Here is a 57,671-nt window from a genome sequence, read left to right as displayed (position 1 = left end):
CCTGAAGTATCTCTGCGACGTGGGCCTCGGCTATCTCACGCTCGACCGCCAAAGCCGCACGCTTTCGGGCGGCGAAGTGCAGCGCATCAACCTCACGACCGCGCTGGGCACGTCGCTCACGAAAACGCTGTTCGTGCTCGACGAGCCGAGCATCGGACTGCACCCGCGCGACCTGAACCGCATCGTCGAAGCGATGCAGCGCTTGCGCGACGCGGGCAACACGCTCGTGGTGGTCGAGCACGATCCCTCCGTGATGCTCGCGGCGGACCGTCTCATCGACATGGGACCGGGGCCGGGCGAGCGCGGCGGCACGATCGTTTATGACGGCACGCCCAACGACATTCGCTCCGCGGGCACGCTGACGGGCGAGTATCTCGGCGGCCATCGCGCCGTGGCCGATGCGTCGCACTGGGAGCGTCGTCCCGTCGATGCCGCCACGCCGCATCTCGTTCTGGAAGGCGCGAGCGAACACAATCTGCGCGACGTGACCGTGCAGTTTCCGCTGCAACGGCTCGTGTGCGTGACGGGCGTTTCGGGCTCGGGGAAATCGACGCTCGTGCAGGACGTGCTGTATCCGGCGCTCGCGCGTCATCTCGGCAAGGCCACGGAAACGCCGGGCACGTTCCGCAAGCTCACGGGCGCGGAGCAGATCAGCGACGCCGTGTTCGTCGATCAGTCGCCGATCGGCAAGACGGCGCGCTCGAATCCCGCGAGCTACGTGGGCGCGTTCGACGAAATCCGCAAGCTGTTCGCCAAGGCCACGCTCGCGAAGCAGCGCGGCTACACGGCGGGCATGTTCAGCTTCAACTCGGGCGAAGGGCGTTGCCCGACCTGCGGCGGCTCGGGTTTCGAGCACATCGAAATGCAGTTCCTGAGCGACGTGTACCTGCGTTGCCCCGACTGCGACGGCAGCCGCTACCGCGCCGAAGTGCTCGAAGTGAAGATCGAGCGCGCGGGCCGCACGCTTTCCGTCGCCGACGTGCTCGACCTCACCGTGAGCGAAGCGGTGCAATGCTTTGCTGAGGATGCCGAAGTATTGCGCGTGCTTCAGCCTATCGTCGACGTGGGCCTCGAATACGTCAAGCTCGGCCAGCCGGTGCCCACGCTTTCGGGCGGCGAGGCGCAGCGCCTGAAACTCGCGGGCTATCTCGCCGAAACGGCGCAGTCGCGCGGCAAGAATACGGCCGTGGGCGGCCGTCTTTTCATGTTCGACGAACCGACCACGGGCTTGCATTTCGACGACATCGCCAAGCTCATGCGCGCGTTCGCCAAGCTGCTCGCGGGCGGCAATTCGCTGCTCGTGATCGAGCACAATCTCGATGTGATCCGCGCGGCCGACTGGCTCGTCGACCTCGGTCCCGAAGGCGGCGACGCGGGCGGCGAAGTGGTGTGCGTGGGCACGCCCGAGGACGTGATCGCGTGCGAACGCTCGCATACGGGCGCCGCGCTCGAACGCTACGAAGCGGCGCTGGGCAGCGGCGCGGAATTGATCGCCGAAGAAGAGGGCGTCGCGCTGCAAAGCGCATTGCGCGCCGCACAGGCACGCCGCGAAGTGCAGGGCGAGGACGTGGTGCGCATCGTCAATGCGCGCGAGCACAATCTCAAGGCGCTCGACGTCGACATTCCGCACGGCCGGTTCAACGTAATCACGGGCGTTTCGGGTTCGGGCAAGTCGACGCTCGCGTTCGACATTCTTTTCCACGAAGGCCAGCGCCGCTACCTCGAATCGCTCAACGCTTATGCGCGCTCGATCGTGCAGCCGGCGGGCCGCCCCGAAGTGGATGCCGTGTACGGCATTCCGCCGACCGTGGCCATCGAGCAGCGCCTGTCGCGCGGCGGCCGCAAGAGCACGGTCGCCACCACGTCGGAAGTGTGGCACTTCCTGCGGCTGCTTTACGTGAAGCTCGGCGTGCAGCATTGCGTGCATGACGGCACGCCGGTCACGTCGCAAAGCGTGGATGCGATCGTTGCGCAGTTGTTGCGCGAGCATCGCGGGCAGCACGTGGGCTTGCTCGCGCCGCTCGTCGTCAATCGCAAGGGCGTGTACACGGATCTCGCGAAATGGGCGAAGGCGCGCGGCAACACGCATTTGCGCGTGGACGGCGAATTCGTGCCGGTGGCGCCGTGGCCGAAGCTCGACCGTTTCCGCGAGCACACCATCGAACTGCCGGTCGGCGATCTCGTGATCGAGCCGGAAAACGAGGCGCAATTGCGGTCGATGCTCGCCGCCACGCTCGAGGCGGGCAAGGGCATCGTGCATTTGCTCGCGCCGCTCGACGGGCTCGATCGCGCCATCGACAAGGGCAATTCCACCTCGCGTATCGGCGAGGTGAAGGTGCTTTCGACGCGGCGCGCGTGTCCGGTTTGCGGCACGAGCTACCCGGAACTCGATCCGCGCATGTTCTCGTACAACAGCAAGCATGGCTGGTGTACGAGCTGCGTGGGCACGGGCCTCGCGCTCACACGCGAGCAGCGCGCGGCCTACGACGACACGATCGTCGCCGACGACAATCGCGGCCGCGAGCAAACGCTGCCTTCCGAGGAGCAGGAGCCCGACGGCATGATCGACGAGCCGTGCCACGATTGCGGCGGCACGCGTCTGAACCCGGTTGCGCGCGCCGTCACGTTCGACGCGCAGGCGATCACGGACGTGGCGCAATGGACCGTCGCCGAAACGCGCGGCTGGGTCGACTCGCTCAAGTTCAACGGCCGCGACGCGCAAATCGCTCGCGACGTGGTGAGCGAAATCCGCAGCCGCTTGCAGTTCCTCGAAGAAGTCGGCCTCGGTTATCTGAGCCTCGACCGCGCCGCGCCCAGTTTGTCGGGCGGCGAGGCGCAGCGCATTCGTCTTGCGGCGCAGCTCGGCAGCAATCTGCAAGGCGTGTGCTACGTGCTCGACGAACCGACCATCGGTTTGCATCCGCGCGACAACCAAATCCTGCTCAACGCGCTGCGCAGCCTCAACGACAAGGGCAACACGCTCGTGGTCGTGGAGCACGACGAAGACACGATCCGCCGCGCGGATCACATCATCGACATCGGGCCGAGCGCGGGCAAGCGCGGCGGACGCGTCGTGGCGCAAGGCAAGGTTGCCGATCTCGCGGCGCAGGCCGATTCGCTCACGGGCCGCTATCTCGCGCACCCGATCGTGCATCCGCTGCAACCGCGCCGCGAAGTGAAGCCCGCGCGCGCGAACCGCGAAGCCGTGCCCGAGCAATGGATCACGGTGCATGGCGGCAAGCTGCATAATCTGCGCAACGTGACGGCGCGGATTCCGCTGGGCCGTCTTGTCGCCGTCACGGGCGTGAGCGGTTCGGGCAAGTCCACGCTCGCGCGCGACGTGCTGCTTTCGAACCTGCTCGACGCGGTGGGGCGCTCGGTGCTCTCGTCGCCGGCGGTGCGGCGCGCGCGCAAGGCCGCGAAGGACAGCGCGCCCAGCGCGGCGGAGCGCCGTTCCAGCGTGCTCGCGCGCACGGCGGCCAAGCCGAAGCTCGAGGTTGCGCATGCGTGGCAAGGCTGCGACTCGATTACCGGATGGGAAACCATCGACCGCGTGCTGGAAGTCGATCAGACGCCGATCGGAAAAACGCCGCGCTCGTGCCCGGCCACGTACATCGGCGTGTGGGACGCGATTCGCCGCCTGTTCGCGGACACGCTCGAAGCGCGCGCACGCGGCTACAGCGCCTCGCGTTTCTCGTTCAATACCGGCGACGGCCGCTGCCCGGCGTGCGAAGGCCAGGGCGTGCGCACCATCGGCATGAGCTTCTTGCCGGACGTGAAGGTGCCGTGCGATGTGTGCCACGGCCAGCGCTTCAACCCGGAAACGCTCGCGGTGACGTGGCGCGGGCGCAATATCGGCGAAGTGCTGACGATGGAGATCGACGAGGCCGTCGAATTCTTCGCGTCGATGACGAGCATCGCGCACCCGCTGCAATTGATGAAGGACGTGGGGCTCGGTTATCTGACGCTCGGCCAGCCTTCGCCGACGCTTTCGGGCGGCGAGGCGCAGCGCATCAAGCTCGTCACCGAGCTTTCCAAGGTGCGCGACGACATCACCCGGCGCGGGCAGAAGGCGCCGCACACGCTCTACGTGCTCGACGAGCCGACCGTGGGCCTGCACATGGCCGACGTCGCGCGCCTGATTCGCGTGCTGCACCGGCTCGCGGACGCGGGCCATAGCGTGGTGGTGATCGAGCACGATCTCGACGTGATCGCCGAAGCCGACTGGATCATCGACCTCGGCCCGGAAGGCGGCGTGGGCGGCGGCACGATCGTGGCCGCCGCCGATCCCGAAGCGCTCGTGAAGGTGGCCGCGAGCCACACGGGGGCGGCGCTCGCGCCCGTGCTCTCGCGCAAGCCCGGCGAGGCGGCGGCCGCGTTGGCGGCGGCGGGCGGAGCCGAAGCGAGCGAAGCGGAAACGCGCGACGCCGAAGCGGCCGAAGCAGCGGCTGAAGCGGCTGAAGCAGGAAGTGGCGAGCGCAAGCCGGCTGCGCGGCGGCGCGCGGCGAGCTGACGGCGGCCGAGGTTCGCGCCGCCTTCGTGCGGGCTTTGCGGTCAGCGCGTCTGTCTGGTTTATGCCAGGCAAATGCCCGCAAAGCCCCGCGCCGCCTTGAAACCGCTTGATCTGGGCGGCAAGCGCAAGGTATTATGGGTTCCGCTTGCAGCAAGGGATCGCTCACCGTAGCGGTCGAGTCTGGCGAGCGGAGCAGCGGACCACCATCCCCTCCGAACCGGCCCAGCGTTTCACGCCCGGGCTACCTCATCAGTGCAGCAAGGCTTCGCCAAATCTGATCGCGAAGCCTTTGTCTTTTCAGGGAATTCGATTCGATGCCACACGTAGCGTCGGCGTTTTGCCCTTGACGAAGCGAGAGGAATTAACCGATGTTCGACCTCGACGGAGAGGCGCGCGAACGGCTCATCGTGTGGATTAAACGCCGCATGGAAGAGTACGCCATTACGCTCGAAGAGCTAGAAGCGTTCATTGCAGAAAGCGAAAAACTACCGAAGTACCGCGACGCATACGGCAATACATGGAATGGCGAAGGCGACATGCCGACGTGGCTATTGCGTTATAAGCATGCGGGCCAGGATATCGAGCATTTTCGCTGCTAACCCCGCGGTACGCCCGGCCGCGCCGGTATTGTGCCTGGCGTATTGATTCGACGGTGCGCGGCACCTGCCGCCGCTTATGCCGTTATTGCTCCGCGCATTGCATTTTTTCAGCGCGGATTTAAATTGCCTTTCGGTGCGAAGCCGGTATTAATTGCGCTTCGTTATCTCGGGCGTGCGCCCTGCTTGCCCCGATTTACGCTGCTTTTTTGCCGACATTCGCGTGTCGCGTTCGCGGGTATTGCTATGCGCCTATGCGCGTCCGGCAATGCCATTGCGCGGATTAGTCAGGCTTTTTGATTTCAACGGTTGGCCGCACGAAAAAGCTGCGCGACAATCTCGCCCATTCCATGCTTGCTGCGGCAGGAGGTTGCGATGGGTTTGCTCGTGCTGGGCCTCGTGATTTTCATCGGCGTGCATTCGATACGGGTCGCCGCGCCGCGCTGGCGTGCGGCGCAGATCGAGCGCCTCGGGCCGCAAGCGTGGCGCGGCGCGTTCGCGCTGCTGTCGATCATCGGCATTGTGCTCGTCGTGTATGGCTATGGCCTGTCGCGGCGCTATCCGGTGCCGCTGTGGGCACCGCCGTTCTGGATGGCGCACGTGACCGCGCTGCTCACCGCCGTCGCCTTCATCATGATCGTGGCCGCTTATGTGCCCGGCAATCACTTCAAACGCGCGCTCGGCCAGCCGTTCGTGAGCGGCGTGGCGCTCTGGGCCTTCGCGCATCTGCTCGCCAACGGCACGCTCAACGACGTCGTGCTGTTTCTCGTGTTCCTCGTGTGGGCGCTCGCGGAATTGCGCGTGGAAAACCGCCGCGATCGCGAAGCGGGGGTCGTGTATCCGCCCGGGCGGGCGTCGCGCGATGCGATTGTCGTCGTGATCGGGCTGGTGGCGTGGGCCGTGTTCGCGTTCTGGCTGCACGGCTTGTTGATCGGCGTGCGCCCGCTCGGCTGATATTCGGTAGACGTTGCCGGATTCAGCGAAAAAAAGCCTGCGGCAAGGCAGGCTTCGCAAGGTACAGCTCGGAGTTCCGCGATCAGATCGCAGCAAGGCGATCTTAGGGCACGTTCATGAAAGCCGTGTGAAAGTTCAGCGCAATGAACGGCCCGGCGCGGCCACGCTCGCGAATTCAAACGTCGAAGAACACCGTTTCGCGTGCGCCCTGCATGTGGATGTCGAACGTGTAGATCACGTTGCCGTTCTGCTCGCTGCGGCGCGCGACGAGCGTCTCGCGGCGCCCGGCGGGCACGGCGCACAGCACCGCGTCCTCGGCGTTGGCGGCCGCTTCGTCATCGAAATAGATGCGCGTGAAGGCGTGCGTGAGCATGCCTCGCATCATCACGATCACGTTGATGTGCGGCGCTTCGCCGGCATTCTCGCGGCCGGGCTTGACGGTGCGCACGACAAAGCGCTCATGCGGGTCGGTGCCGGTGCCCACGCGCGCGAAGCCGCGAAAACCGCTTTGCGCGATGTCCTCGCGAGAGGCCGGGAAGCGGCCGTTGGCATCGACTTGCGAGAATTCGAGCATCGCGTCGAACACGGCCTTGCCGTCGCCGTCGAACACGCGGCCCATCAGCGTGATGTGCTCGCCTTCGGCTTCCGGCTCCACGACGTCGGGCGTAAACAGGCTCTTGAAGTCGAAGTTGTATTGCTGCGGGCAAAGCCCGTAGGCGAAATACGGGCCGACGGTTTGCGAGGGCGTTTCCTTGAGTGCCATGGTTCAACGCTCCGTGGGGGTTTGGTTCGGGCCGCGCAGCACGATGTCGAATTCGTAGCCGAGCGCGTAGCTTTCCTCGGTGATGTCGAGCGAAAAGCGCGAGATCATGCGGTCGCGCGCGTCCTCGGGCGTGCCCTGGAAGATCGGGTCGAACGCGAGCAGCGGGTCGCCGGGGAAATACATCTGCGTGACGAGCCGCGAGCCGAAGTAGTCGCCGAACAGCGAGAAGTGGATGTGGTTCGGGCGCCAGGCGTTCGGGTGATTGCCCCACGGGTACGCGCCCGGCTTGATCGTCAGGAAGCGATAGCGGCCGTCGCTGTCGGTGATCGTGCGGCCCGCGCCGAGGAAGTTCGGGTCGAGCGGCGCGTCGTGCTGGTCGACCTTGTGGACATAGCGCCCGGCGGCGTTCGCCTGCCAGATTTCGACGAGCGTGTTGCGCACCGGCCTGCCGCCTTCGTCGAGCACACGGCCCGTCACGATGATGCGCTCGCCGAGCGGTTCGCCGTTGACGGCCGCGTTGCGTGTGAGGTCGTTGTCGAGCTTGCCGAGGTCGTCGGTGCCGTACACCGGCGCGTGCTGGTTGCGCAGTTTTTCCCTGAGCGGAATGAGCGGCAGCGTGGGGCCGCGTTTGACCGACGACCGGTACGGTGGATGCACGTACGCGGGGTGCGAGTCGAAGTCGCGCGGCGACAGGATGGACTCGTCCATGGGGTTGTCTCCTGATGAATTGTGGGGAAAAGCGCGGCGCGGAAAGCGGTCTGCGTGGCAGGGAGCGCGGCGAGCCGACGCAGTCACTTTATCCAAAGCGAAAAGTTATGCAAAATGACGTTTTCTCGTATCTCGTATAACGGATCGTTATGCAAAACCGGCTTGCCGACGCTCGCGTGAAGTTTCGCCATCTCCAATGCTTTCTGGCCGTCGCGCAGATCGGCAGCGTGCAGCAGGCGGCCGAAAGCCTTTCGGTCACGCAGCCCGCAGTGTCGAAAACGATCGCCGAACTCGAGCAGATTCTGGGCGTGCGCCTGTTCGAGCGCGGCCGGCACGGCGCGGTGCCAACGCGAGAAGGCCAGCTTTTCATGCCGCACGCGAGCGCATGTGTGAGCGCGTTGCGTCAGGGCGTGGCCCTGCTCGCGCGCGATGAAGGCGCCGTGACCGCGACGCTCGATATCGGCGTGCTGCCGACCGTGGCGACGGCGCTGCTGCCCGCCGCCTTGCGTCATTTCGCGCCCGAATGGCCGCGCGTGAGCGTGCGGCTCGTGACGGCGGCCAACACCGAATTGCTCGAACGCCTGAAAACCGGCGCGATCAGCTTTGCGATCGGCCGCGTTGCCGATCCCGAGCGCATGGTGGGCTTGAGTTTCGAGCAGTTGTACAACGAGCCGCTAACCGTGGTCGTGCGCGCGGGGCATCCGCTCGCGCAGGGCGCGGGATTGCCGGCGCAACTCGCGACCTATCCGCTCGTGTTGCCGCCGTTCGGCACGCTGATTCGTCAGGCCGCCGACAGCTTGCTGGCCGCTTGGGGCGCGCTGCCGCTTTCGGCGTTCGTGGAGTTGCTTTCGGTGTCGGTCGGGCGCGCGCTGGCGCTGGAAAACGACGCGGTGTGGTTCGTGCCCGCCGGCGCTGTCGAATACGACTTGCGGCGCGGCACGCTCGTGCGTTTGCCTCTGCCGGCGGCGGGCGGCGAGGAGCCGGTCGGCCTGATTCAGCGCACCGACACGCAACCGGCGCCCGTTGGCCGTGCGCTGATCGAGGCGGTACGGCGTGCGGCGTGCGAGCGCGAAAGCGTGCCGGACGCGGCGGCGGGTTCGAAAGTGCGGCGTGCGGGGGGCGCGGGTTCGGCTGCATCGACGAAAAAGCGCCGCGCCGAACCTTCCGGCTGAAACTACCGCGTCGAAAGCCTGGATTTCGCGCGCGGCAACTTCGATACGGCAGGCGGTTCCACGCCGGCCGCGCTGTACGGGGGCACGTTTCCGCCGGTGGCCATCCACAGCACTTCGGCGTCAGCCTCGCTCGTGGAAATGGCGGCGTGGCCCGTGCGGCTGTCGAAATACAGGCTGTCGCCGGGTTCGAGTTGCGTGGGCGCGTACAGCTCCGAATACAGGCAAACGCTGCCGCTGATTACGTAAAGGAATTCCTCGCCCTCGTGGCGCCCCCAGTCGTCGAACGCGTCGAGCGAGTGCGCCGTAATGCGGATACGGAACGGCAGCATGGCCTTGTGCGCGAGGTCGGTGGCGAGCAGTTCCATCTGATAGCCGCGATACGCGTGGCGCTGACCGGCGCCGCTGCGCGTGAGCGCGCGACGGCCGCTCGCGTTGAGCTTGGGCGTGGTGCCGAACAATTCCGCAAGGTCGATGCGCAAGCCGCCGACTATCTTCTGCAACACGTCGAACGTGGGCGACATCAGCCCGTTTTCGACTTTCGACAGCGTGGAGCGCGAGACGCCGCACAGGCGGCTGGCCGTGTCGAGCGTCAAGTCTTGCGCGACGCGCGCGGCGCGAACGCGTCGCCCGAGGTCGGCGGTCGCTGAGCTGGCGGAAGCGGAAAGCGTGGTGTCCATGGGCGGCGAGGGAAAACGGGCTCGGGCGCAGCTCCCGCCGCGCATATTGTTTCCGATCATATCAAAGCGTTGCGCGTAGGAAACCCTGGCCGAACGGCCAGGTCCGCGCGCGAGCCTGCTCGAAAGCGGGGTTTGTCGTCGCGCAACTTGATTGATGATAATCAAGCGATTAAATTTAAAGATATTTAAAGATTGATCGCGATAGAATTTGACGGTTTTTAAACTTTTAAATCAAGGAAAATTGGAGTAGAGCCTCGATGTGCGTCCGTCCGTCACGCGTCGCACAAGCTTTTGATATTTATCATTGTTCTCGAATGATGTGGATCAAGCTGGGAGAACAAAATGCATGACGAGCGACTTGAGTTGTTGTTGGCGATTTCTCGACGAACCCTTGGCATCGAGAATTTCGAACTGACGGGCAAGCCCACCGTGGATCTTCACCTCTTGAGCGCCGACGACGTGGGCCGCGCGCTGGAGTCGGCGTATGACGCCGGTCTGCTCGTCGGTCATCGAATTGGCCGCGCGGAGTGCGTTCATCATCTCTGATTAACGCATGAAGTAGCGTATGAAGCGATTAACACAGCGGCTTCCAGGGGAAGCCGTTTTTTATTTTCGCGCGAGTTTTCCAGCGTTAAACGATATAAAACATTTCCGCACTAATTAGCGTGACTCTGTATTGCCGTCGATTTGTTAATCGGCGCTTTGCATTGCTGGCATGCGCATTCGCACCGTGCGACGATTCCGGCTCTTTCATCGGTCGATTGACGATTGACGATTGACGATTGCCGTGCGGCACGTCGCTATTCGGCAAGTTCGCAAACTTCAACGCCGTCAGCAAGCTTGCAGTAAGATGCCGGCGAAACAGGTCGTTGCGCGCCGGCTGGACGGCGAACGGCGGCGATTACGTAGTGAACGGGAAATTCAACATGCTGAAACGATTGCTGGCGGTCGCCGCGCTCGGCTCGCTCGCGGGCTGCGTGGTCGGGCCGGGTCCGGGCAACGGCTACTACAGCCAGGGTTATTACGATCAAGGTTACGCGCAGTCGGGCTCGCAGCCCGGCTATTACGACCAGGGTTACGCGGGGCAGCCTGCTTATCCCGTTTACGGCGCGGCGCCGGTTTATGCGCCGGCGTATGGCGTTGTCGATATCGGCGTGGTCGGCGGCCACCGCGATTCACGCGATCGTCCGCCGCGCCCGGACGGCCGCTGGCAGCACGACGATGGCCACGGACGCCCCGCGCCGCAAGGCGGTTATGGCGGCGGTCCGCGTCCGCAAGCCGGTCAGCCGCAAGGCCCGGCGCCGGGCCGGGCACCGGGCCAGCAGCAAACCGCGAACGGCGGCTCCGTTCCGAGCTGGCGCGCCTCGAACGGCGGCGGCTGGAACGGCAACGCGCGCGCCCAGCAGGACAATCGCGGCGGGCGCGGAAACGGCGCAGGCGGATCGAATCGCCAGGGCGACTGGCACTAACGCGGCTTGCGCGCCAACATCGGCACCTGGCGCGCATCTATCGAACCAATCGCGCACCTATCGCGCACCTATTGAACACCCATTGCGATGAAACGGCAGCGCCGCCGTTTCATCGTTTTCGCTCGATTCGATTGCTTCGGATACCTGATTAATTACGATTCGAGTGCGAGTGCCGTTCGAAATCGACGTTCGATTCGCAACGCTCGCGGCGGGTTCAATCGGCGCTCAAACGAACCGGCACCACGTGTCGATCGACCACTCGTGCGGCACGCCATGCACGGCGAAAAACCACGCCGCGATCCAGGAAGCGGCAACCACGATCAGATCGCAGCGCCCGCTGCGCCACCAGTTGAGCGAATGCCGCTGCAAGACCCACGGCACGCCGAGCGGATTCGGCCAATCCGCAAGCAAATGGATCACGCCGCCGCACGCGAAACCGAACGCGGGCGCGGCCAGAGGAAGATGCCCGAGTTGGCGATACGACCACCAGAGCAGCGCGATCCAGCCGATGCCCCAATGCGTGAGCGTGCGATGCGTGACCCAGAGACGCCGCTTCTTGCGCCACCACGCGACTTCGAGCCAGTCCGGCGCCGAACCGCCCGCCACGCCCGCCACGAAGGCGAGGGCGGCATAGAGATGCCACGGGCCGTCGACGCCCAGATGCGTGACGATGGCGGCGGCGATGACGCCGGCCGCCCAACCGGTCGCGTGATGTGCGGTGCCTGAGGCCATGAAGCGAAGGATGCGAAGACGAAAGTCGAGGGGGCGCAATCTTCGCAGATGTGTCGCCGTTATGACAGGGGCGACATGCGTTTCTTCACGCGGCGCGCGAACATCGAGCGTTGCACGCCGCGTGTGCCGGCGTCAGGTCGTGCAGCGGGCGATGGCGAAGCGCATGGCTTCTTCGGGCGGATCGCTCGATTCGGCCGCGCCGTGTACCACGCGAATCACCGCGCCGTAACCGCTCGGCGTGAGCGTGACGAAGTACGACGCGTTCGAACTCGAGCCCACGCTCATGCGTGTGGTTTCGCCCTCGCGCGCGGTGCGCACGCGCGGCAGGCGGTCTTCGAGGCAGCTTGCGATCGAAGACGCCGAGCGCGCCGACGACGCGTAAATCATGGTTTCGCCATTCGAAGCCGAAGGCGGCGACGATCCGCAAGCGGCGACGAGTGCGAGCGGGGCGAGAGACGCGAGAGCGAGAAAACGTTGCGTGAAGTTTTTCATGAGCGGCGTGACAGATACGGACGGCATGCGACGAAATGTGCCGACGAGTATACGCACGCTATGCGCGTCCGCGGTTCATGCAGACGTAAAAAGATGCAACAGGGCGGTTAATATCGCGCGACGTTGCCGATCGTATAAAGAGAAAAACATACGCACTCATGATGCGCGCGCGTTACTCAAAGGGAACGGCGGCGGTGGCACCGTGCCGCCTGCCGGGGTTCGAATCGACGGAATGCTCGTCAATTGAAAGCCGCATTCGAAAGCCGATTCGAAGCCGCGAACTTTCCAGGCGGTCGCGAGTTGGAAGCGGTGCCGTAGGCCGACCGTCGCCGCGATGTGGTTGTTCGTCGACGAAGGCGAGAGCATGTTGATGGCCGCGACGTTCGAGATGCCCGCGCCGCCATCGCCACAACCGAGGTTGCCCGACGCGTGCTGAACGCGTAGTTGCTGCCGAGCACGATTGTGTGCCACTTCGGGCTATTGTTGCCGTTGCCCGTGACGGTGCCCGATTCGATGGTCGGTTACCTCTCGCCGATGGCAACGACAACCTCGCCCAGACGTATTCGATCAAGAAAGAACGGCGCCAAGGACGCGAGCGTGAATGACTCGTGCTTTCAGTTCGGCGGCGTCTACGGTTTCAGCAATGGCGCCAATGGTTTCGCGAACAGGCGCGCGTGGAGCTTCGGTGCGTCGTACGGCTCGTGATCATTGATTCAAGTGACGTGTAGATCTCGCGGATAAACAATTTGCTCCGGCAATCGCAATGACGCATCGTTTTAATTTTCGTTATCGTCATTAATAATCGTAATTTTCCGCCGAAAAGACGATTTTAAAATTAATTAAAAGGTGTGCCAAAGTGTGACAGCACGCCTGTTCGTTGCTTGCTCGTGCCGCTGCATCAAAGCCTCGCTGGGCGGGCTATAGCGCAATTCGCTACGCTTTTTCAAGCGCGCATCGCGCCGTTTTCCGAAAGGTACTGTTCCAGATTATGGTTTGAACCGGCGGGCGCGGCGGCATTAAAATACGCTTAGCCCTCGACCAAGGGCGGTCTTTTTCATCTGTTTTTACGCGGCTTGCGGGCCGCGTTTTTTTTACCGTCGACGAATAAGCATCGCGATAATCCGTCAGTGCGAAAAACTCTCTTCCAGAATTAGCAACGATAAAATCGGACCTCGCGGCACAAGGATTTTGCGAGAGGACGCGTTCGAGCGCGCAAAGCGCGGACGCGGCCGGTGCGCGCCGCGACACGGGTAAAATCACCGGTTTGCCCGTTCACGGGCACCCGCAAGAACCGATGGAACCCGCCATGACCGACTCTTCGCCCGCAACCGACCCGGCCGCCGACTTTTCACCCGACGACGCCGAGGTGATTCAGGAGCCGCGTCTGTGGCATAAGGACGGCTGGACCGCGCGCGTCATCAAGAACGAGGACGACGACGGCTGGGCCGTCGCCATGATCAAGGACGGCGAGCCCGAACCCGCGCTGGTCGGCCCGTGGACCATGGGGCGCGACAAGAAGAATCCGAAGCCGCTCGATACCTCCGCGTTCAATACGCTCGTGAAAACCGCGTCGGAAGTGCTGCGCCGCCATGAGCAGCAGCTTCACGCGCAACTGCACAAGCGCATGAGCGTGGAAACCGGCGAGGGCGACGTGGAAGTGACGCTCGATATCGTTCCGGACGAGTATGAACCCTATGCGCTGCTCAGCGCGCTCGACGCGTTCGGCGAGCGCATCGCGCAGGTGCGCGTCGCACCGAACTTCAAGCTGACGAAGGCGCGCGCGCAGGCGTGGGCCGAAGGCGGTTTCGGGCGCGTGGAGTAAGCCGTCTGGCTAGTCCTGCTGGCAGAAGATGGCCGTCAGCAGCGGACCTGCATGATGAACGATGGCGTTGTTGCCCGCCGCCGTGAGCGCCGCCTGCACCCGGCTTTGCGTGCCGACCACCACGGCGCCGTAGGCCGAGGGCGCGATCGGCTTGCCGTCGCCGGTACGAAAGAGCGGATCGTCCTGCTGGAACCCGACGATCGCGAACACGCTGAAGCCGTAAGCCGTCATCTTCTGACCGTGCGCGGGCCAGAACGCGTTGATCGAGTTGCTTTCCACGCGCATGGGGTTGGCGTCGATCAGCTTCCGGTCGATGAGGTCGGAAATGAACGCATGCGCGTTTTCCTTGCAGGTGAGGGCTTCGTCGAGCGCCGCGGCGTGCGCGTGCGAAGCAAAAAGCGGCGATGCAAAAAGCAGAAGGGCGGCGAAAGAAGACCGTTTCATCGAGTTTCAGGGCGAAAAGTGCGTGCGCTGGGTGCCGGAGTCCGGCAGCGCTTTTTTGTAAGTCGATGCAAAGCGAGCACTCTACGCGCGTTCCGCCGTTTTCGCCTGCTGCGTCGCGGCAAATAGTGCCGAAAGCTTTTCTTAAAAATGCTGGAAAATCTGCAAGTTTTCCAGAAGCCGTATATTATTTCCCGGTTATGACTGGAAAAGACCAACCCGAAAAAGCGGCCCCGCGATCCGTGCCGTTGCCGCGCACGTGGGACGGCCGTGCCGCGCGCTGGCTCGTGACTCCGCTCGTCCCCACCCGCATTAGCCCGAACCACCTCACCACGCTGCGGCTGCTGATCGGCATTGCCGGCGCATGTTATCTGGCTCACGGCGGTTTTGCGCATGCCAATATCGGCGCGTTTCTGATCGTATTGTCGAATTTCGTCGATCACACGGACGGCGAACTGGCGCGCATCAGCGGCAAGACGAGCCGTATCGGTCATTTTTACGATCTTGCCGCCGACGCGCTCACCACCATCGGCCTCTTCTTCGGCATGGGCTATGGCCTAGGCGTGCAGGTTGCGGGAACAGGCGCCGAATGGCGCGTGCCGCCGGCGGTGCTCGGCGCCGTTGCGGGCGTCGCGGTTGCGGTGATCTTCTACCTGCGCATGCGCATCGAGGAAATGGCCGGCAAGGCGGGCACGCAGCAAGCGTTCGTCGGCGGTTTCGAGACCGAGGACGTGTTGTATCTGCTACCTCTTGTCACGCTGACGGGCGTTGTCTCGCCGTTCATCATCGCGGCGTCGATCGGGGCGCCGCTGTTCGCGGCCTGGGTCGTGCTCGATTACCGGCGGGTGACGCGCCGCGCGCGCCCCGGCAAGGAAACCAGTCAGGTGTGGATTAGCCGATGAATGTGCAAACAGAAGAACAACACGCTTTAATGTCCGCAACGGCCGCCGCGAAAGGCGACGCCGAAGGCGCGGTGGCGCGCGCGATCAGCCCGCTCGATACGGGCAAGCTGCGTAGCGAGTATCAAAATCAGGGCTCGTTCCTGTATCTCTCCGACTTTTTGCCCGCCGACGCCACGCAGCAGTTGATCGACGCGGCCAACGCGCTGGTGCCCGAAGTCAATCGCAATTACCTGCCCGGCCACAAGGCGGGCGGCAGCGTGAGCCGTCACACCATCGACCGCCTTGCGCCGTATATCGCCGAACTGTATCGCTCGCCGCAACTGATCGCCTGGCTGGAAAAGATCACCGGCGACCGGCTCCAGCTTTCGCCGCAAGACGATCCGCACGCCTACGCGCTCTATTACTACATGCGCGCGGGAGACCATATCGGCTGGCACTACGACACGTCGTATTACGACGGCCGCCGCTACACGGTGCTGCTCGGCGTGATCGACGAATCGTCGTGCAAGCTCGACTACGAATTGCATACCAAAGACCCGGGCAAGGCCGACGTGCCCGGCTCGGTGCAGTATCCGCCCGGCGCGCTCATCGTGTTCGACGGCGACAAGCTGCGCCATCGCGTGACGCCCAGCCTCGAAGGCGAAATGCGCGTCTCGCTCACGCTCGAATACGTGACGAACCCGAACATGCGCCCGTGGCGCCGGTTCATCTCCAACATGAAGGACGCGGTTGCGTACTTCGGTTTCCGCCAGGTGTTCCGCAAGGCGCTGGGAGCGAAGGGGTGAGTCGCGCCGCCATTCTGTTGCTCTCTATCGGCACGGCGCTTTTTGTCGCCTTGCTCGCGTGGCAGGGCTTCGGCTCGGTGACGGGCACGCTCGCGGTCGCGGGCTGGGGCCTCGCGCTGGTGGCGGCATTTCACGTCGTGCCGCTCGCACTGGACGCCGGCGCGATCGCCGTGCTGTTTCGCAAGGGCGAGCGCCTCGATCAACGTCACGCGCTGCTGGCGCGCTGGAGCGGCGAGGCCGTCAACAGTCTGCTGCCGGCCGGTCAGATCGGCGGCCCGGTGGCGATGGTGCGCCAGCTTGCGCAGCGCGGCATGGCGATGCGCGACGCGGCGGCGGCCATCACCGTCAGCACCACTTTGCAGGCGGTCGCGCAAATCGTGTTCGCCGTGTTCGGCATCGCGCTTTTTTCCGCCTACGCGGCGAACGGCGCGCCGCGCGATCTCGGTCTTGCGGCGGCCATCGCCACGCTCGTGCTCGGCGCCATGATTGCGCTGTTCTACGTCGCGCAGCGTCGCGGGTTGTTCGGGCGGCTGCTGCGTGTCGCGCAGAAACTTTTCGCCAAGCGCGACTGGTCCGCGCTCGCCACGCGCGCCGACGCCATCGACGCTTCCGTCAAATCGCTCTACCAGGAACGCGGCCGCGCCGCCGCGAGCTTCGTGCTGAGTCTCGCGGGCTGGCTCGCGGGCACGGCCGAAGTGTGGCTCGCGCTGCGTTTCCTCGGTCATCCCGTGGGCTGGGTCGACGCGCTGCTGCTCGAAAGCATCGGCCAGGCCATTCGCGGCGCCGCCTTCGCGATTCCGGGCTCGCTCGGCGTGCAGGAGGGCGGTTATCTGCTGCTCGCGCCGCTCGTCGGTCTGCCGCCCGAGGCGGCGCTCGCGCTTTCGCTCGCCAAGCGCGCGCGCGAACTCGTGCTCGGCTTGCCGGGCCTGCTGTACCTGCATTTCAGCGAACGTCGCTGGCAACGCCGGCGCGCCCTGCGCGTGCCCGCTGTCGAAATCGCCGATTGACTTCATTTCCCAAGGAAAGCTTGCGCATGCGCGCCATCATTCTCGCGGCAGGCCTCGGCCTGCGCCTTCAGCAACGCGCTGGAGAACAGTTTCCGAAATGTCTGCTGCAATTCGAGGGCGTGACGCTGCTCGAACGCCATCTGCAACTGCTGGAAGCGGCGGGCGTCACGGAGGTCGTGCTCGCGCTCGGGTTCCAGCCTGAGCTTGTCGAAGCCGAACTCAAGCGCATCAACTGGCCGTACAAGGTCGAAGTGGTGATGAATCCGCGCTTTGATCTGGGCAGCGTGCTCACGGTGCATCGCACGGCCGAAGCAATGGTGCGTGGCGGCGACGTGCTGCTGATGGACGCCGACGTGCTCTATGACGAACGCGTGTTCGCGCCGCTGGTGGCGGGCGAGGCGCCCGCGAACCGCTTGCTGATCGACCGCGACTTCGAAGCCGGCGACGAGCCCGTGAAGCTTTGCCTGCGCGACGGCGTGCCCGTCGAACTGCGCAAGCAGCTCGCGGTTGGCTTGCAGTACGACACGATCGGTGAATCGGTGGGTTTCTTCCGCCTGAACGAAGCCACGGCGCGCCGCTTCGCGGAGATCGTCGCGGGTTATGTCGATTCGGGCCGCGCGAACCTGCCGCACGAGGAAGCGCTGCGCGACCTGCTGCTCGAACGCGGCAACGAGTTCGAAACGGCCGACGTCACGGGTGCGCCGTGGATCGAGATCGACTTCCCGAACGACGTCACGCGCGCCGCCGAACAGGTGCTGCCGCAATTGCGTCCGGTCGTGAGCCGCGTGAGCCAGACGGCGGAATAAGCGCCGGGCGTCGCGTCGTCATCGCTCTGAAAAAGCCGCGAATTCCACGGGATTTCGCGGCTTTTTTCATGCGCGGGCGCGGGGCAGGGCGCGGCGGCGTTTCGCTTCATCTGTTGCCGAAAATGCGTTATCCGCAACAGGGTGCCATAATGGCGGCTTTACGCCTTCAGCCGCGCTGATCGTCGTTCCTGCCCATGCCTCTTGCCCTCGGCGCCTTCATCGTTCCGCTCATCGTTGCGTGCTCGATGTTCATGGAGAACGTGGACGCAACGGTCATCGTCACTTCGCTGCCCGCGCTGGCCCGCGATCTCGGCCAGGACCCCATTACGCTCAAACTTGCCGTCACGAGTTACGTGATCGGCCTGGGCGTGTTCATTCCGATCTGCGGCTGGGTGGCGGACCGTTTCGGCTCGCGCAACGTGTTCCGCACGGCCATCGGCATCTTCATGGCAGGCTCGCTCTTGTGCGCGGCTTCGCGCTCGCTCGAAATGTTCGTGCTCGCGCGCTTCGTGCAAGGCATCGGCGGCGCGATGATGGTGCCGGTCGGGCGCATCATCATCTTCCGCTCGCTGCCGAAGTCGGACTTCATTCGCGCCGTCAACTATCTGACCGTGCCCGCGCTGCTCGGGCCCGTGGTCGGGCCGCCGCTGGGCGGCTTCATCACCACGTATCTGCACTGGCGGCTCATCTTCTTCGTCAATATCCCGATCGGCGTGCTCGGCATCTGGCTCGCCAACCGGCATATCGCGAACATGCACGAGGAGCATCCGGGGCGGCTTGACTGGATCGGCTTCGTGCTTTCGGCGGGCGGCGCGTCGCTGTTCATGCTCGGGCTTTCGCTCGTGGGCGGCGAGCTTGTGTCCAACGCGAACGCGGCCACGATGTGCCTGACGGGCGCGCTCTTGCTGATCGCTTACTGGTTTTATGCGCAACGCGTCGAACGCCCCGTGCTCGACCTCAGGTTCCTGCGCATTCCGAGTTTCAACGCGAGCGTGGCGGGCGGCTCGCTGTTTCGCATCGGGCTGGGCGCGGTGCCGTTCCTGCTGCCGCTCGCGTTGCAGGAAGGGCTCGGCATGACGGCGTTCGCCTCGGGCGCGATCACCTGCGCGTCGGCGTTCGGCTCGATCTTCATGAAGGCGATCGTGTCGCGCGTGCTCGGGCGCTTCGGCTTTCGCCATACGCTGATCGTCAACGCGCTGTTCGCGGGCGGCGCCATCGCCATTTGCGGCGCGTTTTCGCCGGGCATGCCGGTGTGGCTCATCTGGCTCATCGTGCTGGCGGGCGGCCTCTTTCCGTCGCTTCAGTTCACGGGCCTCAATTCGCTCGCTTACGCCGACATTCCCACGCGCGACATCGGCCGCGCCACGAGCGTGGCGAGCGTGATCCAGCAGGTTTCGCTCGGCTTGGGCGTGACGATCGCGGGCATCGTGCTGCAAATTTCGCATCGGCTGCAAGGGCACGCCACCATCGTCTGGTCCGACTTCTGGCCGGCGTTCCTCGTGGTCGGGCTGTTTTCGGTCGCGTCGATTCCCGTGACGATGCGCCTGCCCGCCAATGCCGGCGACGAAATCGCGCGCGGGCGCCGCGGCAAGGCTTGACGCAGCCGCAGCCGCAGCCGCGAGCGCACGCGGCGGCGGTATCCGCGCATGGCCTGATCGCACGGGAATAACGGCCGTGCTATAAGGCCAAGGCAGGTCGATAAACCGAATCATGGAGGACGCACTCAATGAAGCTGGTTGAAAAAACGAAAATTTCCGCTGCCGCTCTCGCACTGGTTTCGCTTTCCGCGCTGTCCGCGGGCTTTCTCGAAGTCGCTCCCGCCTACGCGAAAGACACGCTGCACCGTCCCGCCGTTCTGAACGCCTCGGCCGTGGCCGTCGCGGACAAGTACGCCTCGGCCGCCGCCGAGCAGGTCTTCAAGGAAGGCGGCAACGCCGTGGATGCGGCGGTGGCCATCGCGTTCACGCTGGCCGTCACGTATCCGGAAGCGGGCAATATCGGCGGCGGCGGTTTCATGACGCTCTACGTCAACGGCAAGCCGTATTTCCTCGATTACCGCGAGCGCGCGCCGCTGGCCGCCACGCGCACGATGTATCTCGACGACAAGGGCAACGTGATTCCGGGCAAGAGCCTGTACGGCTATGACGCCGTGGGCGTGCCGGGCACCGTCGAAGGCATGTGGGAAGCGCAGAAGCGCTTCGGCAAGCTGTCGTGGAAGCAGGTGCTCGCGCCGGCCATCGCGTATGCGCGCAACGGCTTTGTGGTCGACGAGCAACTGGCCAAACGCCGCGAGGACGCGTCGAAGGAATTTGGCGGCAAGACCAACTTCGACCAGTATTTCGGCGACATGAAAGAGGGCGCGACGTTCAGGCAGCCCGACCTCGCCAACGTGCTCACGCGCATCGCGAACCAGGGCGCGAAAGACTTCTACGACGGCAAGACCGCCGACCTCATCGCCGCCGCGATGAAGGGCAACGGTCTCATCACGAAGCGCGATCTGCAAGAGTACAAGGCCGTGTGGCGCCAGCCGGTGCAGGCGAAGTGGAACGGCTACGACGTCATCACCGCGCCGCCGCCGAGTTCGGGCGGCGTCGGCCTCGTGCAACTGCTCACGATGAAGGCCATGCTCGCGCCGCAGTTCAAGGACGTGCCGCTCAATTCGCCGCAATACATTCACCTGATTTCGGAGATCGAGAAGCGCGTGTTCGCGGACCGCGCGCAGTATCTCGGCGACCCCGACTTCTACAAGGTGCCGGTCGATCAGCTCATCGACCCCGCGTATCTCGCGAAGCGCGTGGCCGAAGTCGATCCCGACAAGCCTTCGGACACGAAGAGCGTGCAGCCGGGCCTCGGCACGTCCATGCCGGAAAAGGCGGAGACCACGCACTTCTCGGTGGTCGACAAGTGGGGCAACGCGGTTTCGAACACGTACACGATCAACGGCTATTTCGGCTCGGGCGTGGTGGTGCCGGGCGCGGGCATCGTGCTCAACGACGAAATGGACGACTTCGCCGCCAAGCCCGGCGTGCCGAACATGTTCGGCGTGGTGGGCAGCGACGCGAACGCGATCGCGCCGAAGAAGCGTCCGCTTTCGTCGATGACGCCGACCATTCTCACGAAGGACGGCAAGGTGGCGCTCGTGATCGGCACGCCGGGCGGCTCGCGCATCTTCACGTCGATCTTCCAGGTGATCAACAACCTCTACGACTTCAAGATGCCGCTGAAGGACGCGGTGAGCGCAATGCGCTTCCATCATCAATTGCTGCCGCCCAACACGATCTTCTGGGAGCCGTACGAGCCGATCGACGGCGATCTCGCGAAGGCCGTCGAAGCGAAGGGGTACACGCTCAAAGGCCAGAACTTCAACGGCGACATTCAGGCAATTCGCATCGACGGCGATACGCCCGAGCCGGTTGCCGACCCGCGCGGCCGAGGCGTGACGAACGTGATCCGTTGAGGCGAGCGGCTTGGTCGCACTAGCCTTAATCCGCCGAAAGCTCGCACGCGATGACCTTTATCCTTTTTTTTGAGGATTTTCGTCGAAGGATGATCGCGTACCATGCAACCTCCGGCGGTTAAGACGAATCCCCGCCGGCGTGTGTTTTGAGGGGTGGCTCGCGCCGCCCCGTTTTCTTTTGGGCGGCGCATTCGCGCGGTGTTACCGGTCACATCCCTGGCTTGTATTCATCAGACAAGACCACTAGGCTCAGACGATTGCCTTCACGCCATCACGCCGCATGTATCTGACGAGCCGTGAGTTCGCGCTGGTTTCCGAGGTTTTTCGGCTGCTCGCCGATCGCACGCTGCCCGAGGACGTGCTGCGTCTCGAAGTGGGGCGCCGCCTGCTCGATCTGCTGCGCGCCGATTTTCTCGGCTCCTATGTCTGGGACGACGCACTCGGCCGGTTCGGGCGGCGCGTGGCGATCAACATGTCGGACGACAATCTGCGCGACTACGAGGAGTACTTCCAGTTTCGCGATCCCATCGCGCCGCTGTTGATGCCGCTGCGCACGGCGGCGCGCGTCACCGACGTCATGCCGCGCGAGGAACTGGTGCGCAGCGAAATTTTCAACGACTTTCTGCGCCGCGACGGCCTGCATTGGGGCATGAACCTGTTCGTCTGGTCCGGCGACCACAATATCGGCGATTTGCGCATCTGGCGCGCGAGGCATCGCGAGGATTTTTCCGACCGCGAACTCGCGCTGTTCGAGCTGGTGCGGCCCGCGTTCACGGCCGCGCTGGTGCGATCGCGCGCGGCGGCGGGCGCGAGCGGCAAGGCAAGCGGGGAGGCAGGCGGGGAGGCAGGCGGGGAGGCAGGCGGCGGTGCGGCTTCGCTCGCGCCGTCGCCGGAAGCCGTTAACGACGCGTTCGGCCGGCTCACGCCGCGCGAGCGCGAGGTGGTCGCGCTGGTGGCCGAGGGGTTGCTCGACAAGGAAATCGCGCAGCGGCTCGGCATTTCCTATACGACCGTGCGCACGCATCTCGACCGTTGCTTTCAGAAACTTGGCGTGAGTAATCGCTCGCGGCTCGTCCGGCTGTTGCGGCGCTGAGGCGGCTCGGCGGCGTTATGCCGGCGGGTGCGCACAGGCGGCGTCGATCCGCCCGCGCGCCGTGGCGGCGGCGATCTGTGCGGATCGCGAGCAACGCGCCGGTTTCGCCGCGTGCGGCCGTGGTTGTGCAAGATGCCGCTGGATCGCGGCGTATTCGCTGTCGATCGCGGCCTTTGCGCGTGTAGCGTGACGCGCGTCAGGCGGCGCATGCGAGGGTCTCGTCGACATCGGCAGAAAAGGTGCGAAAGGGAAACGCGACGAAAGGGCCGGAAGGCGCGAGCGAAAAAATCCCCGCTGCGCTCCTTCGCGCCAGCGCCGATGCGAGCAAGGAAGCGGCCGTTGCGGTAATCTCCCCGCTCGGCTGGCGCGCAAACGCGCCTGGTTTCTTTACGTAGACGGACCGCTTCCGCGCAGGATATCTCGAAATGTTGACGCTCCCCACCGCGATTCCGCCCGATTTCGGCGTTGGCGCGGTTTTTCTCAGCGTGCTCGTGACGCAACTCGGCGTGCCGGTTCCGGCCGCGCCGGTGCTGATTCTCGCGGGCACGATGGCGGCGGGCGGGGAAACGTCGTATGCGAGCCTGCTGGTGGCCGCCGTGGTCGCCACGCTGCTCGCCGATTCGCTTTGGTTCGCGGCGGGCCGCATGCGCGGGCGGCGTTTGCTCAACGGTCTCGTGCGCTTTTCGCTGTCGCTCGACACGACCATTCGCATCGCGCGCAACGTGTTCGAGCGTTATGGCGCGCCGATTCTCTCGGTGGCGAAGTTCGTGCCGGGGCTCGGTTTGATCTCGGCGCCGCTGCTCGGCACGACGGCGGTGGACGTGCGCATCTTCCTGCTTTGGGACGCCGTCGGCGCGACGCTGTGGGCGGGCACCTGGCTGCTCGGCGGCGCGGCGCTGCACGCTGAAATCGTGCGCTTTGCGATGTTCGTGCGCGCGAACGGCATGACGATTTTCGACGTGCTGGCCGTGGCCGGCGTGCTGTTTCTTGCGTGGCGCTGGTTCCGGCGCATGCAGTTTCGCCGCTGGCTCGCGACGCATCGCATTTCGCCCGATCAGCTCGACGAGATGATGAGGTCGGCCGCGCCGCCGATCGTGCTCGACGCGCGGCCCGCTTCGATTCGCGAGAAGGAGTCGTATCGCATTCCGGGCGCGCGGCCGCTCGATCTCGAATCGAGCGAAGCGCTCGCGCCGGAACTGCTGGAGCGGCCGATTGTGGTGTATTGCGTGTGCCCGAACGAAGCGACGGCCAAGCGCATCGTCGACCAGTTGCGCGGCAAGCACATCTATCATGCGCGCGCGCTCAAGGGCGGCCTGGACGCATGGGAGCGGCACGGTTATCCCGTCGAGCCGCTTTCCGCCGAATTCCACGCGGCGCATTCCGGCGAAGAACCGGACACGGACGAGGAATACACCGTGCGCGCGAGTCTTTCCAAATAACGCCGCTTTTTCGCGCGTTTTCTCTATTTCCGTTCGGAAACCCGCCGCGCGCGAGGTGCGGTCATGCGCGCTGGCGGCGCGCGCCGGCGTTGATATTCTGGCCCGCGTCGCGCGCGAGCTGTGCATACCCCCATACGGAAATTAGCGTGAGCACGCCGGCCGCGAGGAAGGCGACGCGAAAATCGTCGAGCGTGAACACGTGGCCCGTGGTTTCGCCGTGGAACGTCGCGGCCACGCGCAACGACAGCGCGCCGAACGCGATGCCCAGACCGATCGTCATTTGCGCGGCCGCGCTCCAGAGCGTGCTGGCGGCGCTCATCTGCGGTTGCGCGACATCGGCGTAAGCGAGGGTGGCGAGCGTCGAAAACTGCATCGAGCGGCTCAAGCCGTACACGAACACGACGATCAGCACGAGCGCCAGCGGCGTGCCGGGCGTGAGGAATCCGCACGCGAGCAGCGAAAGGCCCGCGATCGTCACGTCCACGACCGAGACGCGGCGAAAGCCCCAGCGTTCGAGAATGCGCGTCGTGAGCGCCTTCATGCCGAGATTGCCGAGCGCGCTCGCGAGCAGCAGCAGCCCCGACTGAAACGCGGAAAGCCCGAAGCCGATCTGGAACAGCAGCGGCATCAGATAAGGCGCAGCGCCAATGCCGATGCGCGTGAAGGAGCCCGTGACGACCGTCACCGAAAAGGTCGGGATTTTCAGCGTGGAAACGTCGACGAGCGGATGCGGATGGCGTTTCGCATGTGCGAAAGCAATGGCGCCGATCGCGATGCCGGCCACGACGATCGCCACGCCGATCCATGGATTTTCGTTCGGCTGGCTCGCGAGTTCGGCGCCGTACAGCAGCGCCGTGAGCGATGCGCCGCTCAGCACGAGGCCGATCACGTCGAGCGGGCGGCGGTCCTCGCTGCGCAGGTTGGGCACGATGAACGCAATGGCGGCCAGCACGGCAATGCCGAACGGCACGTTCAACAGGAAGATCCAGCGCCACGACGCGTACGTGGTGATGAAGCCGCCGATGGGCGGACCGATCACGGGCGCGGCGATCGCGGGCCACGTGATCGTCGAAATGGCTTTCATGAGGCGGCTCTTGTCGGTCGTGCGCACGACGATCATGCGGCCGACCGGCACCATCATCGCGCCGCCGATGCCTTGCAGCACGCGCGCGGCCACGAACTCGTCGACGTTCTGCGCGATCCCGCACAACACCGAAGCCACGGTGAACGTGACGACTGCGCCGAAGAACACGGTGCGCGAGCCATAGCGGTCCGCGATCCAGCCGCTCACCGGAATGAAGATCGCGAGCGCGAGCATGTAGGCCGTGACGCCGAGGCTCAGGCTGTTGGGCCCGATGCCGAACGAGCGCGCCATGGCGGGCAGCGCCGTGGCGATCACCGTGGTGTCGAGATACTCCATGAAGAACGTGGCCGCGACGATATAGGGCAGCCAGCCGACGCCGCCGCTTGCGGCGCGTTGCGCGGGCGCGGTCATTCCGCCTCCGCGCGCGTACGCGAAGCAGGGAAACGCAAGTTCGATCGGAGCATGGCGAGCGGACCAGGAGTGCGGGAAAGGCGACAGTTTCCAATACGGCACGGCGTCTGTACAGACTTAAGGCGCATCGCGGCGTAGGAGAGGTTGACGGCAAGCGTCGGACGATGCGCGTAGACTCGTCGGCTGTCGGCTCTCATCGTCAACCCTCGATTTACGGAGGATGTGAAATGGAACACCGTTTTTTGGGTGCGTCCGGCTTTAAAGTGCCGGTTCTGAGTTTCGGTACGGGAACGTTCGGCGGCAAGGGCGAATTTTTCGAGGCGTGGGGCGCCACCGACGTGGCCGAGGCACGCAAGCTCGTCGACATCTGTCTCGAAGCCGGCGTCACGATGTTCGATAGCGCCGATATCTATTCGAACGGCGCTTCGGAGTCGGTGCTCGGCGAAGCGCTGAAAGGGCGCCGCGACAAAGTCATCATCTCGACGAAAGCCACCTTTCGTTTCGACGACGGCCCGAACAGCGTGGGCTCGTCGCGTTTTCATCTGAAGCGCGCGGTCGATGCGGCGCTCAAGCGCCTGCAAACCGATTACATCGACCTGTTTCAGCTCCACGGTTTCGACGCGCGCACGCCGGCCGAGGAAGTGCTTTCGACGCTCGACGACCTCGTGCGCGCGGGCAAGATTCTCTATACGGGCGTGTCGAACTTTTCGGGCTGGCACCTGATGAAGTCGCAGGCCGTCGCGGACCGCTACGGCTATCCGCGCTATGTCGCGAACCAGACGTATTACTCGCTGATCGGCCGCGATTACGAGTGGGAACTGATGCCGCTCGGTATTGATCAGGGCGTGGGCGCCGTGGTGTGGAGTCCGCTCGGCTGGGGGCGTCTGACCGGCAAGATTCGCCGCGGCCAGCCGCTGCCCGAAAAGAGCCGCCTGCACAAAACTGCAGATATGGGACCGCCGGTGCCGGACGAATACCTGTACCGCGTGATCGACGCCATCGACGAGATCGCGGAGGAAACCGGCAAAACGGTGCCGCAGATCGCGCTGAACTGGCTGCTGCAACGGCCGACGGTGGCGACCGTACTGATCGGCGCACGCGACGAGGCGCAGTTGCGGCAGAACCTGGGCGCGGTCGGCTGGAATCTCACGCCGGAGCAGGTCGCGAAGCTCGACGCGGCGAGCGCCGTGCGGCCGGCTTACCCCTACTGGCATCAGGAAGGATTCGCGGAACGCAATCCGTCGCCGGTATCGGCCGACTAGCGAGGTCTGGAATCGCGGGCCGCTCAGGCGACCTGCGATTCGCGCAGGATCTGCGCCGCGCCAAGATGCACCGCGAGCGCCAGGAATTCACGCTCGGCGAGATTGAGTTTTTTCGCGGCGGCCAACGCGCGGCGATGGTCGTTCGGGTGCAAGAGCAATTTGACTTCGATCTTCGACGGCAGTTGCTGGGCGGACTCCATGGACCTTCTCCTTCGGTAATCGGGCGGATGGCCCGTGGCGGGTGCGAAGCCCATTACCGAGTGTCTTTATGCGCGAAAGCGCGCGCCGGCCACCGCGAAAACACGGACTGGAAACGGCGAATGACGCGGAGTGGGCCTGAAATAAACTGCCGGCGACGAGCGACAGCAGCAGACGCGTGCTGATTACAGCGATACGCGACGACGCGAGGCGTCTGTAGTGCAGGTAAAGCGGGATAGCGTTTGGTGAGACGGGTACGGCAAAGCAATGCAATGCATATACGACCACCCTCCGGAATTATTTTTCTGCTGCGACTGAGCGCCGCACCAGACAGACCGAGAGTGTATGCGGGTTTTTCCCTAGGGTAAACCCCTAACGAAAGAAAATTCGTTACTTATATTGTAAAAATCCAACGCCGAAAGCCGGAAATGCACGGTATAGGCATTCCGGTTCATGCAAAACGAATAAGTGCGGTGATAACCGGCGGCGCTGCTTGCGCGAAAAGGAAGCAGCGCCGCTGTCCCGGCGGGTCAGGCGCCAGCGCCCGCCGCGATCATTGCTCGACGCGTTTGCGCAGGCGTGCGCGCGCTTCGCCAAGTGATTCGAAGTTGCCGCGCGTGTCGTCGAATACGTTGACCTTGCCTTCGCCGATATCGTAGACCCAGCCCTGAAGCTGGAGCTGGCTTTGCGCGATACGCGCCGCCACGGCCGGGTGCGTGCGCAGATGCGTGAGCTGCAAACGCACGTTTTCTTCCACGAGCGCCTGCACGACCTGGGTTTCGTCGAGCCCGCGCGTTTTCACGACGCTGCGCGCGGCTTCGGCGTTGCGCAGCCACGCTTGCACGGTCGGCATGTTGGCGGTGGCTTCGGTTCCCGCCGCGAGACCCTTCATCGCGCCGCAGTCCGTGTGGCCGCACAGCACGATCTGACGCACGTTGAGCGCGAGCACCGCGAATTCCACCACCGCCGAAACGCCGCCGAGCATTTCGCCATACGCCGGCACGATATTGCCGATATTGCGGCAGACGAACAGTTCGCCCGGCTTGGTCTGCGTGATCATCTCCGGCGAAACGCGCGAGTCGGCGCAGGTGATGAAAAGCGTGTGCGGCGCCTGGCTGTAGGCGAGGCTGTGAAAGAGTTCCTTGTTGCTCGGAAACACTTGATGAGTGAATTCGTCCACGCCATCGAGCAGGTGCAACAGATCGCAGCCGCACGATTCGGAGTGATCGTCGTGCGAGTGAGGTGTGTGTGGCATGGATATTTCTCTCTTTATCATGAATCGACACAATCGAATGGCAACAGCGTGAGTTTACGCTGAGCGGCCCCTTGCGGATAGGGAACCGCCGCGAGCGCCCGCGCGGCGCGCCATGCTTTTCCGGTTTGCTATCGACAAACCCAATGAAAATGTCGATAACGCGGGCGAAAAACGGGCAATTTTCGTCAACGTGGACGTGCGCGAACGCCAAGGCGCTAGGGGACGTTTCCTTTCGAGGACGCATTTTCTCACGCCGCGTGCGGTTGGCTCAAACGGGGTGTCGGGAGGTCGATGTCAAGCCAGGCGGATGATTGGAGCGTCGTGCCGGAAGAAAGATGGCGGTGCGTTAGTTCGGCTTGCTTCACGCGCGGCCCGACGGCGTTGAGCGCCAAGCCCGTAGCGCTTACCACGTTAATGCCGAAAGGCACCCTGTCCATGCGGGACGCGAAAGCCCGAGCGCACCGCCTGGCACGATCCGCGAATGTGGCTTGCCACGAGACGTAATTCACGCCGTTCCATGCCCATAGCTTGAATCACGCGGCTCGGTTGGCTTCGTCGGAGGACCACTGCGCGGCTTTTGCAAATACGTTGACCAGACGTTGCGCGATGGTCGGATGTGCCGGCTCGAAACGGACGGGGCAAGCGCCGTTGCGTCATTCTTTTCTGCGCAATCAATCAGGACAACCAATGATTTGCGATTTGCGGTTCCCGGCATGCGCAGCGCAGGAAGGCGGGATAAGCGGACGAGGGCGCTTTCATGATGGCGAAGCGAGACGGGCGCCCAAGGAAGAAATCGTGCTATCGCGATTCAAGCGGGAAGAAAAAGCACCGGCAATGCAGCACGCCTGTCGGCGCTTGTTTTCAGGTGTTTTCCACAGCGTGCGGCCTCGCGCTCACGCGTCGCGAGGGCATGAAATACCAGATCGCGCCAATCGCTTGCAGCACGACCAGCACGGCCCACACGGTTTGATGCGCGACGGCCGGATAGTGGCCGTCAACGGCGGTCCAGTGCCCCAGCGCCGCGCCGATAGCGATCTGCAAAACGAAAATGCCGATGAAGATGACGAGCGTGAACGTTGTATTGACGCGGCCGATCAGGCGCGGCGGAAAGTACTCGGCGAGCACCGCATACGTGAGGATGCCCGTGCCCCCGAGCGCGCCATATGCGGCCCAGAGCAGCGCGGGCGGCAACGGCACGCGCGCGGCGAGCAACGCCTGCACGACCACGAACAGCGCCATTGTCACGCCGGAGAACATCTGCACGCGCACGCCGCGCCGCTCGAAACTCCGCGCAAGCGCGCCGAAACCGATGTTGCCGACGATGAACGCCGCGCCCAGGATGGAAACGAGCGACGCCGCGCGCGCACTTGCATCGGTGCTGCCGGCGGGCACGACATCGCGCAGGAACGCGCCGACCCAAAGCGACTGCATCGCATAGAACACGGCTTGCGTCAGCGCCGAAAACGTCGCGGTTTTCCAGAATGCGTGGCTCTTGAGGATGTGTGCGGTGCCCTTGAACTGCTCGATCACGCTCGCTTGATGATGGGTGTCGCGCGTGCGCGGGCCTCCCAGCCAGATGATCGCCGCAACGATGACGGTCAAGGCGGCGAGCCCCAGGCTCACGGCACGCCACGGCGCGACGGAAAGCAGCCATGAGAGCGGCGCGCCCACGGCCACGCCGCCGAGGCCGCCGACCGCCATCACGAGGCCGTTCACGAGCGTGAGCTGCGCCACGGGGAAATGCTGCGCCGTGGCCTTGAACGCACCGCCGAGGCACACCGAAACGCCCACGCCGATCAGCAGGCGGCCCGCCATCATCGTGACGATGTCGTGCGAAAGGCCGAAGATCGCGGCCCCCGCCGCGGCGACGAGCATCACGCACGCGGTGACGCGGCGCGGGCCGAAATGGTCGAGCAGCACGCCGGCGGGAATCTGCGCACCCGCGAAGCCGAGGAAATAAAGGCTCGTGAGGGTGCCGAGGTCGGTCGCGCTGAAGCCCATTTCGTGCGACAGAAACGGCGCAAAGCCGAGATTGACGCCGCGAAACAGGTAGGAAACGAAATAGCCGAGCGCGAAAACGGCAAAAACGCGCAATCTCAATGTTGTCATGGTGCGGCGGAGCCGGGAGAGCGGACCAAATGCCTGGGTGTCGATTATTGGCGATCGGCGCGCGGGTTGCCAGCGAGAGATTTCAAACACGATTGTGAGTAGAATTTGACGTCATGGCCCGATCGCTTCCCCCTCTCCAGGCGCTGCGTGCGCTAGAAGCTGCCGCGCGGCGGCGCAGTTTCAGCCGCGCGGCCGAAGAATTGCATTTGACGCACAGTGCAATCAGCCATCATTTGCGCGCGCTCGAAACCGAACTGGGCGTCGAACTGTTCCGCCGCGCGGGCAGCCGCATGATTCCCACGGCGGCGGGAGCGCAGCTCGCCGAGCGGGTGCGCCGCAGCCTGGACGAACTGCGCGAGGCGCTCGATGCCACGCGGCCTGGCGTGAGCGGCGTCACGCGGCTCGAGCTGAGCGTGATGTCCGATTTCGCCTCGGTCTGGCTGATTCCGCGTCTTGGCGATTTCTACGACCGGCATCCGATGGTGGATCTCTCGCTGCGCATGCACGCCGACGTCACGCCGCCCGACCCGTATCCGTTCGACATCGGCATCTGGCATCGGCGCGTGGACGAACCCGGTTTTCAGATCCGCAAGCTGCTCGACGACCAGGTGGTCGCGGTGTGCAGCCCGGCGCTGCTCGCGCGCTATCCGGGTTTTCGCATCGAGGATTTGCCGGCCATGCCGCTGCTGCGTTTTTCGCGCCGCACGTGGCGTGACTTTTTCGAAGCGGCCGGCGTGAGCGGCGCGGAACCCGAGCGCGGTCCGGTGTTCGACGACGCCGGTCTGCTGCTGCAAGCCACGGTGGCGGGCCAAGGCGTGTCCACGGCGCGGCTTCAACTTGCGCGCGGCTTCATCGACCGGGGCGAACTGGTGCAACTCGGGCAGGTGCGCATTCCCGCGTCGCTCGACTACTACTTCACGTGGCGCGAAGGTCATCCGCGCGAAGCCGCGATCCAGCAGTTCTATCGTTGGGTGAAATCGCAGCTCGCCCTATGAAGTCCCAGGCAGTGCATGCGGGTTTAACCGATGTCGGCATTGTCAACGCATGCAATGCAATGCACGTTGCTGTGCCATGAGGACGCTGAATTCCGCTTCATGTTTTAGGCGATTGATTTGCCGATTTGGTCTGGGCGTACCGCATGCCATATCGCATACGTGAGATTGCACCAAAACGGAACCCTGATTCAGGTGAATGCAAACGAATGCACATCAATGCGAGTTTTATGCAGGGCGCGTTGGCGAATTAGCAAGGCGCGTTGCGGCAGCATGCAGAATGATTCGTCAGCGGAATGGCGCAAGGCCGATGTGGCGCGGGACGCACAGGGCAAGCAAGCTTCGAATCACCGATAAATGAATTGGAGTATTGTTAGTCCCCAACGCGTTTTGCGTGTCCGAATTTTTGTAGTGAATGGTGTAGTGCGTGGGTCCATTCGTGGGCCGGCAATAAAACTGTGACAACAGGAGAATCTGCATGAAGGCTATTCAGGTATTCAAACTCGCCGTAAGCACCGCTCTCGTGGCGGCATCGTTCCAGGTTTATGCGCAGGACAATTCGGCTTCCGCCGCGCCCGCTGCCAGTGCGCCCACCGCCGCCGCGCAGCAGCAGTACAAGCAGTCGAAATCGCAGTACAAATCGGCCAAGGCCGCCAATCGCGCACTTGGCCGCAAGGTCCGCGCCGCACTGGCGCACGACAAGGACATCAGCGTGTCGAACATCACCGTGCGCGCGCGCGACGGTGCCGTGGTTCTGCAAGGCACCGTGCCCGACCAGTCGCAGATCGACAAGGCCACCGACGTCGCCAAGGGCGTGTCGGGCGTGACCTCGGTGAAAAACGCGCTGACGATCCGTCCGGTCGGAACCTGAGCGCGGCGCGACACGTGGAGCGGCGCATCGCCTGCCGCTCCTGCTGTCTGCCGGTTCACCCTCGATGCCGCATAGGCAGTCCAGTGCATGGGCGGTCTATGCGGTTTTTTATTGCATGTGCATCGCATGCAGTGCAGCTTATGCATCGACGTAATGCATATCCGGCGACTCACCCATCAGCAGCGGACGATTGGCGTCGGCGGCGGCGCGCAGGTAATCCCAGAGCGATGTGATGCGTCGCAACTTGCGCAAGTCTTCACGGCTGCACAGCCAGAAGCGCCGCGTCACCACCACGTCGTCCGGCAGGATGGAGACGAGTCGCGGGTCGGGCTCCGCCATGAAGCAAGGCAGGATCGCCAATGCACTGCCTTGCAGCGCTGCATGATATTGCGCGATCACGCTCGTGCTGCACAAGTTGGCCGTGACGTTGGGCGCCGTGCGTTCGAGATAAAGCAGTTCGTGGCTGAACGCGAGATCGGCCACGTAATTGATGAAGGCATGCTGGCGCAAGTCGGCGGTCGAGCGAATGGGCGGGTGCCGCGCGAGATAGGCGGGCGTGCCGTAAAGGCGCAGCCGGTAATCGCAAAGCTTCGTGTAGACGTATTGGCCGCGCTCGGGGCGCTCGAGCATGATGGCCAGATCGGCCTCGCGCTTCGAAAGACTCACGAAATGCGGGACCGGCAGCAAGTCGATCGACATGTCCGGGTGCCCGCCCGTGAAGCGCGCGAGTTGCGGCGCGAGAAAGAAGCAGCCAAACCCCTCCGTCGACCCCACGCGCACATGACCCGAAAGCGATTGCGCCCCCAACGCGAATTGCTCGCTGGCCGATTGCACCGTGCTTTCCACGGCGTCCGCGTAAGCAAGCAGTCGTTGGCCTTCGGCGGTCAGCACGAAACCGCCCGCACGCGACTTGTCGAAAAGCACCGTGCCTAGCGCGGTTTCCAGCTCGCGTATGCGCCGCGCGACCGTGGTGTGATCCACGCCCAGGCGTTTCGCGGCGCCGCTTGCGCGCTGCGTGCGCGCTACTTCCAGGAAGTAGCGCAAATCATCCCAGTTCAATGTCTCCATTTTTCCACTTGTGTTTTTTTGCATATCGGATGGGCTTTTTCGTCTCTATGCCGTGGATATTCGAGTAACTATACTCGTTAGCAGACTGCTTAAGAGGTAGTCGCACACAACAAGGATGGAGACACACGATGCACATGCAGTCGACCCCACAAGGGGCGGCGGTTGCCGCTTCCGTTCCCAAACGAGCGCGCGACTATTTGATCGCAGGCTGGGCCAGCATGGCCGGCACGACGATCGAGTGGTACGACTTCTTTCTTTACGGCACCGCGGCCGCGCTCGTTTTCAACAAGATTTTCTTTCCCACGCTCGATCCCATTCTTGGCACCCTGGCCGCATTCGCGACCTATGGCGTGGGCTTTATCGGCCGGCCGATGGGCGGCATCGTGTTCGGTCATTTCGGTGATCGCATCGGGCGCAAGTCGATGCTGCTCGCCACGCTCTTGCTAATGGGCATTCCGAGCATGGCGATCGGCTTGATTCCCTCGTATCAGAGCATCGGTTATTGGGCGGCCGTGCTGCTCGTCGCCATGCGCTTCCTGCAAGGCATGGCAGTGGGCGGCGAGTGGGGCGGCGCGGTGCTGATGGCCGTCGAACACGCGCCGCCGGGCAGAAAGGGTTTCTTCGGCTCGCTGCCGCAAACAGGAGTGGGTTTCGGCCTCATTCTTTCGTCGATTGCGATGGCCGCCGTCACGGCATTGCCCGAAGCCGACCTGCTCTCCTGGGGCTGGCGCATTCCGTTTCTTGCGAGCATCCTGCTGGTATTGGTGGGCTGGGTGATTCGCGTGCGCGTGCCCGAGTCGCCCGACTTCGAGCGCGTGAAGAAACAGGGCGAACCGATCAAGGCGCCGGTGCTTGAAGTGATGCGCCGGCAGCCGCGCGAGTTGCTCATCATCATCGGCGCGCGCACGGCGGAGAATACGTGGTTCTATCTCGTGGTCGCGTTCGCATTGGCGTATGCTGCGAATCAGCTCAAGATTCCCAAGGCCGCGATACTGCACGCGATCACGGCCGGCGCGGTGCTCTCGCTCGTGACCATGCCGTTCTGCGGCTGGCTCAGCGACCGCATCGGGCAAAAGCGCCTGTTTCTTGCGGGGCTCGTCATCATGGCTTTGTTTGCGGCACCGTTCTTCTCCATGCTCGAAACGCTGCACCCGCTCACGGTGTGGTGGGCGATGGTGCTGGGCGTGGGGGTGGTGTTTCCCATTCTCTATGCGCCCGAATCGCAACTCTTTGCCGCGCAGTTTCCCGCGGAAATCCGTTACAGCGGTATTTCGTTGTCCGTACAAATTGCGGGCGTGATCGGCGGCGGCATTGCTCCGATGATCGCCACCGCGCTGCTCGCCTACGGCGGCGGCCGCCCGCACTACGTGGTCGCGTACATGATCGCGCTGGGTGCGATCGCGTTGATCTGCACTTTGCTCATGCGCTCGAAACACGATTAAGATTTTTGGAACCCACCCAATTCCTCAGAGAGAATTCATCATGAATGCAGTGACTCAGGCGTCCAATGCGCAAGTCTCCACCGTCAAGCTACTGATCAACGGCGAATTCGTCGAATCCAGGACCAGCGAATGGCGCGACATCGTTAATCCGGCTACGCAGGAAGTGCTGGCGCGCGTGCCGTTCGCAACGGTCGAAGAAGTCGATCTCGCCGTGAAAAGCGCGCATGCCGCCTTCGCGACGTGGCGTAACACGCCGCTCGGCGCACGTCTGCGCATCATGCTGAAACTGCAAGCGCTGATTCGCGAGAACATGTCGCGCATTGCCAGGACGCTCACGGCCGAGCAGGGCAAGACGCTGCCCGATGCCGAAGGCGATATCTTTCGCGGGCTTGAAGTCGTCGAGCATGCGTGTTCGATCGGCACCTTGCAGCAAGGCGGTTTCGCCGAGAACGTAGCCGGCGGCGTGGACACGTACACGCTCCAGCAGCCTATCGGCGTGTGCGCCGGCATCACGCCGTTCAATTTCCCCGCGATGATTCCGCTGTGGATGTTCCCGATGGCGATCGTCTGCGGCAACACGTTCGTGCTCAAGCCTTCGGAGCAAGATCCGCTTTCGACGATGCAACTCGTCGAACTCGCCATCGAAGCCGGCATTCCGAAAGGCGTGCTCAACGTCGTACACGGCGGCAAGGAAGTAGTCGATGCGATCTGCACGCACGATCTCGTCAAGGCCATTTCGTTCGTTGGCTCGACGGCCGTGGGCACGCACGTGTACCGGCTCGGCAGCGAACACGGCAAGCGCGTGCAGTCGATGATGGGCGCGAAGAATCACGCCGTCGTGCTGCCCGATGCGAATCGCGAGCAGACGCTCAACGCGCTCGTCGGCGCGGCGTTTGGCGCGGCGGGACAGCGTTGCATGGCGACTTCCGTGGCCGTGTTCGTGGGCGCGTCGCAGGAATGGGTCGACGAACTCGTGGAGAAGGCAAAGACGCTCAAGATCAACGCCGGCCACGAAGCGAACACCGACGTCGGCCCGGTCGTTTCGCGCGCGGCGAAAGAGCGCGTGGTGGGGCTGATCGACTCGGGCGTGAAGCAGGGCGCGACGCTCGCGCTCGACGGTCGCAACGTGAAAGTGCCGAACTACGAGAGCGGTAATTTCGTCGGCCCCACGGTATTCACCAATGTGAAAACCGATATGGACATTTACACGAAAGAGATTTTCGGACCGGTGCTCGTGGTGCTGACCGCAAACACGCTCGACGAAGCCATTGCTATCGTGAACGCCAATCCGTTCGGCAATGGCGTGGGTTTGTTCACGCAGAGCGGCGCGGCGGCGCGTAAATTCCAGAGTGAAATTGATATCGGCCAAGTCGGCATCAACATTCCCATTCCGGTGCCGGTGCCGTATTTCAGCTTTACCGGGTCGCGTGGTTCGAAGCTTGGCGATCTCGGCCCGTACGGCAAGCAGGTCGTGCAGTTCTATACGCAAACCAAAACGGTCACCGCGCGCTGGTTCGACGACGCCACCGTGAGCGACGGCGTGAACACCACGATCAGCTTGCGCTGATTCGTTGCGAACGCAACGACACGATCAACGATAACGGAGACAGGCTCATGAAAATCGCATTCGTCGGGTTGGGCCACATGGGCGCGCCCATGGCGCTCAATCTGCTTAAGGCCGGCCATACGCTGTCGGTATTCGACCTGAGCGCCACGGCCATGCAAACGCTCGCCGACGCGGGCGCGCACAAGGCCGCCTCGCCGAAAGACGCCGTGAGCGGCGCCGAATACGTGATCACGATGTTGCCCGCCGCCGCGCACGTGCGCAGCGTGCTCACGGCGGAAGACGGCGTGCTCGCGGGCATCGCCAAAGGCGTGACGATCGTCGATTCGAGCACGATCGATCCCGCGAGCGTGAAGGAATTCGCGGCGCTCGCGGCAGCGCACGGCAATGCGTTCGTGGATGCGCCGGTGTCGGGCGGCACGGGGGGCGCGGCGGCTGGCACGCTCACGTTCATGGTGGGCGGCAGCGCCGCGATCTACGAAAGCGTGAAGCCGGTGCTTTCGGGCATGGGCAAGAACATCGTTCATTGCGGCGACACGGGCACGGGACAGGTCGCCAAGATCTGCAACAACCTCGTGCTTGGCGTGACGATGGCGGGCGTGGCCGAGGCGATGGCGTTGGGCGATGCGCTCGGTATCGACCCCAAGGTGCTGGGCGGCATCATGAATACCTCCACTGGCCGTAGCTGGAGTTCGGATACGTACAACCCGTATCCCGGCGTGATCGAAACGGCGCCCGCGTCGCGCGGCTATACGGGCGGCTTCGGCACCGATCTCATGCTCAAGGATCTCGGGCTTGCAACCGATGCGGCAAAGAGCGTGCGGCAGCCTGCATTCATGGGCGCACTCGCGCAACAGCTTTATCAGGCGATGAGCCGCCGCGGCGACGGCAAGCTCGATTTTTCGGCGATCATCAAGTTGTATCGCGACGAAAACTGACTTGCGAAATACAAGGTATCACGGCGCGCCTTCCAGCGCGCCTTTTTAATTTTGCGCCTTGATTCCAGCATGAATCTTCGCTTCTATGCGATCTATCAGGCGCGTGAACCAGCGGTTCAACAGCGTGTTCGAAGGCGCGAGAACCGTCGAGCACGCGAGAATGCGATACACGTCGTTGCGCGTGATCCTGGAGGTTTTCGCGGGATCGAGCCAGTCGTCGTTGGAGACGAGACGTTCGAGCGTTTCGAGCCCGATCAGAATGGGCCACAGGCAGGCAAGCCGCAAACGCAGCGAAAGGCGCGGCAATGCAAACGTATAGTCGATGGCCGCGCGGAAATGTTCGAGCGCCACGCCCACGAGATCGAACAGGATCGGTTGTGCGCGCAACGATGCGCCGGGCTGCAACAAATCGCGTGCTTCCAGTCCGAACGCGTCGAGCATCGAAGCGGGCACGTAGCAACGCCCGATGCGCAAGTCCTTGCCGCAATCGCGCAGCACGTTCACCAATTGCAGCGCCTTGCCGAAGCGAATGCCGCGCGCGCACATCGTGGTTTCGAGCGACGGCGCGAGCGCGCCCGGTACGTGCCGGTAAGTCATCTTCGTCCAGAATTCGCCGACACAGCCCGCCACGAGGTACGTGTAGCGGTCGAGGTCGTCGCGCGTCGCCAATGCTTGCACGTCGCCCGAGCGCTCGTCGGGGAACGTGCGCAGGTCCAACTCCATGCCCGTAGTCAGCGTCGTGACAATATCGCGCACGGCCGCGCGATCGCCGTCGTCGAGTTGTGCCAGTCCGTCGAGCGCGCCCGCAAGCGATTCGAGCAGCAGTTTTTCGTCCGAATGCGTTTGCTGGCCGGCGACTTCGCTCGTGAGTTGCGCGAGCACGCCGTTGTCGTTCGTCGTGCCGTCGATGCGCTCGCGCAGTGCGAGCAGCAAGGCGAGGCGGCGTTCGGGCGAGATCAGCGCCGTGTCCGCGATCGTGTCGGCGGCGCGCGCAAGCAGATAAGCCTCGCCCACGGGATCGCGCATGCCGGGCGGCAGCACGCGCATCGTGAGGTAGAACGAACGGGAAACGCCTTTGAGCAACGGGCCTAGCAGAAAGGCCCGGGTAGAATTCTGCATGTCGGATTGGGGCAGCGAGGGACGGATCGAACGCAGCCGCATTGTATCGTGGACGAAGGGGAGCGAGCCTGGTGAGACCCGAACGCGCGTTTTTCGACCTCCAGGTGCGCTTTGCCAATGCGGCGGCGCGCATTGCGAACGTGCCGCCCGCTACGGCCTTGCTCGACTGGACGAATCTGTATGTGCGATTCGGCGCGGGACGCGCCTTCGACCCCGCGCATCCCGTTTGGGCCGCCTATATTCACGGTCTGGTCGCGCAGGCAACCGTCGAAGAACAATGCGCCTGGACATGGCATTACCTGCAACGCTGTCCGACCCATCGCGCGGCGCCCGATATCGTTGCCGCGTTCGGCTGCTTCTCTTATGCACACGATCCGCATGGCGGTCTGCGATTGCATTTCATCGCGCGTGTTGAAAATGGCGTTTCGCCGCTCGATCTTCGGCATAGTCGTGCGCGGCGCAGCGAATTGCGCCGGTTGATCCAGCACGTGTACGAACACGAGTCGATCGGCGCCGAATTCGACGTGCGCGGCACTTCGTGGCTTTATCACTTGCCGGCGTATCGAAGGCTTTTCCCCGACGCCTACCTGGCCAGCGCGAAACCCGTCGCACGTTTGCGGGCGCTTTCGCTTTGGGGGCAATTTCTCGATCGCCACGGCGCGCTGCGCGTATCGCAAGCCGAGGTCTTGCTCGCGCGGCTAGAACGGCTAGAGCGGCTCGTTCATATCGACGATATCGCCCAATGCTTTCCATCGCCCGCGCTCGCGGTGCGTGCCCCTATACACTTGTTTCACGAATATTTTCGCGAATGACGTTATGCTTTCCATTTGCCGAAAATGACGTGGAAAGCGTTAATCGAATTGTCTGCTCGTCGCAAGCATCGGTAATCGCTGCGGTTACGAAAAATTTCCGGCGTCCACTTTGCGCGGCCCAAAGCGACGCTATTGAAAGCCGATAAAAATGCCAAGGGCGCCTTTTAAAGCGTATTTGCGAGCCACATTGCGCCGCGCGCTGAAATCGAACCGAATATTGATGAAAGTAATACGCGTAACGCGCGGGTAATGTTGCGCCACTTATCGCACCCTAGACTCCGCCGATGCTTTGTCTCGGAGCGGTGCTCATGCCTTCGTCCCCGGCTCTTGCCATTCATTCCTTGCGCGATTTCGAGCTGACTGCGGACGGCCAGTATTTGATGGTGAACGGCACTCAGCCCGATAGCGTGGCGCTGCATTGCTCCGTCATGCACGAGTTGCTGGCCGCGCTTTCCAATGCGATTGGCCGTTCCGAACGTATTCGCCAAAAAACCGCGAGCGTGAAATTCACCATGCCATGCGAGGCGTGGGAAATTGGTCGCGAGTCGGGCGATGTGCAACATCTCGTCGTCAGTTTTCGCCTGCCCGGAGGCGCCGAATTGTCGTTTCGCCTGCAACCGGCGCAAGCCGTACACATGACCGAAGTGCTTTCGCTCGTTACGGGGCTCGCGACAGCGCGTCGTCCCGGCGCGATGAGCGTGCAGTAATCCGGCTGCTTTCCGTCGCAACCGTCGTTTCCGTCGTCGCCGCCTGGCGGCTTTCGTTGGCCTCTCTTCTCACCTCCCGCATGACGGCATCAACTACCACGGCGCGCTTAGCCCGCGCGCTGACTCTCGCCGGTCTCGGCGTCGGCGTGACCGCTGCGGCGCACGCCACCGAGCCCTTCGTGGTCAAGGACATTCGCATCGACGGCCTTTCGCGTATCGAACCCGGCACAGTGTTCGCGTATCTGCCGGTCAAGCAGGGCGATACGTTCACGGACGATAAGGCTTCAGAGTCGATTCGCGTACTCTATGCGACGGGCTTCTTCAGCGACGTGCGGATTTCGACGGACGGCAACGGCACGGTGATCGTGCAGGTGCAGGAGCGTCCCGCCATCGGCACGATCGACTTCGCGGGCATTCACGAATTCGATAAGGACAACTTGACGAAGGCGTTGAAGGCGGTCGGTCTTTCTCCGGGCCTCAGCTACGATAAGGCGCTCGTCGACAAGGCAGAGCAGGAACTCAAGCGCCAATATCTCACGCGCGGCTATTACGCAGCCGAAGTCACGACCACGATCACGCCGATCGACCGCAACCGGGTGGGTTTGCTGTTCTCGGTGATCGAAGGGCCGAGCGCGAAAATTCGCCAGGTCAATTTCATCGGCACGCACGCATTCAGCGAAAGCACGTTGCGCGATGAGATGCAGCTTTCCACGCCGAACTGGTTCTCTTGGTACACGAAGAACGATCTGTATTCGAAGGAAAAGCTCACGGGCGATCTGGAGAACGTTCGCTCGTATTATCTCGACCGCGGCTACCTCGAATTCAATATCGACTCGACGCAGGTTTCGCTTTCGCCCGACAAGAAGGACATGTACCTCACGATCGCGGTGCATGAAGGCGAGCCGTACACCATTTCGAGCATCAACTTCGCGGGCAATTTGCTCAATCGCGAAGCCGAACTGAAGAAGCTCATTACGATCAAGCCGGGGCAGCGCTTTTCCGCGCAAAAGCTCAAGGACACGACCAAAGCAATTGTCGACCGGCTCGGCGAGTACGGTTATGCATTTGCGACGGTGAATGCCGAGCCGCAGATCGATCAGGCGCATCACACGGTCGCGCTGACGCTGCAAGTCGATCCGAGCCGCCGCGTCTATGTGCGGCAGGTGAATATCACAGGCAACACGCGCACGCGCGACGAAGTGATTCGCCGCGAAATGCGCCAACTGGAAAGTTCGTGGTTCGACTCCAACCGGCTCGCGCTTTCGAAAGACCGCATTAACCGGCTCGGCTATTTCACCGACGTCGAAGTGACCACGGTGCCCGTTGAAGGCACGCAGGACGAAGTGGACGTGGACGTGGCCGTGACCGAAAAACCCACTGGCACGATTTCGCTTGGCGTGGGCTATGGGTCCGGCGAAGGACCGATCATTTCTGCGGGCGTTTCGCAGGACAACGTATTCGGTTCGGGCAACAGTCTTTCGCTCAACGTGAATACGGCCACGACCTATCGCACCTTGTCGGTGACGGAAGTCGATCCGTATTTCACAGTGGACGGTATCAAGCGCATTACCGACGTTTATTACCGCACGACCGAGCCGCTTTATTATTCGAGCACGAACGACACGAGTTTTCGCATTGTTTCGTATGGCGCGGACACGAAGTTCGGCATTCCGTTCTCCGAAACCGACATGGTGTATTTCGGTCTCGGCATCGAACAGGACCGGCTCGATATCGACTCGACCACGCCGCAAACCTATAAGGATTATGTTGCCGATTTCGGCCGCGTCTCCAATACGGTGCCGCTTACTGTGGGCTGGTCGCGCGACAATCGCGACAGCGCGCTCGTGCCGAGCCGCGGCTACTTCGCGCAAGCCAATGCCGAATACGGCACGCCTGTCGGCGCCGAGTATTACAAGGCCGACGTGCAGTCGCAGTATTACTACTCGTTCTCGCGCGGCTTCGTGCTCGGTCTGAACCTGCAAGCCGGCTACGGCAACGGGCTGGGCGGCAAGCCGTATCCCATCTTCAAGAACTACTATGCGGGCGGTATCGGTTCGGTGCGCGGCTATGAGCCGAGTTCGCTCGGGCCGCGCGACGCGAGCACGAACGACCCGATCGGCGGTTCGAAGATGGTGGTCGGCAATATCGAACTCACGTTCCCGTTGCCGGGCACCGGCTACGACCGCACGCTGCGCGTGTTCACGTTCGTCGACGGCGGTAACGTGTGGGGCACGGAAGGCAACAGCACGGGCGCGAACGGCTTGCGTTACAGCTATGGCGCGGGTCTCGAATGGATCTCGCCGATCGGCCCGCTCAAGCTCGACCTAGGCTTCCCGATCGTCAAGCACACCGGCGACCAGTATCAGAAGTTCCAGTTCCAGATCGGCACCTCGTTCTGACCGAGCAATCCCGCGGCCGCGCCTAGATCAGCAGTTCGAGCGAATGATAAAGGCGCCGCCGCTCGGGATCGGTCGAAGCTTCTCCTGCGCGAATGGCTTGCTTGAGGCAATCGAGAAAGCATTCGGCGGCGGGCGAGAGCGGCACGCCGCGCCGCACGACGATGCTTACCACGGTGCGATCCACTTCCTCGTGCAGCGCGAGCGCACGCAGGTTTTCGCGCGCGAAGCGCGTTTCCACGAGCGGCCACGGGAAAATGCTCACCATGTCGGTATTCATGATCAGCCCCATCGCCACCACGAACGAATGCGCGAGATGCACCTTGTCCGGCATCGGCAGGCCGTGACGGCGGAATACGTCGTCGGCGATCATCTCCTTGCTCGCCGGGTCCCAGTTCAATAACCATTCGGATTCCTGAAGGTCTCGCAGCGACTGCGTATGCGCGAGCGGATGACCGTTACGCACGACTACCGCCGATTCGGTGGCGAAAATGGGCGTTTGCGTGAATTCCGCGTGCAGCGAGGCGGAACTTGGCTTGCCGAGCGAGAAGTCGAGCGAGCCGTCGCGCAGCCGCGGCATCACGATATTCAGCAATCCTTCGTAAAACTCCAGTTGCATGTCGGGCATGCGCGCGCGAAAGAGCGTGACCGCATCGGGCAGAAACGAAAGCGCGAGCCAAGGCGTTACGCCGATCGCGAGCTTGCCGCCGCCGCGCCCGCGCCGCGCGTCGAGTTCGTCCTGCGCGCGCGACATCTGATGCACGATGAGCCGCGCATGAACGAGCAGCGCCTGGCCCGCCTCCGTGAACGCGATGCCGTTCGCGTTGCGCGTGACGAGCGCGATCTGCTGCTCGGCTTCAAGCTCGCGCACCGCCTTCGTGGCCGCGGCGGGCGAGATGCCGAGCTGACGCGCCGCCGCACGAATGCTGCCCGTGTCGGCCATCGCAACGAGCGTCCTGAACTGGTGAAACTTCATAGGGATAACCCGGGTGCTCACTTCTGGTTGGCGGGCCAACCATTTTAGGGCTGTCGGTGAAAAAACGGCGTCATTATCCTCGGCGTTGATTCGCTATTCGACGAGAGGAAACGACGCATGAACACGATGGCCATTCCTGCGGCAATCGCCGCGATCGAGGAAGAAATGATCGCGTTGCGCCGCGAAATTCATGCGCATCCCGAACTGGGCTTCGAAGAGTTCGTGACGAGCGATCTCGTCGCGCAAAAGCTCGCCCAATGGGGCTATGAAGTGCATCGCGGCCTTGGCGGCACCGGTGTCGTGGGCACGCTCAAGTCGGGCGACGGCACGCGGCGTCTCGGCTTGCGCGCCGACATGGACGCATTGCCGATCCACGAAAATACGGGTCTTCCCTATGAAAGCCGCGTTGCGGGCAAGATGCACGCGTGCGGACACGACGGCCACACCGCCATGCTGCTTGCCGCCGCGAAGCATCTCGCGCAGGCGCGCGATTTCAACGGCACCTTGCACTTGATCTTCCAGCCGGCCGAAGAAGGTCTTGGCGGCGCGAAACGCATGCTCGACGACGGACTGTTCGAGCGCTTTCCTTGCGACGCGGTGTTCGCCATGCACAACATGCCCGGCTTTCCGACCGGCAGATTCGGCTTTCGAGCGGGGCCGTTCATGGCTTCGTCCGATACGGTCGTGATCGACATCGACGGGCGCGGCGGTCATGGCGCGATGCCGCACAAGGCCGTCGATCCCGTGGTCGTATGCGCGAATGTGGTGCTGGCGTTGCAAACCGTCGTTTCGCGCAACGTGCCGCCGCTCGACATGGCGATCGTGACCGTGGGCGCGATTCACGCGGGCGACGCGCCGAACGTGATTCCGCAAACCGCGCAAATGAAGCTCTCCGTGCGTGCGCTGCGCCCCGAAGTGCGCGATCTGCTCGAAGCGCGCATCACGGCGCTCGTACACGCCCAGGCGAGCGCGTATGGCGCGACGGCTCGCATCGACTATCAGCGCCGCTATCCCGTGCTCGTCAACGACGAAGCGATGACGGCGTTCGCGCAAGACGTGGCTCGCGACTGGCTCGGCGAGGAAGGGTTGATCGGCGAAATGGCGCCGCTTACCGGCAGCGAGGACTTTTCGTTTTTGCTGGAACGTTGCGCGGGCAGCTATCTGATCATCGGCAATGGAGACGGCGAGGGCGGCTGCATGGTCCATAACCCCGGTTACGATTTCAACGACGACTGCCTTGCCGCCGGCGCAGCGTACTGGGTCAAACTCACTGAACGGTTTCTGCGCGCATAGCCGGCGTCAATTCGGGCACGCTCAACAAGGAGACACACGATGACCGCCACCACGATACCGGCTCACGACGTCACGGCGCGTGCCTCCACGCGCCGCTCGCGCGCGAAAGCCATTTTCGCAATCACACTCGGCAATGGGCTGGAGTTTTTCGACTTTACCGTCTATAGCTTTTTCGCGTCGATCATCGGTTCGCTGTACTTTCCGGTGCATGGCGCGCTCAATCAGTTGATGCTGGCCGTGGGCAGCTTTGGCGTGGGCTTCGTGGTGCGGCCGCTGGGCGGTATCGTGATAGGCGCCTTCGCGGATCGTGCGGGACGCAAGGCCGCGATGACGCTCACGCTCTGGTTGATGGCGCTCGGCTCGGCGTTGATCGCTTTCGCGCCCACGTATGCGCAGATCGGCCTCGCGGCGCCCGCGCTCATCCTGCTCGCGCGTCTCGTGCAAGGCTTCGCGGTAGGCGGCGAAGTGGGCGCATCCACTTCGCTGTTGCTCGAATATGCCGACGACCGTTCGCGCGGCTTTTACGGCAGTTGGCAATTCGTGAGCCAAGGGCTCAACACCGTGTGCGGCGCACTGATCGGCGTCACGCTTTCGACGGTGCTTTCGCCGTCCGCGCTCGAAAGTTGGGGCTGGCGCGTGCCGTTCGTGATCGGCATGCTCGTGGTGCCCGTAGGCGTGTATATTCGCCGCCATCTCGACGAAACGCTCGCGCATCCCGAACCTGTCGAAAGCGCAGCCGTGACCGACGTCGCTCGGCCCGTGCGCGAGATTTTCGCGCGGCATCGCAAGGCGCTCGTGGCCGGCATAGTGACGACCATCGGCGGTACGGCGGCGAACTACATCGTGCTGTTTTATATGTCGACGTATGCGATCAAGATTCTCGGCATGCCGATGTCGGTGGGCATGAGCGCGGCGTTGGTCGCGGCGCTCGTTACGGCAGTGTGCTCGCCGTTCGCGGGCATGCTTTCGGATCGCGTCGGGCGCAAGTGGGTGATGGGCGTTTCGCGCGTCGCGTTGATCGCCGTGATCTATCCCGCGTTCATGGTCATTCACGCCATGCCGAGCATAGCCACGGTGCTTGCCGTGGTGGCCGCGCTCGGTGTGATTCTCGCGTTCACGGCGGTGCCCAATATCGTCATGCTGCCCGAACTTTTTCCGCAGCGGATTCGCGTAACCGGCATGTCGATCGTGTATTGCGTGGGCGTGTCGATCTTCGGCGGCTTCGCGCAGTTCTTCGCAACGTGGCTCATCAAACTGCTCGACAATCCGCTGGCGCCGGCGTGGTATTTGATCGGCTGCGGCGCGGTTTCGCTGCTGGCGTTGCCGCTCGTTCGCGAACCGGCGGGACGACCGCTCGATTGAGAATCGCCGTTCGCGCGGCGCGCGCTATGGCTTTTTAGCGCATGCGCCGCGTTTCTTTACGGCCGCTTTATACGGCGATTTCTAGAATGGATGCGTGTTCAACTTCCGCGTCCCGCCGTATGACGTCCATCGTTTCACCCCAAAGATCGTCCTCCGCGAATCGCAACGGCGCGGCTGGCCGGCGCGTTTCCACGCTGGGTTCGCGAGCGCGCGCGAATTCGCAACCGGCGGCCGTGCAACTGATCGTGCGAGTCGCCCCGCACGACGCGCAACTCGCGCGCTGCGCACTGCATGGCCTGCTGGGCGCCGCGCTCGGCGTGCATACGATTGATATCGACCGCCGTCGCGACCTCGCTTGCCTGCACGTCGAAGTCGATCGCCGCCGCCTCGCCGATGCGATGGCGCTGCTCATGCGCACGCTTGCGCACGCCGAATTCGGCATGGTTCGTCAACTCCAGCGTTGAGTCCGGCTACATGCGTTCCAGTCGTGGCGATGGTAATTTCGTCGCCACGACTGCGTCTCGTCCTTCGAATGATCTCTAGCACGTACAGGTTAGCGAACGACTCGAACAGAATTTATTTCGAATGCCGAAATAATTCTGATGATCGTTGAACGATTGCCGTTTTGATGTTGCCGCAATGCAGACTGCTCGTCACTCTCGTTCTCCATCGGCTGGAAAAACAGTAGTATTCATTGCGAGCGCCAGTCAGCTTTACGCGTGGTGAACGAATGCCTAACTGACTCGCCTCGTCGGTCCAGCGCAGATCGTCGACAACGGAGAGCAGCATGACACGCGTAACTCGGCTTGCCCCTTTGTGCTTGTCCTTGGGGTTGCTGGCGGCTGTCGTTGGTTGCCATGAAAACAAACCTGCCGCTTCGGCGCCGCCGCCCGCGAACGTCGACGTGATCGACGTTGCCTTGCGCGACGTGCCCGTGGTCTACGAATACGTGGGCCAAACGGAAAGCTCGCAACAAGTCGAAATTCGCGCGCGCGTGAATGGCTTCCTTGAAAAGCGTGTGTATCAGGAAGGCACGCTGGTTCATCAAGGCGACGTGCTGTTCGTGATGGACCGCAAGCCGTTTCAAGCCGCGCTCGACGCCGCGCAGGCCGAATACGCGCAACAGAAGGCGCGGCTCGATACCGCGCAGGCCAATCTCAATCGCGTGCGTCCGCTCGCGGCGAAGAACGCGTTGAGCCAGAAGGATCTCGACGATTCGATCGGCCAGCAGCAGGCCGCCGCCGCCGCGCTCGAACAGGCGCGCGCGAATGTCACGAGCGCTTCGCTCAATCTCGGCTATACGACTATCACTTCGCCCGTCACGGGGCTTTCCAGTTTTGCCAAGAAGCAGGATGGGTCGTATATCGACGCCACCAATAGCCTGCTCACTTACGTCGCGAAGCTCGATCCCATGTGGATCAACTTCTCGCTCTCCGAAAACGAAATCCTCGATTTACGCACGCAAACGAGCAACGGTTCGCTCAAGCTGCCGCCAGTCGGCAAGCTCGAAGCCGTGGTCGTGCTCGCCGACGGCAGCACGTATCCGCAGCGCGGCCACATCGCATTTACGGATGCGTCGTTGAGTTCCGATACCGGCACGTATCTGATTCGCGCGGAAATGCCCAATCCCAACGGTGCGCTGCGGCCGGGTCAGTTCGTGCGTATCAAGCTGCTGGGCGCGGAGCGCGCGTCGGCCGTCGCGGTGCCGCAGGATGCGGTGCAGCAAGGGCCGCGCGGCGCCTATGTGTGGACCGTCGACAAGGACGGCAAGGCGCAGCAACGGTCGGTCGAAACGGGGCAGTGGAACGGCAACGACTGGGTGATTCAGTCGGGTTTGCACGCGGGCGATCGCGTGATCGTCAGCAACACGTTGCGGCTCATGCCCGGCGCGTCGGTCAAGGCGAATCTCGTGGCCGCCGCGCCCGCGAGCGGCGCAGCCGATCCAGGCGCTGCGCAGACGGGCGTGGGCGCTTCCGGGGCCGCATCGACGTCGGCTTCGTCGGCATCGGCATCGACATCCACATCGGCGGAAGCATCGACAGGTGCATCGCAACGCAACGGCAACGCGAACGCGACGACCAGTCCGCAAGTCGAGGGCAATCGCACCGCGCTGTATTTCGCCACCGGCAGCGCGAGTCTCGACGCGCAATCGGCCACGGCGCTCGCCGACGTCGCGCGCCGCCTCGCGAGCGCACCGGGCGCGCGCGTCGTCATTTCCGGCTATACCGATTCGAGCGGCTCGTATGCGGCGAACGAGCGGCTCGCGCATGCGCGCGCGAACACCGTGCGTTCGGCGCTGATCGTCGCGGGCGTGCCCGATGCCCGCATCGACATGCGCAAGCCCGCGCGCGTTGTCGCGAGCGATCCGCCCGACAAGTCGCGGCGCGTGGACGTGACGTTCCCGGCCTCTGCGGGAGGCTGAACGATGAAGTTCTCCCACTTTTTTATCGACCGGCCAATCTTCGCGTCGGTCATTTCGATCGTGCTGGTGGTCGCCGGTCTCGTGGCGATGTTCAATCTGCCGATCGCGCAGTTCCCCGACATCGCGCCGCCCACGATCACCGTGAGCGCGTCGTATCCGGGCGCGAGCGCCGACATCGTGGCGCAAAACGTGGCCGCGCCGATCGAGCAGCAAGTCAACGGCGCGGACAACATGATGTACATGAACTCGTCGAGTTCCTCGACGGGCAACATGACGCTCACCGTGTATTTCGATATCGGCACCGACCCTTCGCTCGCGCAAGTGGACGTGCAGAACCGCGTGAATCTCGCGTTGCCTACGTTGCCGGATGCGGTCACGGCGCAGGGCGTTTCCGTGCAGAAGCGATCGTCGGCGTTCATGATGGTGATCGCCATTTATTCGCCCGACAACGCCTACGATCAGGCCTATGTGGGGAACTACGCGAACGTCTACGTGCTCGACGCGCTCAAGCGCATTCCGGGCGCGAATCAGGCGTCGATCTTCGGTTCGGCCGATTACGCCATGCGTATCTGGATCAAGCCCGATCGCATGGCCAAGCTAGGCATTACCGTGGCCGACGTGCAGAACGCGATCAGTCAGCAGAACCAGCAGTTTTCCGCGGGGCGCCTGGGTCAGTCGCCAACCGCGTCGCCCGTGCAGCAGACTTTTCCCGTCGCAACCAAGGGGCGCCTGACCGAGCCCGCGGATTTCGACAACATCATTCTGCGCGCCGCGTCGGGCGATGCAGCCATCGTGCGAATCAAGGATATCGGTCATGCGGAACTCGGCGCAAAAGATTACTCGCTGCGAGGCCGCTATAACGGCAAGACGGCCACGCTGATCGCCGTGTATCAGCAGCCGGGCGCGAATGCGCTGCAAGTCGCGAAGCAGGTGCGCCAGACGCTGGAGCAATTGCAAAAGAGCTTTCCGCCGGGGCTCAAATACGAAGTGGCGCTCGACACGACCGAGTTCGTGCGCGGGTCGATCGGCGAGGTCGTGCATACGTTGCGCGATGCGGTCATCCTCGTGATTCTCGTGGTATTTATCTTCCTGCAAAGTTTTCGCGCGACGCTCGTGCCGATTCTCGCGGTGCCGGTTTCGATCATCGGCGCATTCATCGGCATGATGGCGTTCGGCTTTTCGATCAATATGCTCACGTTGTTCGGCATGGTGCTTGCCATCGGCATCGTGGTGGACGATGCCATCGTCGTGATCGAAAACGTCGAACGCAATATGAGCGAGTTCGGCTTGCCGCCCAAGGAGGCGGCCAAACGCGCGATGGACGAGGTGAGCGGGCCGGTCGTCGCCATCGTTCTCGTGCTGCTCGCGGTGTTCATTCCCGTGGCATTTCTTTCGGGCATTACCGGGCAGTTGTACAAACAGTTCGCGGTGACGATCGCGGTTTCCGTGGTGTTGTCGGGCATTGTCGCGCTGACGTTGTCGCCCGCGCTCGCGGCCATTCTGCTCAAGCCTGGCGAGCACAAAAAGAACCGGTTTTTCCGCTGGTTCAACGACAAATTCGAGCGCTTGACCGAAGGGTATGGAAGCTGGGTGCAAAGCGCGATACGCCGCGTGATTCTTTCCATTGGCCTGATTGTCGTCATGCTGATCGCCACGGGCGGCCTGTTCAAGACCATACCGTCGTCGTTCTTGCCGGTGGAGGATCAAGGCTATCTGCTGGGCGCCGTCGTATTGCCCGACGCGGCCAGTCTGGACCGCACGGGCGCCGTGTCGAAACGCGCCGAGGACTGGTTCGCGAAGCAGCCCGCCGTGAGTTCCGTCGCCGCGCCTATCGGCTATAGCTTGATCGATTCGCAGTACAAAGCGAATGCCGGAACGCTCTTTATCACCCTGAAGGGTTTCGGCGAGCGCGGTGCGAACGGCACGGCGCAAGACCTGATTCGCGATGCGCAAAGGGAGTTCGGCGGTTTCAGGGACGGCGTGGTGGTGCCGGTCAATCCGCCTTCCATTCCCGGCCTCGGAACCACCGGCGGCTTCGAATTCTGGCTGCAAAGCGCCGGCGACGGCAATTATCAGCAACTCGAGGACAAGGTGCGCCAGTTCATCGCCAAGGCGCGGCAGAATCCGGCGTTGCGCGGCGTGAATTCGACCATCAATACGTATTCGCGCCAACTGCTCGTGGAAGTGGACCGCGAGCGCGCGGAAACCCTGGGCGTGCCGGTTCAGGACATTTACTCGGCACTCCAAACGATGTTCGGGTCGTCATACGTGAGTCAGTTTCCGAAGGGTAGCCGGCTCTTTCAGGTGATCGTGCAGGCCGAGCCGCAATACCGCACGAGTCCCAACGACATTCAGCAGATTTACGTGCGCAGCCGCAACGGCGACATGGTGCCGATCAAAGCCGTCACCACGTTCCGCTTCGTGCCCGGCCCCGACATCGTGAACCGCTTCAACAATTTCCCGGCGGCGAAGATTATCGGCGACGCCGCGCCGAGGCACAGTTCGGGCGAAGCCATTGCGGTCATGGAGCAGATCGCGAGCGAAACGCTCGGCGAAGGCTACAGCTATTCGTGGAGTGGTCAAGCGTACGAAGAAAAGAAAGCGGGCTCCACGGCGGCGCTCGTGTTCGCATTCGCACTGCTGATGGTGTTCCTCATTCTCGCGGCGCAGTACGAGAAGTGGTCGTTGCCGATCGGCGTGCTGCTGGCCGTGCCGTTCGCGTTGTTCGGCGCGCTCGTCGGCATCTTCATACGCGGCATGGAAAACGACGTGTACTTCCAGATCGGCTTGACGGTGCTGATTGCGCTGGCCGCGAAGAACGCCATTCTTATCTTCGAGTTCGCCGTGGAAATGCGCGAAAAAGAAGCGCTTTCGCCGTACGAAGCCGCGTTGCGCGCCGCGAGGCTGCGCTTGCGGCCCATCATCATGACTTCGCTTGCGTTCATACTCGGCTGCGTGCCGCTGGCGATAGCGAGCGGCGCGTCGGCGGCCAGTCGGCGCTCGTTGGGCACGGGTGTGATCTTCGGCATGCTGGGCGCGACGCTCATCGCGCTCTTTTTCATACCGATGTTCTTCTGGGGCCTCGAAACGCTGTCGTCGCGCAAGAAGCCGAACGCCGAACCGCACGTGGGCGCGCCGCCCGCGTTGCCGCCTTCGCAGGAGGGCTGACGCGATGAAGCCGATCCTGCATCGTACCGGGCGTCCGCTCGTGCTGGCCGTGGCGGGCGCCTGTCTCGCGGCGTGCGCGGTTGGCCCCGATTATCGGCGGCCGGTCGTGGAGACGCCTTCGTCGTACCGATACGCGTTGCCGCAAGCCGAAGCGGTGGACGCTTCGCTCGACTGGTGGACGCAATTCAACGATCCCGTGCTGAACGATTTGATCGCGAGAGCGCTGGCGCAAAACAAGGATCTCGCGATTGCCGCGGCGCGCGTCGAAGAATTTTACGGGCGCTACGTGGTCACGCGTGCGGGTCTGTTTCCGCAGGTCAGCGCGAATTTTGGCGCGTCGCGCAGCCGTGGCGTGCCCGCGCCCGGTTATCCGCCCGCCGTCGGCAATCAGGTGGAATTGAATGGCATGGTCGCGTGGGAACTCGATTTGTTCGGGCGCTTGCGGCGTTTGACCGAAGCCGCGCGCGCCGACTATCTCGGCACGCAGGCGGCGCAGCAGGCCACGCGTATCGCCATTGTCGCGAACGTGGCCACGTCGTATCTGTTATTGCGCGACTTCGACAATCAGTTGCAGATCGCGCAAGCCACGCTCGAAAGCCGCAAGGGCGCGCTGCAATTGTTCGAGGAGCGCTTTGGCGGCGGCGTGGTGTCGAAGCTGCAACTGAGTCAAGCTCGTTCGGAGTACGAATCGGCTCAGGTTTCCGTGTTCTCGATCCAGCAGCAGATCGCGCAACAGGAGGACGCGCTTTCGCTCCTGCTCGGTCAAAATCCCGGCCCCATTGCGCGCGGCAAATCCATCACCGAATTGAGCGCGCCCGCCATTCCCGCCGGTTTGCCTTCGACGCTGATCGAACGGCGTCCCGACATTCTTCAGGCCGAGCAGGCGCTCGTGGCGGCGAATGCGTCGATCGGCGCGGCGCGCGCGCAGTACTTTCCGCAGATTTCGCTCACCGGTTTGTTCGGCGCGGCGAGCACGGCGCTTTCGGGCTTGTGGACTGGCCCGGCTCGCGTGTGGTCGTTCGCGGGCGCGGTGACGCAACCGATATTCGAAGGCGGTGCGATTGCCGGTTCCGTGCATCAGGCCGAAGCGGTGCAACAGGAAGCCTTGTTCAGCTATCAACAGACGATTCAGCAGGCATTCGCCGACGTCGAGAACGCGCTTGTGGGCGTGGCGCGCACGCGCGATCAACTCGACGCCACCACGCGCCAGGTGGCCGCGCTCGCGGAGTATTCGTCGCTTTCGCGCGATCTTTACGAGGGCGGTTATACGAGTTATCTCGAAGTGCTGGACGCGGAGCGCAGTTTGTTCGCGGCGCAGTTGCAGCAGTCGTCGTTGCAGGATCAGCAGCTCGCGCAAATCGTGAATTTGTACAAGGCGCTCGGTTATGGCTGGATGCCGGCGCAAACGGATTCGGCGAATCTTGCGAAGCCGCAATCGTGAAGGCGCGGCTCGCATGACGGCGGATAAACGCGCCGCCGCCCGCGTTCGCTGCTTGCGGTGCGTTCGGCGGAGAATCGCGTTTTTTTCGGGCGGCCGGCTCTGGCTCAGTCGGCGGGACGGCGGTCGGCGAGGGCGCGCTCGCAATCCTTGAGCACTTGCAGCACGAGTTTCGCCTGATAGTTGAGGTCGTCGGTATCGAGAATTTCCTCGACGGCGTCGCGCGCCCACACCGCGTCGACGAACCATGCGTGCTGCTGCGCGATGTCCTGCGCGAGCGCCGCGAGTCGGGCAATGGCGAGCCAGTCGGCCTCGCGTGCGTGGCGGTCGAGCCATTTGTGCGCGGCCTGCACGTGAAATGCCGCGTTCGGCCAGGATTCGTTGAGGTAGTAGGCTCCAAGGCTCCCGCAGGTGAGCCAGCAGAGGAGTTCCACGCGGTCGCGCGGGCTTAGATGGTGGCGTACATCACTCATGGCGACGCTCGCGAAGGTAACGAAGTTCGATTGGCAGACGGAGCAGGCTTCGAATCCGATGACAAAACGATATCACGAGCCGAAAAAATGCGCCTGCCCGCACCGGCCCTGCCGACGCGGGTTGCACGCATCGGCACGGATAGCGTCGCCTGGCGGCCTGTCGTATGCAAACCAGGAGTGACACCAGGAGAGCGTCCGCGTAACGCGCGATAGGTGCATCAGCACACCTGGCGAGAGCACGAATCGTGCGCGATGCGTGGCCTTGCGTGCGGAGTGGACGGATGCACCGCGAATCGACGCCGGTCCGGCGCTGCCCCAATCGCGTTTTCGCCCCCTATTTTCGCGGCTCTCAATCCTTTGCGCCGCCCAGTTGCGCGAACGTGTCCGCCGCGCCCATCGCCCGCGCGGCGTCGAGCGCGCTGTTGCCGGAAGCGTCGCGGGCCGAGGCGTTCGCGCCGCGCGCGAGCAGCAGGTCGACGATCTGGGTGCGGTTGAACATGGCGGCGATCATGAGCGCGGTGCGGCCGTCGGGCGAGGCGCCTTCGACGTCGGCGCCGTTATCGAGCAGCGCGGTGATGACGTCGGCGAACCCTTTGAACGCGGCGCCCGCGAGCGGCGTCTGGCCATTGTCGTTGCGCAGGTTCGGATCGGCGCCGCGCTGCACCAGCGCGCGCACGGCGGCCGCATGGCCGTGATAGCTCGCGAGCATCACGAGCGTGTCGCCTTTTTCGTTGCGCAGGTTGGGCGGCAAGCCCTGATCGATGAGATTGGCGAGCGTATTGGCTTCGCCGCGGCGCGCGGTGTCGAACACCTGATGCGCGAACTCGACGAGACGCGGATCGAACTCGCCGCCTCCCGAGCCTCCCGGGCCGCCGGCGCCCCCGGAACTGGACGGCGAATCGGACGGGGACGAAGGCGCGTTGACGGTCATGGCGGTCTCCTTGAGCGAGGTGTGGGACAGTCGTGCCCATTGTCGCCGATCCGGGCAAGCGCCGAGCCCAAGGCGTCCGCGATGGAGGGAGCGCGTCAAGCGAAACGGCGCTGCGCGAGCCGCCCGAAGGCAACTGGCGCAGCGCCGCGAGCGCGCCGTGGAGAGTGCCGCGCGCGGGCGCTTACGGCACGAGCCAGAGCGCGGCCGCGTAAATCACGAGCGACACCGCGAACGTCACGGCCGTGTAGCCCATTACGCGCTGAATGCGAATGCCCGCGATGGCGACGATGGGCACGGCCCAAAACGGTTGCAGCATGTTCGAGACGTTTTCGGCCATCGCCACGCCCATTGCCGTGCGCGGCACCGAAGCATGCAAGCTCAGCGCGGCCGGCAGCACGAACGGCCCTTGCACGGCCCAGTGACCGCCCGCGCTAGGCACGAGCAGCGTGATGATGAGCGAGCTGAGATAGCTCCAGAGCGGCAGCGAAAGCGGCGTGGCGATCGTCACGAATGCCTTGGCGATCATCGAGGCGAGACCCGTGCCCTTCATGATGCCCATGATGCCGCCGTAGACGGGGTACTGAAGCAGCATCGAACCAGTTTGACGCGCGGCGCGGCGAATCGCATTCGCATAGGCGATGGGCGTGCGCTGGAGCGCGAGGCCGATCAGCAGGAAGATCAGGATGGTCGTGTTGATGTCGAGATCGAAACCCTTTTCGCTCCACTCCATCCACAGATAACCCACGCCGAACACGAGCAGCAGCAGCGTGCCGAACATCGACTGTTCGAGGCGCGAGGCGAACGAAGGCGAGGCGTCGCCGATGCGCGCGTGCGGGTCGCCGTCGGCGTCGTTCGCTTCGGCTTCGGCGGCGTCGCGGAAGGCCGCCACGTGCTCCGGCTTCGGATGCATGCGGATGAAGATGAACGTCATCACGACCACGACGAGCACCGTGGGCACGAACACGAAGGGCGCGAACACGGTCTGGCTCAGCGGAATGACGTGGCCGGTGGCCTTTTCGACGAGATTGAGCGCATTGCCCGCCGAAGCCTGCGAAAGCGCGATGGAGCTGGACAGTCCGCTATTGCAGATCGACCACGCCGAATAGCTGCCCGCGACGAGCCAGGCGAAATCGACGTCGACGCGACGCGCGATCTCACGCGACAGCAGCGCGCCGACGATCAACCCGAGGCCCCAGTTCAGCCACGCGGCCACGGCCACGACGGGAAACACGAGCAGCGCGGCGCGCGCGGGCGTGTGCGCCCTGGAAGCGAGCGCGCGCAGCACGCGCTGGATCACGGGAGCTTCGGCGATCGCATAGCCGGTGGCGAGGATCAGGATCATCTGCAACGCGAAGCCGAGAATGCCGAACGTGCCCGTGTACCAGGAATCGAGCAGCACCGGAACGTTGCCGTGCGGCGCGATGGCCAGCGCCAGCAGCGCGACCACGAGCGTGAGGCAGATGGACAGCACGAACGGGTCGGGCATGACGCGTTCGAAAACGTAGACGAGGGCAGCCACGACGCCTTGGCGCGGGGCACGGGGTTCAGTCTGGAGGTCTCTTTTCATGCTCTTTCAGCGTGTTCGCAGCATAAGGCTGCGGCTGGCCGGAGCAGACAGGATCGGCGTCGAGTTGCGGATGGTCCCGCACCGTGCCGCCGGCGAGCCGGAGCGAGCGTGGTGGACGGGGAGACAGGCGCGGCGCTCCTCCATTTGCGAGAGGCGATGCCGCCCCGGCGCAGCGGGTTCAAATCGCGCCTCCCATGCGGCGTTGCATGACGAAGCGGCCAGCCCGTTCATTATTATTCTCGAGTTCGTAATACGAACGCGGTTTCGTTAATCGAACGCCGCAATATTCGCTTTATGCCGGGCGAATGTCAAGGCTGCAATATTTTGCGTGTGCATTATGTTTCTTCTAATTGGGGATGAATGAATCAAATTTGTAATATTCATGAAACCGGAAAGCAATATAGCGGCATTCGAATGCCGTTCCGCAACAACGCGAAAACCGTGTGCCACGCATGAAAATTAGTTCGGATGACCAGGCATCGGGGCCTGCATTCGAATGCGCGCGAAAAGAGCGCACATGAAAATTTCCGCCATGGCGGGGCGGTACAATGTGCTCCGCCCCGAAATTCCCAGATCGAGACCATGCAAAAGAAAACGGTCAGTGGCGCTCCGTTGCCGGCCTACGAACAAATCAAGCGCCACGTGCTCGCGCAGATCGAAAGCGGCGTGCTCAAGCCCGGCGACGTCGTGCCTTCGGAAACGGAAATGGTGAAGGAGTTCGGCGTGGCGCGCATGACGGTGTCGCGCGCGTTGCGCGAGTTGATGGCCGAGGGCGTGCTCAATCGCGTGCGCGGCTCGGGCACGTACGTGGCGCCGCGCCAATACGAATCCACGGTCTTGCAGATCCGCAATATCGCCGATGAAATCACGGCGCGCGGTCATCGTCATTCCGCGCGCGTGCTGGCGCTCGAAACGAGCGACGACGCGAACGCCGTCGCCGAACTGGAACTGCGTGCGGGCCCGGCGTTTCATTCGCGCATCGTTCATTTCGAGGAAGGCGAGCCGATTCAGTATGAAGACCGCTACGTGAATCCCGAGGTGTTTCCCGAGTATCTCGCGCAGGACTTCACGGCCGAAACGCCGAATCACTATATGGTGCGTCTCGCGCCCATTCAGCGCGCCGAATTCCGCATCTACGCGCAAAAGCCCGAAGCGCGCGTGCGCCAATATCTCGACATGGAAGTGGGCGAGCCGTGCCTCTTGCTGCTGCGCCGCACGTGGGTCGGCGAGCACGTGGCGACTTCGGTGCGGCTGTGGCATCCGTCGTCGCGGTTTCATCTCGCGGGCACGGTCTGAGCCAGCCGGCCCGCGCCGGCTTGTTGTTTTTCGTCCGCTGCCCCGGCTGTCCTGCCGGGCGCCAAACTGACGTTGCGCCGTTCCCTTCGCGGTGCATTCGCACACCTGTCTAGTCAATATGCACGCACGCGCAGGCCGCCGCACGCACAAAAGTGCAGAAAAATCCGCATTTCGTTCAGGGTAATTACCTAGCCAACTTTTTTGAAAACGAGTTGTATATACAACTTGACGGCGTTAGACTAGGTTCACGTTGCAGCCCCCCATGCCTGCGAGACACCGAGCAGGAGCGGGCGCCGCCTTTTACCTTGCCAATCCGACCCGACACGGACGCCATGAACCATCCCAACTTCACCGATCCCCGCCTCGACCCCACCCGCACGATTCGCGCACCGCGCGGCCCGGAGAAGGTCTGCAAGACCTGGCTCGCGGAAGCGGCCTATCGCATGATCCAGAATAACCTGGACGCCGAAGTCGCCGAGCATCCGCATGCGCTCGTGGTGTACGGCGGCATCGGTCGCGCCGCGCGCAACTGGGAATGCTTCGACCAGATTCTCGCCTCGCTCAAGGATCTTGAGGATAACGAAACACTGCTGATCCAGTCGGGCAAGCCGGTGGGCGTATTCCGCACGCACGCCGACGCGCCGCGCGTGCTGCTCGCCAATTCGAATCTCGTGCCGCACTGGGCGACC

General features: G+C 63.6%; 47 protein-coding genes and 3 pseudogenes (1 of these 50 running past the window's edge). 33 read left to right on the top strand and 17 right to left on the bottom strand.

The window, feature by feature from the left end; genetic code table 11:
• The 3 genes from uvrA to U5805_RS22125 all read left to right on the top strand — a co-directional run.
• Window positions 1-4,513: the 3' portion of an excinuclease ABC subunit UvrA gene (gene uvrA, locus U5805_RS22135; RefSeq protein ID WP_415914645.1), read on the top strand. The gene continues 1,487 nt to the left of window position 1, outside the view; only the last 4,513 of its 6,000 coding nucleotides appear in the window; its start codon lies off the left edge, out of view; the stop codon is at window positions 4,511-4,513.
• Between the two features lie 368 nt (window positions 4,514-4,881).
• A complete protein-coding gene (locus tag U5805_RS22130) occupies window positions 4,882-5,112 on the top strand; it encodes an H-NS family nucleoid-associated regulatory protein (RefSeq protein ID WP_322105635.1) in 231 nt (76 codons plus the stop codon).
• Window positions 5,113-5,484: 372 nt separating this feature from the next.
• The gene (locus tag U5805_RS22125; protein WP_322105634.1) at window positions 5,485-6,063 is read left to right on the top strand and encodes an NnrU family protein; all 579 of its coding nucleotides are present in this window, start codon (window positions 5,485-5,487) and stop codon (window positions 6,061-6,063) included.
• 175 nt (window positions 6,064-6,238) lie between these two features.
• On the opposite strand, the gene pcaG is transcribed toward U5805_RS22125, so the two are convergent.
• Window positions 6,239-6,826 carry a protocatechuate 3,4-dioxygenase subunit alpha gene (gene pcaG, locus U5805_RS22120; RefSeq protein ID WP_322105633.1) on the bottom strand — a complete coding sequence of 196 codons (588 nt, stop codon included), beginning with the start codon at window positions 6,824-6,826 and terminating at the stop codon, window positions 6,239-6,241.
• A gap of 3 nt (window positions 6,827-6,829) precedes the next feature.
• Window positions 6,830-7,534: a protocatechuate 3,4-dioxygenase subunit beta gene (pcaH, locus tag U5805_RS22115; RefSeq protein ID WP_322105632.1), complete on the bottom strand. Its 705-nt coding sequence runs from the start codon at window positions 7,532-7,534 to the stop codon at window positions 6,830-6,832.
• Between the two features lie 149 nt (window positions 7,535-7,683).
• Between pcaH and pcaQ the strand changes: the two genes are divergently transcribed.
• Entirely contained in the window at window positions 7,684-8,706 is a 1,023-nt protein-coding gene (pcaQ, locus tag U5805_RS22110; RefSeq protein ID WP_322105631.1) for a pca operon transcription factor PcaQ, read from the top strand.
• 2 nt (window positions 8,707-8,708) lie between these two features.
• Here the strand turns inward: pcaQ and U5805_RS22105 are convergent, their stop codons facing one another.
• Complete coding sequence (locus tag U5805_RS22105) at window positions 8,709-9,383, bottom strand: XRE family transcriptional regulator (protein ID WP_322105630.1); 675 nt, start codon at window positions 9,381-9,383, stop codon at window positions 8,709-8,711.
• Between the two features lie 342 nt (window positions 9,384-9,725).
• Here U5805_RS22105 and U5805_RS22100 point away from each other — a divergent pair, with 342 nt between their 5' ends.
• Both U5805_RS22100 and U5805_RS22095 read left to right on the top strand, forming a co-directional pair.
• Window positions 9,726-9,929: a DUF6900 domain-containing protein gene (locus tag U5805_RS22100; RefSeq protein ID WP_322105629.1), complete on the top strand. Its 204-nt coding sequence runs from the start codon at window positions 9,726-9,728 to the stop codon at window positions 9,927-9,929.
• 380 nt (window positions 9,930-10,309) lie between these two features.
• Window positions 10,310-10,852: a hypothetical protein gene (locus tag U5805_RS22095; protein WP_322105628.1), complete on the top strand. Its 543-nt coding sequence runs from the start codon at window positions 10,310-10,312 to the stop codon at window positions 10,850-10,852.
• A gap of 225 nt (window positions 10,853-11,077) precedes the next feature.
• On the opposite strand, the gene U5805_RS22090 is transcribed toward U5805_RS22095, so the two are convergent.
• Window positions 11,078-11,584 carry a metal-dependent hydrolase gene (locus U5805_RS22090; RefSeq protein WP_322105627.1) on the bottom strand — a complete coding sequence of 169 codons (507 nt, stop codon included), beginning with the start codon at window positions 11,582-11,584 and terminating at the stop codon, window positions 11,078-11,080.
• Window positions 11,585-11,716: 132 nt separating this feature from the next.
• A complete protein-coding gene (locus U5805_RS22085) occupies window positions 11,717-12,103 on the bottom strand; it encodes a sugar ABC transporter ATPase (RefSeq protein ID WP_322105626.1) in 387 nt (128 codons plus the stop codon).
• Between the two features lie 540 nt (window positions 12,104-12,643).
• Here U5805_RS22085 and U5805_RS31860 point away from each other — a divergent pair.
• Both U5805_RS31860 and U5805_RS22075 read left to right on the top strand, forming a co-directional pair.
• Window positions 12,644-12,772: pseudogene (locus tag U5805_RS31860) on the top strand (porin); the annotation flags it as partial.
• Window positions 12,773-13,382: 610 nt separating this feature from the next.
• Entirely contained in the window at window positions 13,383-13,898 is a 516-nt protein-coding gene (locus tag U5805_RS22075) for a hypothetical protein (protein ID WP_322105625.1), read from the top strand.
• 9 nt (window positions 13,899-13,907) lie between these two features.
• Here the strand turns inward: U5805_RS22075 and U5805_RS22070 are convergent, their stop codons facing one another.
• Window positions 13,908-14,342 carry a hypothetical protein gene (locus U5805_RS22070; protein ID WP_322105624.1) on the bottom strand — a complete coding sequence of 145 codons (435 nt, stop codon included), beginning with the start codon at window positions 14,340-14,342 and terminating at the stop codon, window positions 13,908-13,910.
• Window positions 14,343-14,539: 197 nt separating this feature from the next.
• Here U5805_RS22070 and U5805_RS22065 point away from each other — a divergent pair, with 197 nt between their 5' ends.
• The 8 genes from U5805_RS22065 (at window position 14,540) to U5805_RS22030 (ending at window position 23,828) form a co-directional block, all read left to right on the top strand.
• Window positions 14,540-15,241 (top strand): CDP-alcohol phosphatidyltransferase family protein, encoded by a 702-nt coding sequence (locus tag U5805_RS22065; protein WP_322105666.1) that lies wholly within the window; start codon window positions 14,540-14,542, stop codon window positions 15,239-15,241.
• Window positions 15,238-16,026, top strand: a complete 789-nt coding sequence (locus U5805_RS22060) for a 2OG-Fe(II) oxygenase (protein WP_322105623.1) — start codon at window positions 15,238-15,240, stop codon at window positions 16,024-16,026. Before U5805_RS22065 ends, U5805_RS22060 begins: the two co-directional genes overlap by 4 nt.
• Entirely contained in the window at window positions 16,023-17,033 is a 1,011-nt protein-coding gene (locus U5805_RS22055; RefSeq protein WP_322105622.1) for a flippase-like domain-containing protein, read from the top strand. The genes U5805_RS22060 and U5805_RS22055 overlap by 4 nt, the downstream gene beginning before the upstream one ends.
• Window positions 17,034-17,059: 26 nt before the next feature.
• Complete coding sequence (locus U5805_RS22050) at window positions 17,060-17,839, top strand: phosphocholine cytidylyltransferase family protein (protein WP_322105621.1); 780 nt, start codon at window positions 17,060-17,062, stop codon at window positions 17,837-17,839.
• 194 nt (window positions 17,840-18,033) lie between these two features.
• Window positions 18,034-19,437, top strand: coding sequence for an MFS transporter (locus U5805_RS22045; RefSeq protein ID WP_322105620.1), 1,404 nt, complete (start codon window positions 18,034-18,036; stop codon window positions 19,435-19,437).
• Between the two features lie 128 nt (window positions 19,438-19,565).
• Entirely contained in the window at window positions 19,566-21,296 is a 1,731-nt protein-coding gene (gene ggt / locus U5805_RS22040) for a gamma-glutamyltransferase (protein WP_322105619.1), read from the top strand.
• Window positions 21,297-21,576: 280 nt separating this feature from the next.
• Entirely contained in the window at window positions 21,577-22,389 is an 813-nt protein-coding gene (locus U5805_RS22035) for a helix-turn-helix transcriptional regulator (protein WP_322105618.1), read from the top strand.
• A gap of 425 nt (window positions 22,390-22,814) precedes the next feature.
• A complete protein-coding gene (locus tag U5805_RS22030; RefSeq protein WP_322105617.1) occupies window positions 22,815-23,828 on the top strand; it encodes a VTT domain-containing protein in 1,014 nt (337 codons plus the stop codon).
• Between the two features lie 61 nt (window positions 23,829-23,889).
• On the opposite strand, the gene U5805_RS22025 is transcribed toward U5805_RS22030, so the two are convergent.
• Complete coding sequence (locus tag U5805_RS22025) at window positions 23,890-25,323, bottom strand: DHA2 family efflux MFS transporter permease subunit (RefSeq protein WP_322105616.1); 1,434 nt, start codon at window positions 25,321-25,323, stop codon at window positions 23,890-23,892.
• Window positions 25,324-25,550: 227 nt separating this feature from the next.
• Here U5805_RS22025 and U5805_RS22020 point away from each other — a divergent pair, with 227 nt between their 5' ends.
• A complete protein-coding gene (locus U5805_RS22020) occupies window positions 25,551-26,585 on the top strand; it encodes an aldo/keto reductase (protein ID WP_322105615.1) in 1,035 nt (344 codons plus the stop codon).
• A 23-nt stretch (window positions 26,586-26,608) separates the two neighbouring features.
• On the opposite strand, the gene U5805_RS22015 is transcribed toward U5805_RS22020, so the two are convergent.
• From U5805_RS22015 to U5805_RS22000, 4 genes and pseudogenes are all read right to left on the bottom strand, one after another.
• Window positions 26,609-26,785, bottom strand: coding sequence for a hypothetical protein (locus tag U5805_RS22015; RefSeq protein WP_322105614.1), 177 nt, complete (start codon window positions 26,783-26,785; stop codon window positions 26,609-26,611).
• Between the two features lie 551 nt (window positions 26,786-27,336).
• Window positions 27,337-28,038 (bottom strand): carbonic anhydrase, encoded by a 702-nt coding sequence (locus U5805_RS22010; protein WP_322105613.1) that lies wholly within the window; start codon window positions 28,036-28,038, stop codon window positions 27,337-27,339.
• Between the two features lie 470 nt (window positions 28,039-28,508).
• Window positions 28,509-28,667, bottom strand: a pseudogene (locus U5805_RS22005) (nitrate ABC transporter substrate-binding protein); the annotation flags it as partial.
• A gap of 232 nt (window positions 28,668-28,899) precedes the next feature.
• On the bottom strand, window positions 28,900-30,147 hold the full coding sequence (locus U5805_RS22000; protein ID WP_322105612.1) for an MFS transporter: 1,248 nt from the start codon (window positions 30,145-30,147) through the stop codon (window positions 28,900-28,902).
• Between the two features lie 113 nt (window positions 30,148-30,260).
• On the opposite strand from U5805_RS22000, the gene U5805_RS21995 reads away from it, so the two are divergent.
• Window positions 30,261-31,142: a LysR substrate-binding domain-containing protein gene (locus U5805_RS21995; RefSeq protein ID WP_322105611.1), complete on the top strand. Its 882-nt coding sequence runs from the start codon at window positions 30,261-30,263 to the stop codon at window positions 31,140-31,142.
• Between the two features lie 475 nt (window positions 31,143-31,617).
• A complete protein-coding gene (locus U5805_RS21990; RefSeq protein WP_322105610.1) occupies window positions 31,618-32,010 on the top strand; it encodes a BON domain-containing protein in 393 nt (130 codons plus the stop codon).
• Window positions 32,011-32,148: 138 nt separating this feature from the next.
• Here U5805_RS21990 and U5805_RS21985 read toward each other — a convergent pair whose 3' ends face one another.
• Window positions 32,149-33,102, bottom strand: a complete 954-nt coding sequence (locus U5805_RS21985) for a LysR family transcriptional regulator (RefSeq protein ID WP_322105609.1) — start codon at window positions 33,100-33,102, stop codon at window positions 32,149-32,151.
• A 104-nt stretch (window positions 33,103-33,206) separates the two neighbouring features.
• Between U5805_RS21985 and U5805_RS21980 the strand changes: the two genes are divergently transcribed.
• The 3 genes from U5805_RS21980 to mmsB are packed head-to-tail and all read left to right on the top strand — an operon-like array spanning window position 33,207 to window position 37,022.
• Window positions 33,207-34,520 (top strand): MFS transporter, encoded by a 1,314-nt coding sequence (locus U5805_RS21980; RefSeq protein WP_322105608.1) that lies wholly within the window; start codon window positions 33,207-33,209, stop codon window positions 34,518-34,520.
• A gap of 40 nt (window positions 34,521-34,560) precedes the next feature.
• Window positions 34,561-36,087, top strand: coding sequence for a CoA-acylating methylmalonate-semialdehyde dehydrogenase (locus U5805_RS21975; protein WP_322105607.1), 1,527 nt, complete (start codon window positions 34,561-34,563; stop codon window positions 36,085-36,087).
• Window positions 36,088-36,134: 47 nt separating this feature from the next.
• Window positions 36,135-37,022, top strand: a complete 888-nt coding sequence (gene mmsB, locus U5805_RS21970; protein WP_322105606.1) for a 3-hydroxyisobutyrate dehydrogenase — start codon at window positions 36,135-36,137, stop codon at window positions 37,020-37,022.
• Between the two features lie 45 nt (window positions 37,023-37,067).
• On the opposite strand, the gene U5805_RS21965 is transcribed toward mmsB, so the two are convergent.
• The gene (locus U5805_RS21965; RefSeq protein WP_322105605.1) at window positions 37,068-38,141 is read right to left on the bottom strand and encodes a phytoene/squalene synthase family protein; all 1,074 of its coding nucleotides are present in this window, start codon (window positions 38,139-38,141) and stop codon (window positions 37,068-37,070) included.
• A 71-nt stretch (window positions 38,142-38,212) separates the two neighbouring features.
• Between U5805_RS21965 and U5805_RS21960 the strand changes: the two genes are divergently transcribed.
• The 3 genes from U5805_RS21960 (at window position 38,213) to bamA (ending at window position 42,059) form a co-directional block, all read left to right on the top strand.
• On the top strand, window positions 38,213-38,953 hold the full coding sequence (locus U5805_RS21960) for a hypothetical protein (protein WP_322105604.1): 741 nt from the start codon (window positions 38,213-38,215) through the stop codon (window positions 38,951-38,953).
• 308 nt (window positions 38,954-39,261) lie between these two features.
• Window positions 39,262-39,660: a hypothetical protein gene (locus U5805_RS21955; protein ID WP_322105603.1), complete on the top strand. Its 399-nt coding sequence runs from the start codon at window positions 39,262-39,264 to the stop codon at window positions 39,658-39,660.
• 80 nt (window positions 39,661-39,740) lie between these two features.
• Complete coding sequence (gene bamA, locus U5805_RS21950) at window positions 39,741-42,059, top strand: outer membrane protein assembly factor BamA (RefSeq protein WP_322105602.1); 2,319 nt, start codon at window positions 39,741-39,743, stop codon at window positions 42,057-42,059.
• 22 nt (window positions 42,060-42,081) lie between these two features.
• Here the strand turns inward: bamA and U5805_RS21945 are convergent, their stop codons facing one another.
• Window positions 42,082-43,032: a LysR substrate-binding domain-containing protein gene (locus U5805_RS21945; protein WP_322105601.1), complete on the bottom strand. Its 951-nt coding sequence runs from the start codon at window positions 43,030-43,032 to the stop codon at window positions 42,082-42,084.
• 117 nt (window positions 43,033-43,149) lie between these two features.
• Here U5805_RS21945 and U5805_RS21940 point away from each other — a divergent pair, with 117 nt between their 5' ends.
• From U5805_RS21940 to U5805_RS21915, 6 genes are all read left to right on the top strand, one after another.
• Window positions 43,150-44,325: a M20 aminoacylase family protein gene (locus U5805_RS21940; protein WP_322105600.1), complete on the top strand. Its 1,176-nt coding sequence runs from the start codon at window positions 43,150-43,152 to the stop codon at window positions 44,323-44,325.
• A gap of 39 nt (window positions 44,326-44,364) precedes the next feature.
• Window positions 44,365-45,687 carry an MFS transporter gene (locus tag U5805_RS21935; RefSeq protein WP_322105599.1) on the top strand — a complete coding sequence of 441 codons (1,323 nt, stop codon included), beginning with the start codon at window positions 44,365-44,367 and terminating at the stop codon, window positions 45,685-45,687.
• Between the two features lie 245 nt (window positions 45,688-45,932).
• Window positions 45,933-46,151: a hypothetical protein gene (locus U5805_RS21930; protein ID WP_322105598.1), complete on the top strand. Its 219-nt coding sequence runs from the start codon at window positions 45,933-45,935 to the stop codon at window positions 46,149-46,151.
• 440 nt (window positions 46,152-46,591) lie between these two features.
• Window positions 46,592-48,109, top strand: a complete 1,518-nt coding sequence (locus U5805_RS21925) for an efflux RND transporter periplasmic adaptor subunit (protein ID WP_322105597.1) — start codon at window positions 46,592-46,594, stop codon at window positions 48,107-48,109.
• 3 nt (window positions 48,110-48,112) lie between these two features.
• Window positions 48,113-51,277 carry a multidrug efflux RND transporter permease subunit gene (locus tag U5805_RS21920; protein ID WP_322105596.1) on the top strand — a complete coding sequence of 1,055 codons (3,165 nt, stop codon included), beginning with the start codon at window positions 48,113-48,115 and terminating at the stop codon, window positions 51,275-51,277.
• Between the two features lie 4 nt (window positions 51,278-51,281).
• A complete protein-coding gene (locus U5805_RS21915) occupies window positions 51,282-52,718 on the top strand; it encodes an efflux transporter outer membrane subunit (RefSeq protein WP_322105595.1) in 1,437 nt (478 codons plus the stop codon).
• A 104-nt stretch (window positions 52,719-52,822) separates the two neighbouring features.
• Here U5805_RS21915 and U5805_RS21910 read toward each other — a convergent pair whose 3' ends face one another.
• From U5805_RS21910 to U5805_RS21900, 3 genes are all read right to left on the bottom strand, one after another.
• Complete coding sequence (locus tag U5805_RS21910) at window positions 52,823-53,188, bottom strand: hypothetical protein (protein ID WP_158953867.1); 366 nt, start codon at window positions 53,186-53,188, stop codon at window positions 52,823-52,825.
• Window positions 53,189-53,537: 349 nt separating this feature from the next.
• On the bottom strand, window positions 53,538-54,119 hold the full coding sequence (locus U5805_RS21905) for an ankyrin repeat domain-containing protein (protein WP_322105594.1): 582 nt from the start codon (window positions 54,117-54,119) through the stop codon (window positions 53,538-53,540).
• A 181-nt stretch (window positions 54,120-54,300) separates the two neighbouring features.
• On the bottom strand, window positions 54,301-55,686 hold the full coding sequence (locus tag U5805_RS21900) for a TIGR00366 family protein (protein WP_322105593.1): 1,386 nt from the start codon (window positions 55,684-55,686) through the stop codon (window positions 54,301-54,303).
• A 582-nt stretch (window positions 55,687-56,268) separates the two neighbouring features.
• Here U5805_RS21900 and hutC point away from each other — a divergent pair.
• Both hutC and U5805_RS21890 read left to right on the top strand, forming a co-directional pair.
• Complete coding sequence (hutC, locus tag U5805_RS21895; RefSeq protein WP_322105592.1) at window positions 56,269-56,982, top strand: histidine utilization repressor; 714 nt, start codon at window positions 56,269-56,271, stop codon at window positions 56,980-56,982.
• A 332-nt stretch (window positions 56,983-57,314) separates the two neighbouring features.
• Window positions 57,315-57,671 (top strand): annotated as a pseudogene (locus U5805_RS21890) (urocanate hydratase); the annotation flags it as partial.

This window comes from Paraburkholderia sp. J41 (assembly GCF_905220235.1).
GTDB lineage: Bacteria > Pseudomonadota > Gammaproteobacteria > Burkholderiales > Burkholderiaceae > Paraburkholderia.
Note: the sequence above shows the minus strand (reverse complement) of the source record. Positions and strands in the feature narration are given on the sequence as shown.

Coding starts and splice junctions, on each gene's coding strand:
- U5805_RS22130 (WP_322105635.1), top strand. CDS start 4,882: ATGTTCGACCTCGACGGAGAGGCGCGCGAACGGCTCATCGTGTGGATT.
- U5805_RS22125 (WP_322105634.1), top strand. CDS start 5,485: ATGGGTTTGCTCGTGCTGGGCCTCGTGATTTTCATCGGCGTGCATTCG.
- pcaG (WP_322105633.1), bottom strand. CDS start 6,826: ATGGCACTCAAGGAAACGCCCTCGCAAACCGTCGGCCCGTATTTCGCC.
- pcaH (WP_322105632.1), bottom strand. CDS start 7,534: ATGGACGAGTCCATCCTGTCGCCGCGCGACTTCGACTCGCACCCCGCG.
- pcaQ (WP_322105631.1), top strand. CDS start 7,684: ATGCAAAACCGGCTTGCCGACGCTCGCGTGAAGTTTCGCCATCTCCAA.
- U5805_RS22105 (WP_322105630.1), bottom strand. CDS start 9,383: ATGGACACCACGCTTTCCGCTTCCGCCAGCTCAGCGACCGCCGACCTC.
- U5805_RS22100 (WP_322105629.1), top strand. CDS start 9,726: ATGCATGACGAGCGACTTGAGTTGTTGTTGGCGATTTCTCGACGAACC.
- U5805_RS22095 (WP_322105628.1), top strand. CDS start 10,310: ATGCTGAAACGATTGCTGGCGGTCGCCGCGCTCGGCTCGCTCGCGGGC.
- U5805_RS22090 (WP_322105627.1), bottom strand. CDS start 11,584: ATGGCCTCAGGCACCGCACATCACGCGACCGGTTGGGCGGCCGGCGTC.
- U5805_RS22085 (WP_322105626.1), bottom strand. CDS start 12,103: ATGCCGTCCGTATCTGTCACGCCGCTCATGAAAAACTTCACGCAACGT.
- U5805_RS22075 (WP_322105625.1), top strand. CDS start 13,383: ATGACCGACTCTTCGCCCGCAACCGACCCGGCCGCCGACTTTTCACCC.
- U5805_RS22070 (WP_322105624.1), bottom strand. CDS start 14,342: ATGAAACGGTCTTCTTTCGCCGCCCTTCTGCTTTTTGCATCGCCGCTT.
- U5805_RS22065 (WP_322105666.1), top strand. CDS start 14,540: ATGACTGGAAAAGACCAACCCGAAAAAGCGGCCCCGCGATCCGTGCCG.
- U5805_RS22060 (WP_322105623.1), top strand. CDS start 15,238: ATGAATGTGCAAACAGAAGAACAACACGCTTTAATGTCCGCAACGGCC.
- U5805_RS22050 (WP_322105621.1), top strand. CDS start 17,060: ATGCGCGCCATCATTCTCGCGGCAGGCCTCGGCCTGCGCCTTCAGCAA.
- U5805_RS22045 (WP_322105620.1), top strand. CDS start 18,034: ATGCCTCTTGCCCTCGGCGCCTTCATCGTTCCGCTCATCGTTGCGTGC.
- ggt (WP_322105619.1), top strand. CDS start 19,566: ATGAAGCTGGTTGAAAAAACGAAAATTTCCGCTGCCGCTCTCGCACTG.
- U5805_RS22035 (WP_322105618.1), top strand. CDS start 21,577: ATGTATCTGACGAGCCGTGAGTTCGCGCTGGTTTCCGAGGTTTTTCGG.
- U5805_RS22030 (WP_322105617.1), top strand. CDS start 22,815: ATGTTGACGCTCCCCACCGCGATTCCGCCCGATTTCGGCGTTGGCGCG.
- U5805_RS22025 (WP_322105616.1), bottom strand. CDS start 25,323: ATGACCGCGCCCGCGCAACGCGCCGCAAGCGGCGGCGTCGGCTGGCTG.
- U5805_RS22020 (WP_322105615.1), top strand. CDS start 25,551: ATGGAACACCGTTTTTTGGGTGCGTCCGGCTTTAAAGTGCCGGTTCTG.
- U5805_RS22015 (WP_322105614.1), bottom strand. CDS start 26,785: ATGGAGTCCGCCCAGCAACTGCCGTCGAAGATCGAAGTCAAATTGCTC.
- U5805_RS22010 (WP_322105613.1), bottom strand. CDS start 28,038: ATGCCACACACACCTCACTCGCACGACGATCACTCCGAATCGTGCGGC.
- U5805_RS22000 (WP_322105612.1), bottom strand. CDS start 30,147: ATGACAACATTGAGATTGCGCGTTTTTGCCGTTTTCGCGCTCGGCTAT.
- U5805_RS21995 (WP_322105611.1), top strand. CDS start 30,261: ATGGCCCGATCGCTTCCCCCTCTCCAGGCGCTGCGTGCGCTAGAAGCT.
- U5805_RS21990 (WP_322105610.1), top strand. CDS start 31,618: ATGAAGGCTATTCAGGTATTCAAACTCGCCGTAAGCACCGCTCTCGTG.
- U5805_RS21985 (WP_322105609.1), bottom strand. CDS start 33,102: ATGCAAAAAAACACAAGTGGAAAAATGGAGACATTGAACTGGGATGAT.
- U5805_RS21980 (WP_322105608.1), top strand. CDS start 33,207: ATGCACATGCAGTCGACCCCACAAGGGGCGGCGGTTGCCGCTTCCGTT.
- U5805_RS21975 (WP_322105607.1), top strand. CDS start 34,561: ATGAATGCAGTGACTCAGGCGTCCAATGCGCAAGTCTCCACCGTCAAG.
- mmsB (WP_322105606.1), top strand. CDS start 36,135: ATGAAAATCGCATTCGTCGGGTTGGGCCACATGGGCGCGCCCATGGCG.
- U5805_RS21965 (WP_322105605.1), bottom strand. CDS start 38,141: ATGCAGAATTCTACCCGGGCCTTTCTGCTAGGCCCGTTGCTCAAAGGC.
- U5805_RS21955 (WP_322105603.1), top strand. CDS start 39,262: ATGCCTTCGTCCCCGGCTCTTGCCATTCATTCCTTGCGCGATTTCGAG.
- bamA (WP_322105602.1), top strand. CDS start 39,741: ATGACGGCATCAACTACCACGGCGCGCTTAGCCCGCGCGCTGACTCTC.
- U5805_RS21945 (WP_322105601.1), bottom strand. CDS start 43,032: ATGAAGTTTCACCAGTTCAGGACGCTCGTTGCGATGGCCGACACGGGC.
- U5805_RS21940 (WP_322105600.1), top strand. CDS start 43,150: ATGAACACGATGGCCATTCCTGCGGCAATCGCCGCGATCGAGGAAGAA.
- U5805_RS21935 (WP_322105599.1), top strand. CDS start 44,365: ATGACCGCCACCACGATACCGGCTCACGACGTCACGGCGCGTGCCTCC.
- U5805_RS21920 (WP_322105596.1), top strand. CDS start 48,113: ATGAAGTTCTCCCACTTTTTTATCGACCGGCCAATCTTCGCGTCGGTC.
- U5805_RS21915 (WP_322105595.1), top strand. CDS start 51,282: ATGAAGCCGATCCTGCATCGTACCGGGCGTCCGCTCGTGCTGGCCGTG.
- U5805_RS21910 (WP_158953867.1), bottom strand. CDS start 53,188: ATGAGTGATGTACGCCACCATCTAAGCCCGCGCGACCGCGTGGAACTC.
- U5805_RS21905 (WP_322105594.1), bottom strand. CDS start 54,119: ATGACCGTCAACGCGCCTTCGTCCCCGTCCGATTCGCCGTCCAGTTCC.
- U5805_RS21900 (WP_322105593.1), bottom strand. CDS start 55,686: ATGAAAAGAGACCTCCAGACTGAACCCCGTGCCCCGCGCCAAGGCGTC.
- hutC (WP_322105592.1), top strand. CDS start 56,269: ATGCAAAAGAAAACGGTCAGTGGCGCTCCGTTGCCGGCCTACGAACAA.